The sequence below is a fragment of the Candidatus Nitrosotalea sp. FS genome, assembly GCF_011319475.1.
GTDB lineage: Archaea > Thermoproteota > Nitrososphaeria > Nitrososphaerales > Nitrosopumilaceae > Nitrosotalea.
Window position 1 is genome coordinate 3,913 of sequence record NZ_RCMC01000271.1, and the last position, 53,983, is coordinate 57,895.

The 53,983-nt window shown below is 36.1% G+C and carries 52 protein-coding genes, 3 tRNA genes and 11 pseudogenes; 31 read left to right on the plus strand and 35 right to left on the minus strand.

From position 1 onward, the window contains the following. Nucleotides 1-893: pseudogene (locus tag DYY66_RS10485) on the plus strand (aminotransferase class I/II-fold pyridoxal phosphate-dependent enzyme); the annotation flags it as partial. On the opposite strand, the gene DYY66_RS10490 reads toward DYY66_RS10485, so the two are convergent. Genes DYY66_RS10490 through npdG form a run of 3 tightly spaced genes read right to left on the minus strand, consistent with a single transcriptional unit; the run spans nt 890 to nt 2,194 of the window. Next, nucleotides 890-1,288 carry a pyridoxamine 5'-phosphate oxidase family protein gene (locus tag DYY66_RS10490; RefSeq protein ID WP_166289047.1) on the minus strand — a complete coding sequence of 133 codons (399 nt, stop codon included), beginning with the start codon at nt 1,286-1,288 and terminating at the stop codon, nt 890-892. The pseudogene DYY66_RS10485 and the gene DYY66_RS10490 overlap by 4 nt on opposite strands. Continuing rightward, complete coding sequence (locus tag DYY66_RS10495) at nt 1,278-1,502, minus strand: hypothetical protein (protein ID WP_166289050.1); 225 nt, start codon at nt 1,500-1,502, stop codon at nt 1,278-1,280. Before DYY66_RS10495 ends, DYY66_RS10490 begins: the two co-directional genes overlap by 11 nt. Before the next feature lie 20 nt (nt 1,503-1,522). Continuing rightward, a complete protein-coding gene (npdG, locus tag DYY66_RS10500; RefSeq protein ID WP_166289053.1) occupies nt 1,523-2,194 on the minus strand; it encodes an NADPH-dependent F420 reductase in 672 nt (223 codons plus the stop codon). Between the two features lie 55 nt (nt 2,195-2,249). Here npdG and DYY66_RS14995 point away from each other — a divergent pair. The 11 genes and pseudogenes from DYY66_RS14995 to DYY66_RS10550 all read left to right on the plus strand — a co-directional run. Then, nucleotides 2,250-2,376 (plus strand): histidine phosphatase family protein (locus DYY66_RS14995; RefSeq protein WP_255496440.1); only part of this gene is annotated, 127 nt, incomplete at its 3' end. Between the two features lies 1 nt (nt 2,377). Continuing rightward, nucleotides 2,378-2,527, plus strand: a pseudogene (locus DYY66_RS15000) (histidine phosphatase family protein); the annotation flags it as partial. 1 nt (nt 2,528) lies between these two features. Further along, a pseudogene (locus DYY66_RS16580) lies at nt 2,529-3,025 on the plus strand (histidine phosphatase family protein); the annotation flags it as partial. 71 nt (nt 3,026-3,096) lie between these two features. Further along, nucleotides 3,097-4,083 carry a methyl-accepting chemotaxis protein gene (locus DYY66_RS10515; protein ID WP_255496438.1) on the plus strand — a complete coding sequence of 329 codons (987 nt, stop codon included), beginning with the start codon at nt 3,097-3,099 and terminating at the stop codon, nt 4,081-4,083. A gap of 5 nt (nt 4,084-4,088) precedes the next feature. Then, a pseudogene (locus DYY66_RS10520) lies at nt 4,089-5,153 on the plus strand (peptidase S8); the annotation flags it as partial. A 352-nt stretch (nt 5,154-5,505) separates the two neighbouring features. Next, nucleotides 5,506-5,742, plus strand: a complete 237-nt coding sequence (locus tag DYY66_RS16585; RefSeq protein WP_394352640.1) for a S8 family serine peptidase — start codon at nt 5,506-5,508, stop codon at nt 5,740-5,742. After that, a partial coding sequence (locus tag DYY66_RS16590; RefSeq protein ID WP_394352639.1) for a S8 family serine peptidase occupies nt 5,655-7,363 on the plus strand: 1,709 nt, incomplete at its 3' end. The genes DYY66_RS16585 and DYY66_RS16590, both read left to right, overlap by 88 nt. Nucleotides 7,364-8,052: 689 nt before the next feature. Continuing rightward, nucleotides 8,053-8,649 carry an Ig-like domain-containing protein gene (locus DYY66_RS16595; RefSeq protein WP_394352641.1) on the plus strand — a complete coding sequence of 199 codons (597 nt, stop codon included), beginning with the start codon at nt 8,053-8,055 and terminating at the stop codon, nt 8,647-8,649. A 39-nt stretch (nt 8,650-8,688) separates the two neighbouring features. Then, nucleotides 8,689-9,297 carry a twin-arginine translocation signal domain-containing protein gene (locus tag DYY66_RS10540; RefSeq protein ID WP_166289068.1) on the plus strand — a complete coding sequence of 203 codons (609 nt, stop codon included), beginning with the start codon at nt 8,689-8,691 and terminating at the stop codon, nt 9,295-9,297. Further along, nucleotides 9,275-10,713 (plus strand): annotated as a pseudogene (locus DYY66_RS10545) (cytochrome bc complex cytochrome b subunit). The gene DYY66_RS10540 and the pseudogene DYY66_RS10545 overlap by 23 nt, the downstream one beginning before the upstream one ends. Before the next feature lie 86 nt (nt 10,714-10,799). Continuing rightward, nucleotides 10,800-11,270, plus strand: a complete 471-nt coding sequence (locus tag DYY66_RS10550) for a plastocyanin/azurin family copper-binding protein (protein ID WP_166289071.1) — start codon at nt 10,800-10,802, stop codon at nt 11,268-11,270. A gap of 14 nt (nt 11,271-11,284) precedes the next feature. On the opposite strand, the gene DYY66_RS10555 is transcribed toward DYY66_RS10550, so the two are convergent. From DYY66_RS10555 to DYY66_RS10570, 4 genes and pseudogenes are all read right to left on the minus strand, one after another. Further along, a complete protein-coding gene (locus DYY66_RS10555) occupies nt 11,285-11,635 on the minus strand; it encodes a hypothetical protein (RefSeq protein ID WP_166289074.1) in 351 nt (116 codons plus the stop codon). 78 nt (nt 11,636-11,713) lie between these two features. Then, a tRNA-Arg gene (locus DYY66_RS10560) sits at nt 11,714-11,788 on the minus strand. Between the two features lie 35 nt (nt 11,789-11,823). Then, nucleotides 11,824-12,675 carry a DNA-3-methyladenine glycosylase gene (locus tag DYY66_RS10565; RefSeq protein WP_166289077.1) on the minus strand — a complete coding sequence of 284 codons (852 nt, stop codon included), beginning with the start codon at nt 12,673-12,675 and terminating at the stop codon, nt 11,824-11,826. Nucleotide 12,676: 1 nt separating this feature from the next. Then, nucleotides 12,677-13,932, minus strand: a pseudogene (locus tag DYY66_RS10570) (MBL fold metallo-hydrolase). 119 nt (nt 13,933-14,051) lie between these two features. Here DYY66_RS10570 and DYY66_RS10575 point away from each other — a divergent pair. Both DYY66_RS10575 and DYY66_RS10580 read left to right on the plus strand, forming a co-directional pair. Then, nucleotides 14,052-14,273 carry a hypothetical protein gene (locus DYY66_RS10575; RefSeq protein WP_166289080.1) on the plus strand — a complete coding sequence of 74 codons (222 nt, stop codon included), beginning with the start codon at nt 14,052-14,054 and terminating at the stop codon, nt 14,271-14,273. Between the two features lie 120 nt (nt 14,274-14,393). After that, complete coding sequence (locus tag DYY66_RS10580; RefSeq protein WP_101009005.1) at nt 14,394-14,696, plus strand: ATP-binding protein; 303 nt, start codon at nt 14,394-14,396, stop codon at nt 14,694-14,696. A gap of 24 nt (nt 14,697-14,720) precedes the next feature. Here the strand turns inward: DYY66_RS10580 and tgtA are convergent, their stop codons facing one another. Both tgtA and DYY66_RS10590 read right to left on the minus strand, forming a co-directional pair. Beyond that, nucleotides 14,721-16,235: a tRNA guanosine(15) transglycosylase TgtA gene (gene tgtA / locus DYY66_RS10585; protein ID WP_166289083.1), complete on the minus strand. Its 1,515-nt coding sequence runs from the start codon at nt 16,233-16,235 to the stop codon at nt 14,721-14,723. Between the two features lie 34 nt (nt 16,236-16,269). Continuing rightward, nucleotides 16,270-16,821, minus strand: coding sequence for an adenylate kinase family protein (locus DYY66_RS10590; RefSeq protein ID WP_166289086.1), 552 nt, complete (start codon nt 16,819-16,821; stop codon nt 16,270-16,272). A 72-nt stretch (nt 16,822-16,893) separates the two neighbouring features. Here DYY66_RS10590 and DYY66_RS10595 point away from each other — a divergent pair, with 72 nt between their 5' ends. Then, nucleotides 16,894-18,087, plus strand: coding sequence for a redox-regulated ATPase YchF (locus DYY66_RS10595; protein WP_166289089.1), 1,194 nt, complete (start codon nt 16,894-16,896; stop codon nt 18,085-18,087). 1 nt (nt 18,088) lies between these two features. Continuing rightward, nucleotides 18,089-19,072, plus strand: a complete 984-nt coding sequence (gene kae1 / locus DYY66_RS10600; protein WP_166289092.1) for a KEOPS complex N(6)-L-threonylcarbamoyladenine synthase Kae1 — start codon at nt 18,089-18,091, stop codon at nt 19,070-19,072. Here kae1 and DYY66_RS10605 read toward each other — a convergent pair. Further along, entirely contained in the window at nt 19,069-19,392 is a 324-nt protein-coding gene (locus DYY66_RS10605) for a hypothetical protein (RefSeq protein ID WP_166289095.1), read from the minus strand. The two genes, kae1 and DYY66_RS10605, sit on opposite strands and share 4 nt — an antisense overlap. A gap of 119 nt (nt 19,393-19,511) precedes the next feature. Between DYY66_RS10605 and DYY66_RS10610 the strand changes: the two genes are divergently transcribed. Both DYY66_RS10610 and rdgB read left to right on the plus strand, forming a co-directional pair. Then, on the plus strand, nt 19,512-20,132 hold the full coding sequence (locus DYY66_RS10610; RefSeq protein WP_166289098.1) for a KEOPS complex kinase/ATPase Bud32: 621 nt from the start codon (nt 19,512-19,514) through the stop codon (nt 20,130-20,132). Further along, a complete protein-coding gene (gene rdgB / locus DYY66_RS10615) occupies nt 20,122-20,685 on the plus strand; it encodes an RdgB/HAM1 family non-canonical purine NTP pyrophosphatase (protein WP_309224008.1) in 564 nt (187 codons plus the stop codon). The genes DYY66_RS10610 and rdgB overlap by 11 nt, the downstream gene beginning before the upstream one ends. Here rdgB and twy1 read toward each other — a convergent pair. Further along, a complete protein-coding gene (gene twy1 / locus DYY66_RS10620) occupies nt 20,645-21,673 on the minus strand; it encodes a 4-demethylwyosine synthase TYW1 (protein WP_166289104.1) in 1,029 nt (342 codons plus the stop codon). The genes rdgB and twy1 overlap by 41 nt on opposite strands. 316 nt (nt 21,674-21,989) lie before the next feature. Here twy1 and DYY66_RS10625 point away from each other — a divergent pair, with 316 nt between their 5' ends. Further along, the gene (locus tag DYY66_RS10625; protein ID WP_309224009.1) at nt 21,990-23,057 is read left to right on the plus strand and encodes an alcohol dehydrogenase; all 1,068 of its coding nucleotides are present in this window, start codon (nt 21,990-21,992) and stop codon (nt 23,055-23,057) included. 101 nt (nt 23,058-23,158) lie between these two features. Next, nucleotides 23,159-23,230, plus strand: a tRNA-His gene (locus DYY66_RS10630). A gap of 56 nt (nt 23,231-23,286) precedes the next feature. Here DYY66_RS10630 and DYY66_RS10635 read toward each other — a convergent pair. From DYY66_RS10635 to DYY66_RS10705, 15 genes and pseudogenes are all read right to left on the minus strand, one after another. After that, nucleotides 23,287-23,634 carry a hypothetical protein gene (locus tag DYY66_RS10635; protein WP_166289107.1) on the minus strand — a complete coding sequence of 116 codons (348 nt, stop codon included), beginning with the start codon at nt 23,632-23,634 and terminating at the stop codon, nt 23,287-23,289. Between the two features lie 49 nt (nt 23,635-23,683). Beyond that, the gene (locus tag DYY66_RS10640) at nt 23,684-24,448 is read right to left on the minus strand and encodes a methyltransferase domain-containing protein (RefSeq protein WP_166289110.1); all 765 of its coding nucleotides are present in this window, start codon (nt 24,446-24,448) and stop codon (nt 23,684-23,686) included. Nucleotides 24,449-24,474: 26 nt separating this feature from the next. Then, nucleotides 24,475-24,747, minus strand: coding sequence for a UPF0147 family protein (locus tag DYY66_RS10645; protein WP_166289203.1), 273 nt, complete (start codon nt 24,745-24,747; stop codon nt 24,475-24,477). A gap of 48 nt (nt 24,748-24,795) precedes the next feature. Continuing rightward, nucleotides 24,796-25,104: a non-heme iron oxygenase ferredoxin subunit gene (locus DYY66_RS10650; protein ID WP_166289113.1), complete on the minus strand. Its 309-nt coding sequence runs from the start codon at nt 25,102-25,104 to the stop codon at nt 24,796-24,798. 66 nt (nt 25,105-25,170) lie between these two features. Continuing rightward, nucleotides 25,171-26,031, minus strand: coding sequence for a fumarylacetoacetate hydrolase family protein (locus DYY66_RS10655; protein WP_166289116.1), 861 nt, complete (start codon nt 26,029-26,031; stop codon nt 25,171-25,173). Between the two features lie 5 nt (nt 26,032-26,036). Further along, entirely contained in the window at nt 26,037-27,743 is a 1,707-nt protein-coding gene (locus tag DYY66_RS10660; protein WP_166289119.1) for a glutamate--tRNA ligase, read from the minus strand. Then, the gene (locus tag DYY66_RS10665) at nt 27,744-28,727 is read right to left on the minus strand and encodes a polyprenyl synthetase family protein (RefSeq protein WP_255496439.1); all 984 of its coding nucleotides are present in this window, start codon (nt 28,725-28,727) and stop codon (nt 27,744-27,746) included. Further along, the gene (idi, locus tag DYY66_RS10670; protein ID WP_166289125.1) at nt 28,724-29,362 is read right to left on the minus strand and encodes an isopentenyl-diphosphate Delta-isomerase; all 639 of its coding nucleotides are present in this window, start codon (nt 29,360-29,362) and stop codon (nt 28,724-28,726) included. Before idi ends, DYY66_RS10665 begins: the two co-directional genes overlap by 4 nt. 2 nt (nt 29,363-29,364) lie before the next feature. Further along, on the minus strand, nt 29,365-30,105 hold the full coding sequence (locus tag DYY66_RS10675) for an isopentenyl phosphate kinase (protein WP_166289206.1): 741 nt from the start codon (nt 30,103-30,105) through the stop codon (nt 29,365-29,367). A 137-nt stretch (nt 30,106-30,242) separates the two neighbouring features. Next, nucleotides 30,243-31,196: a mevalonate kinase gene (gene mvk, locus DYY66_RS10680; protein WP_166289128.1), complete on the minus strand. Its 954-nt coding sequence runs from the start codon at nt 31,194-31,196 to the stop codon at nt 30,243-30,245. Then, entirely contained in the window at nt 31,193-32,029 is an 837-nt protein-coding gene (amrB, locus tag DYY66_RS10685; protein ID WP_166289131.1) for an AmmeMemoRadiSam system protein B, read from the minus strand. The genes mvk and amrB overlap by 4 nt, the downstream gene beginning before the upstream one ends. A 4-nt stretch (nt 32,030-32,033) precedes the next feature. Beyond that, a complete protein-coding gene (gene rpsB, locus DYY66_RS10690; RefSeq protein WP_166289134.1) occupies nt 32,034-32,705 on the minus strand; it encodes a 30S ribosomal protein S2 in 672 nt (223 codons plus the stop codon). Nucleotides 32,706-32,788: 83 nt separating this feature from the next. After that, nucleotides 32,789-32,977, minus strand: a pseudogene (locus DYY66_RS16600) (enolase); the annotation flags it as partial. A 114-nt stretch (nt 32,978-33,091) separates the two neighbouring features. Beyond that, nucleotides 33,092-34,141: pseudogene (locus DYY66_RS10700) on the minus strand (enolase); the annotation flags it as partial. A 1-nt stretch (nt 34,142) separates the two neighbouring features. Then, the gene (locus tag DYY66_RS10705) at nt 34,143-34,379 is read right to left on the minus strand and encodes a DNA-directed RNA polymerase subunit N (protein ID WP_166289137.1); all 237 of its coding nucleotides are present in this window, start codon (nt 34,377-34,379) and stop codon (nt 34,143-34,145) included. A gap of 53 nt (nt 34,380-34,432) precedes the next feature. On the opposite strand from DYY66_RS10705, the gene DYY66_RS10710 reads away from it, so the two are divergent. The 4 genes from DYY66_RS10710 to cobT all read left to right on the plus strand — a co-directional run bounded on the left by DYY66_RS10710 (nt 34,433) and on the right by cobT (nt 37,315). After that, nucleotides 34,433-34,517 (plus strand) — tRNA-Leu (locus DYY66_RS10710). A 477-nt stretch (nt 34,518-34,994) separates the two neighbouring features. Next, complete coding sequence (locus DYY66_RS10715; protein WP_166289140.1) at nt 34,995-35,645, plus strand: NAD(P)H-hydrate epimerase; 651 nt, start codon at nt 34,995-34,997, stop codon at nt 35,643-35,645. After that, nucleotides 35,642-36,256 (plus strand): MBL fold metallo-hydrolase, encoded by a 615-nt coding sequence (locus tag DYY66_RS10720; protein WP_166289143.1) that lies wholly within the window; start codon nt 35,642-35,644, stop codon nt 36,254-36,256. Before DYY66_RS10715 ends, DYY66_RS10720 begins: the two co-directional genes overlap by 4 nt. Nucleotides 36,257-36,259: 3 nt before the next feature. Then, entirely contained in the window at nt 36,260-37,315 is a 1,056-nt protein-coding gene (cobT, locus tag DYY66_RS10725; protein WP_166289146.1) for a nicotinate mononucleotide-dependent phosphoribosyltransferase CobT, read from the plus strand. Here cobT and glmS read toward each other — a convergent pair. The 3 genes from glmS to DYY66_RS10740 are packed head-to-tail and all read right to left on the minus strand — an operon-like array spanning nt 37,308 to nt 40,232. Then, a complete protein-coding gene (gene glmS, locus DYY66_RS10730) occupies nt 37,308-39,068 on the minus strand; it encodes a glutamine--fructose-6-phosphate transaminase (isomerizing) (protein ID WP_166289149.1) in 1,761 nt (586 codons plus the stop codon). The genes cobT and glmS overlap by 8 nt on opposite strands. Nucleotides 39,069-39,121: 53 nt before the next feature. Further along, nucleotides 39,122-39,661: a 30S ribosomal protein S4 gene (locus DYY66_RS10735; RefSeq protein WP_166289152.1), complete on the minus strand. Its 540-nt coding sequence runs from the start codon at nt 39,659-39,661 to the stop codon at nt 39,122-39,124. Nucleotides 39,662-39,671: 10 nt separating this feature from the next. After that, the gene (locus DYY66_RS10740; RefSeq protein WP_166289155.1) at nt 39,672-40,232 is read right to left on the minus strand and encodes a 30S ribosomal protein S13; all 561 of its coding nucleotides are present in this window, start codon (nt 40,230-40,232) and stop codon (nt 39,672-39,674) included. An 84-nt stretch (nt 40,233-40,316) separates the two neighbouring features. Here DYY66_RS10740 and DYY66_RS10745 point away from each other — a divergent pair, with 84 nt between their 5' ends. From DYY66_RS10745 to DYY66_RS10755, 3 genes are all read left to right on the plus strand, one after another. After that, nucleotides 40,317-41,951: an AAA family ATPase gene (locus DYY66_RS10745; protein WP_166289158.1), complete on the plus strand. Its 1,635-nt coding sequence runs from the start codon at nt 40,317-40,319 to the stop codon at nt 41,949-41,951. 253 nt (nt 41,952-42,204) lie between these two features. After that, nucleotides 42,205-43,281: a VWA domain-containing protein gene (locus tag DYY66_RS10750; protein WP_166289161.1), complete on the plus strand. Its 1,077-nt coding sequence runs from the start codon at nt 42,205-42,207 to the stop codon at nt 43,279-43,281. Between the two features lie 2 nt (nt 43,282-43,283). Next, nucleotides 43,284-43,595, plus strand: coding sequence for a hypothetical protein (locus DYY66_RS10755; protein ID WP_166289163.1), 312 nt, complete (start codon nt 43,284-43,286; stop codon nt 43,593-43,595). Here DYY66_RS10755 and DYY66_RS10760 read toward each other — a convergent pair. Then, the gene (locus DYY66_RS10760) at nt 43,588-44,091 is read right to left on the minus strand and encodes a hypothetical protein (RefSeq protein WP_166289165.1); all 504 of its coding nucleotides are present in this window, start codon (nt 44,089-44,091) and stop codon (nt 43,588-43,590) included. The two genes, DYY66_RS10755 and DYY66_RS10760, sit on opposite strands and share 8 nt — an antisense overlap. Nucleotides 44,092-44,205: 114 nt before the next feature. Here DYY66_RS10760 and DYY66_RS10765 point away from each other — a divergent pair, with 114 nt between their 5' ends. Beyond that, a complete protein-coding gene (locus DYY66_RS10765) occupies nt 44,206-44,691 on the plus strand; it encodes a hypothetical protein (protein WP_166289168.1) in 486 nt (161 codons plus the stop codon). A gap of 2,629 nt (nt 44,692-47,320) precedes the next feature. On the opposite strand, the gene DYY66_RS10775 is transcribed toward DYY66_RS10765, so the two are convergent. From DYY66_RS10775 to larC (DYY66_RS10795), 4 genes and pseudogenes are all read right to left on the minus strand, one after another. Then, nucleotides 47,321-48,478 (minus strand): cysteine desulfurase family protein, encoded by a 1,158-nt coding sequence (locus tag DYY66_RS10775; protein ID WP_166289174.1) that lies wholly within the window; start codon nt 48,476-48,478, stop codon nt 47,321-47,323. Further along, a complete protein-coding gene (gene larE, locus DYY66_RS10780) occupies nt 48,475-49,275 on the minus strand; it encodes an ATP-dependent sacrificial sulfur transferase LarE (RefSeq protein ID WP_166289177.1) in 801 nt (266 codons plus the stop codon). Before larE ends, DYY66_RS10775 begins: the two co-directional genes overlap by 4 nt. A 217-nt stretch (nt 49,276-49,492) precedes the next feature. Further along, nucleotides 49,493-49,914, minus strand: a pseudogene (larC, locus tag DYY66_RS16605) (nickel insertion protein); the annotation flags it as partial. Nucleotides 49,915-50,029: 115 nt separating this feature from the next. Further along, nucleotides 50,030-50,692 (minus strand): annotated as a pseudogene (larC, locus tag DYY66_RS10795) (nickel insertion protein); the annotation flags it as partial. A gap of 127 nt (nt 50,693-50,819) precedes the next feature. On the opposite strand from larC (DYY66_RS10795), the gene DYY66_RS10800 reads away from it, so the two are divergent. After that, on the plus strand, nt 50,820-51,734 hold the full coding sequence (locus DYY66_RS10800; protein WP_166289183.1) for a malate dehydrogenase: 915 nt from the start codon (nt 50,820-50,822) through the stop codon (nt 51,732-51,734). A gap of 36 nt (nt 51,735-51,770) precedes the next feature. Continuing rightward, nucleotides 51,771-52,550 (plus strand): nickel pincer cofactor biosynthesis protein LarB, encoded by a 780-nt coding sequence (gene larB / locus DYY66_RS10805; protein ID WP_166289186.1) that lies wholly within the window; start codon nt 51,771-51,773, stop codon nt 52,548-52,550. Here the strand turns inward: larB and DYY66_RS10810 are convergent. Continuing rightward, a complete protein-coding gene (locus tag DYY66_RS10810) occupies nt 52,540-53,259 on the minus strand; it encodes a VIT1/CCC1 transporter family protein (RefSeq protein WP_309224010.1) in 720 nt (239 codons plus the stop codon). The genes larB and DYY66_RS10810 overlap by 11 nt on opposite strands. Before the next feature lie 106 nt (nt 53,260-53,365). Between DYY66_RS10810 and DYY66_RS10815 the strand changes: the two are divergent. Continuing rightward, a pseudogene (locus tag DYY66_RS10815) lies at nt 53,366-53,983 on the plus strand (radical SAM protein); the annotation flags it as partial.

Below are 53,983 nucleotides of genomic sequence, written 5' to 3' on the forward strand. Positions count from 1 at the left end.
ATTCTTGTAACAAACGGTGTATCTGAGGGACTTGAAATGATAATGGCCTCTATTGTAGAGGCAGGAGATGAAGTGCTAATCCCAGGTCCATACTATCCACCATATGCATCATACGTCAGACTGTTTGGTGGCAAACCGATAGAATTTTTGGTAGACCTTCACAATTCAACTCCAGACCTTGATGATATAAAATCAAAAATTACTAGCAAAACCGTTGCAATATGCCTTATCAGTCCAAACAATCCTACAGGTGTAGTATTTAGTGAAAAATCTCTCAAGGATTTGGTTGACCTTGCAAACGAACATGATCTGTATATCATCTGTGATGAGATATATGATCAAATTGTCTTTGACGAAAAATTCACAGGAATAGGCAAGGTAAGTGGAGACTCGCCTGTAATTCTGCTTAACGGATTTTCCAAAGTTCACTTGATGTCTGGCTGGCGAGTAGGATACATTGGGTTTAATCAATCAAAAAGACTAGAATTATTACGAGAAAATGTACCAAAACTATCTAGAGTAAGAATAGCCACCAACCTGCCAGTACAGTATGCTGCACTAGAATCACTTAATGGTTCACAAGATTATGTGTCCAAGTTTGTCTTGGAACTAAAGAAAAGACGAGACTATACAATCAAGAGACTAAATGGAATGCATGGTATAAGTTGTTCAAATCCAAAAGGTGCGTTTTATGCATTTCCAAAGATTGAACACAACAAGTATGGTTCTGATAAAGAGTTTGTAACAGACTACTAAAGGAAACTGGAATCCTTACTGTTCATGGTTCTGGATTTGGAACTCAGTATGGTACGGGTCACTTTAGAATGGTCTTCCTACCTGATATACCTATTTTAGAGCAAGCACTAGATAAAATAGAAAAATTTGTTGCCTAATATCTCCAGTCTGTGACCTTTTTTGGTGTTATTTCAATAATGCAGTCAGTCTGGTCCAAAAGTTCTTGAGCTGATTTATTTTTTAGACTAGTAAAATATCGTAAAAGAATTTTCTTTGAAATTGATTTCACCATTTCTGTCTTTAAAATTAGCTTGGCTCTCCCCATTCCCATCACACCAATGATATCAGGTGATCTTATTCCTGTATCAACACAAAATGATATCTTGGAATTTTTTTTGATATTTTTTGCCTTTCTTGTATTTGTGTTTGTTCCTACATAGAATTTACCATTTGTATACATGTACCACACAGGAACAATGTGTGGGTCTCCAGAAGAACCTATTGTAGCAAGTCGCAAAATTTTCTGTGATTTTACAAACTTTTCATTCTTCATAGTTCTCTCCCCTAAGACCTAGGATAATGAGAAATCCTGCTATGCCAAACATGCCTACGGATATTTTTTCACTTGTTATGTCTGATGACGTAAAAAAGTCTGTGGTAAATTCTGGTCCCCAAATGAGCAAGTCTCGTATGATTGCAATTGATGCTACAACAATAAACAACACGCCCATAGCTGTAAACCAATTCTTTCTTCTTACTTTGCCCATGCTAACTACTGGTATAGTAACTAGATTATCTTTATGCCTGGGTTCTTCATCTTGTTTTTTATCATTGCATTAAGAAGAATCGGTGTTGCCACTTCTGCAAGATATGACAGAGAACCTGGTCCTAATAGTATGGGTCTGAGATTTTTTATCTCAGTTATTAACTGGCGCACTATGTTTATGGAATCTTCAGCATCCCCACAAACAAATATGTCAGAATCAAGCACAAGTTTTGGATCAACTAGTTTCTTTTCAGATATTGTGTGAAATGCAGAAACCAATCTCGATTTATTCCTCATGTGTTTTTGAACCAATTCAAATGCTGATGGCTTCTTGTCCTTGAATGAAATAAATTCAAATCCAAGATCGGTCTTTATCAAAGGAACTATTGGAGATATCACTGTACAATTGTCTCTCACATGAGGTAAGAGTTGAGAACAAATTGCATCTATGTTTTCATATGGAATTGACAAAACCAAAACATCACTTTCTTTTGCAACGCTAGTGTTGTCTTTTCCTGAAATCTTTCCTTTAAAGGAAACATATTCTTTTTGTGCTAATTCTGAATATTCTCTAGCAGCTTCTTCTGCCTTGGGAGATTCTCTTGAACCAATTATGACATCATGATTTTCACACCATCGTAGAGCAAACCCTTTACCCATTCCGCCAGTTCCACCAATTATTCCAATCTTCATGAAATCAAGCACAAGCAATGTTATTATTATCTTTATTCAATAATTGTAATCGTTATTGCCACTAGTTCTTTTTCTACGACACGGCCAAGCCAAAAATAATGTTGAACGAATTTTAGCTGGACGAACAAAAGGATTTCCTTTGACTGAACTAGGAATTCAACAGGCGCAGCAAATAGGAGACTNGCGCACAAAAGGATTTCCTCTAACTGAACTAGGAATTCAACAGGCGCAGCAAATAGGAGACTTTCTCAAATCATTTAACATATCTAGGATATATTGTAGTCCAATAGAGAGAGCAGAACATACAGCTAAAATAGTTGCCAACAGCGTAGGNACTTTCTCAAACCATTTAACGTATCTAGGATATATTGCAGCCCAATAGAAAGGGCAGAACATACAGCTAAAATAGTTGCCAACAGCGTAGGCCTTGACTGTACTGTTGATGAAAGACTAACAGAAATTGACATGGGATCATTTTCTGGAATGCATTATGATGACATGTTCAAAAAACATGGAAATGTCTTCTTAAAATTCTATCAAGGTCACCCGATAGTTGAAACAAATGGGATCGAGACATTTGCAAGTGTTAAAAAAAGAGTTCTGGACATGGTTTCATATTGCCTGAAAAAACACAATGATGAAACAATTCTGCTTGTTACACACATGGATCCTATCAAATCAATGATATCCACAGTACTCCAACCCAAACCTGAATTGTTATATGAGATGATAATTAGAAACGCATCTCTCACTATATTAAAAAATGAGCAAGCGAATTTCTCAATGGTGGCAATAAACTCTATGAATCCTGAGCGATACTCTAACGAGTAGAATTTTTGACAATGTTTACCATATCAATATAGCAGAACCAATATCTATGGGCTGGCAAAATCATATCTAGATTGAAGCTACTGATATTTGGATTGTTACTCCTTGTAGTTACAAGTAATTTCTTGACAGAGGCTTTTGCTTTGGAGTTGTCTACTGACCGAGATGTATATTCTAAGGGCCAACCTCTTCTTGTCTATGGCCAGGCTCTTCCAAATGAACCTCTAATAATTAGATTATTTGCACCAGATGGAACCATAGCTCAATTCAATCAAATAAATGCTGATGACACTGGTGCTTTTAGTCATATATTGATACGATGGCCTAATGCCACAACTAACTATTCATACGGAACATATTCTGTAGAAGCAATTGCCACAAAAGAACAAGGTACATCAAAGATAATTGATGTAAAATTTTTGGCAAATTCATCATTGATTCAAGTACCACAACAACCAATTGTTCAAGCATCTGTATTTGCTCCGCAGAGCGCAGCTGTTAATCAAACATTCCGAGTCTTTATTCAGGTTACAAGTGATGGATTACTGGTTGCAGGAAATCCTTCTACTGTACTTGGCTCATCACATGTTCACATGCCAGATGGTAGTGTAGTCAACATTTCAGACTCGATAAAAACTCTACACCAAGGACTATTTTATGTAGACTTTACCCCAACCCAGGAAGGTACATACATCTTTCACATAACTGCAGTAAGTAAGGGTACTACTGCAAATGGCTCTGTTGCCACCCTGGTACTCAAACAAAATATCGAAGGAATATCTAATCAAATACTACAATTAAATACTGTTTTGGATTCTACTTCTAAGGAACTTGACAAACTAAAATCCGAAATTCAAGGATTTGGAACTGTACTAAACAGTAGTCAACAGTCTATCACTCAGGCAAACCACAATCTGAACACGAGTGTAACCAAAATGTCTGATTCAGTTGGAAGTATTGACCAAGCATCTACGCAACTAAACTCATTGTTTCTTCCTGTCGTGGCTCTCATAGCAATAATTATAGCACTACAAATAACAATTCTTGCTCGGCGACGATAAACTCCATGGTAAAAAAAAACTCCATCTCAAAGATAGGATTTTTTTTGATCATTGTCTTGTTACTTTCTATTTTCCCAAAAACAGCATTGGGATCATACGATGTAGATCTTCCACACAATAACATAAACATCAAAACAGATCAAGTGTCAGGTCTCATAAATTTTCAACCAGCTTCATATCAAGATGTAGTCAAAAGATATATTGTATTTGGTCCACGATCTGTAGAAAATATAGTCTCACAAGCTAATGGAATTATCTATGGAATGAATTCAATTCATGGTTCTCTTGCACTGGGTTTTTTCAATCAAGATCAAGTCTCAAACTTGAAATTAAATGGATATAATGTGATGGAAGATCTACCATTAGAGTTTGACTCGGTAACACCTGATACGCCAACAACTGATGTATCACGAATTGGCAACATTCTGGGCTCTGATAATGTATTACATAATTATGGATATACGGGAAACGGAATCAAGATAGGAATAGTAGATACTGGAACTGACTTTACAAATCCAGATGTAAGGGATTCAATAGCCCGTGACAAAAATAATGCTCCCATAATGATTGATGCTGATGGACAAGGTATTGTACTGACTAACGCAACATTTGTCGCAAATATCAATGATAAAGGCATAATACAAAATTATACACATACCATACCGAAAAATGTCACATCTTTTGTATATGTGACTTCAAAGGGGGTGTTTCTTAATCTGCACAAAAATGGCAAGGGAACTTATGTCCAAGTCTACAACTCATTATATCCAAAAGGTGGAAATCCAGTTCTAAATGGAACTGTACCAAGTGATTATAAAATAGGAAAAGACCCTAGACACTTTATCCTCTCAAAGAGTGGGGTGTATCACTTTGGCATGATATACGAAAACATATCCCAAGGTCAATATTATAGACTACAACTGGTGCCGGTTCTTGTAGTTGATTCAAACATTCCTGGATTTTATGATACTATAATTGCAGATATGTCTGATTCTTGGAAAGATTATCAAAAATTTGATAGTTTTACCGCTCCAACATATGATTATGATTTTACTGATGAGTCTACAATTNCTAGTGCCGGTTCTTGTAGTTGATTCCAACATTCCTGGATTTTATGATACTATAATAGCAGACATGTCTGATTCTTGGAAAGATTATCAAAAGTTTGATAGTTTTACCGTTCCAACATATGATTATGATTTTACTGATGAGTCTACAATTACACTTGGAAAAGGTAACGAAAATCTTGTCTATGATTCAAATCATGATGGCAATCTTGACTATGGAGCAGGAACAGTAGGTGCACATGTTCTTGATGTATATGGTGTAATTACAAAACCGTCTCTAGTTGACAAAAAGCTAGGAGCAATCAATGGCACACTTCTTCCTCCTCTAGATCCTCACGGAAATTTCTTTGGAATAATGTATGATTTTGGAGGACATGGAACAGGTACTGCTGGTTCCATAACCTCTAGTGGAAAACAAAGCTATGGCATCTACACAAATTCTACAAAGTATCATATACTTGGGGTTGCTCCTGGAGCAAAAATAGTTCCTATCAAGGCGCTTTGGTGGGTGATGCGATCTATGGATGGCTCTGGGCTGCTGGATTTGACCAGGAAAAAAATCAATGGAAGTATACTGGAAATACTCGAGTAGATATAATATCAAACAGCTGGGGAATCTCGACTTTTCCTGCACTCCAGTCAGTTCCAGGACTTGATGTGCAGTCGCTATTACTTGGTGCACTTTGTGTTCCACATTCTCTTGATGTGAACTATCCTGGAATCTTGATGGTTAGTAGTTCTGGTAATGCAGGACCTGGTTATGGTACAATGGGAACTCCTGATGCTGCACCGTTTGGAATTACAGTGGGAGCAGTAACTGATAATGTCTTTGTGGGTTATGGTTCATTTAAGAATCAACCACGATTTGGCAACAATACTTCTCATTTTGGTGAAGTGTCGGGGTTTTCTAGCAAGGGACCATCTCTTATTGGAGACCCAAAGCCAGATCTTATGGCAGTAGGTGAATATAGCTATGTTCCTACATCAATAACAAAATCAAGTAAAAACAATACGAACCAATATGGTTTATTTGGTGGAACAAGCTTGGCTGCACCTCTGGTTGCAGGCTCTGCAGCAATTCTGATGGAGAGTCTAAAAGACAAAAATATTCCATACAATCCATTTACAATAAAAAATATTTTAATGTCAACTGCAACTGATCTTGGAAACGATCCATTCTCTCAAGGTTCTGGACTGGTCAATGTAACAAATGCAGTAAATTTTGTCTTAGGAAACGATGATGTATTTACAGTATACAACGATGCATCGTATAGTAATACAAAGAAGATTTTAGATTCTGCTTTGGATTCGATGAACTCCTCATCAGTTGGTCTAACAAAAATAAATCTCACCAATTCTTCATTACCTGAAACATCTTGGTTTGGTGGTAGATTGTATCCTGGAGATAGAACGTCTGCTACTTTTACAATAGTGAATCCTACTAATCATACGTTGGAGATTAATGTTGAGCCGCAAAAACTTGGATTAATAAAATATGATGTGTACAATGGAACCACTCAAGTACGATTACAAGATCCGTTGATAAAAAAATCTGGAGTCTATAGACCTGATTATGTTCCATTGCAAGAAATCAAAAATTATACTGGATTGACATCGTTCTTTGAAAAGACTAATCCTGTTCCAGATGATGCTTCTCTACTAGTTCTCAACCTGGCATTTCCATTTTCACAATTTATGAATTCGTCTGCAAAAACATATGCTGATGACATGAAGATATCGTCCTTGTACCTGTACGACTGGGACAAGAAAAATGATACATCTGTACCCGTCTCAAACGATCTCTCTTTGATAAATAGAGGTGGTTCATGGGGAACTGTACAAGAACTCAGGGTTTCCGAGCCTGCTACGAAGATAAAACACATTCCTCTAGTTGGTGTTTATCCTGTGCCTACTAGGTATTCATACTGGACAGGTGACACAAAGAAAAACTCTACATCATCTGACTATACACTGACTGCAAGTTATTACAAAAAAATACCATGGAATCAAATCTGGACGAATTCAAAAAATGTTTCAATCAAGCCACACGAATCTGCAAAAATAATCGCTACTCTGATTGTTCCTTTGGATCAATCTCCAGGATTGTACCAAGCATTTGTCAAATTTGAAGGAAGATCACATGCTGTAAATGTTCCCGTTTCGTATGTTGTAATGAAAAAACTTCAACCAAAAGATCTTCCCACTGTAATACANCCATGGGTCTGCAAAAATAATGGCCACACTGATTGTTCCTTTGGACCAATCTCCTGGATTGTACCAAGCATTTGTCAAATTTGAAGGAAGATCACATGCTGTTAATGTTCCAGTTTCATATGCCGTACTGAAAAAACTTCAACCAAAAGATCTTCCCACTGTAATACAAGGACAACAAGGGGATACACTATATGGAAACGGGTACATTGGAGGAGGATTTGATATGTCAAACAGGTATAATGCAGGAGACTGGCGTCAATATTATTTTGATGTAACTGATAAAACAATCAATTCTATTGCAATGACTCTATCTTGGAAAGATCCTGACACAAACCTATCTGTCTTTGTAATAGATCCACAGGGAAAAATTATTCAAACAAATAATCCTCCAGGTGTGATGGGACAGTTCCAGGGGTGGCCAACCAGTGACTGGCTTGGTCCAAGCACCTCATTTAGTGAAGGGGGAGGATTTTATCCGGTAAAGAACAAGGACACAACATCTACTGCATTATACGCATCGGTAAATCAAACTGGTGTTTATTCTGTGTTGATACATGCTCCATTGTTTGGAGGAAGATCAATCTCAGAACCTGTTACTATTACTACCAAATTTTCCACTCTATTACCAATAGAGTCTCAACCTCAGTTGATTGTAGACATTCCACTTTTCATTAATAGTAATTACACCATGAATCCAAAAATAATTGGACAAGGAATTGAGGATGCAAAATATTATCTTGATGGCACTGAACCAAAAACAATTAACCAAACTGGACTGGCAAAAGATGTGAAAAGTCTTTCTGAAGGAGAACATGATATTCAATTTACAATAACTGATACTGTAGGTCATGATGTTTCAAAAGAATTCAAGTTTGTTATAGATAACACTACGCCACAGATTATAGTAAAATCGCCAAAGAACAATTCTCAAGTTTCTGGGATAGTTGATATTGATTTAGATGTAAATGAACTAAATCCTGCACAAAAAGACTGGCTTACTGTGCAAACTCCAAAACAGATCTTCCATGATGTCAAAAATATCCAATTTGATACAACCTCTATCACAAATGGAAACTATACTATTCCGGTAACTGCAAAAGACAGGGCAGGAAATACTGGAATTGCAGACATTGTGTTAAATGTAGACAATTCTCCAAATGTTATGTCTAACTCAACTGGAAGCGATCAGAATCTCATAATTTTTGAGATCCTAGTTGGGATTGGAATTGTATCTACAATAACCATTTTCACTTTGAAAAGATTGAAAATTTCAAAAAGAGGCTAGACAAGGTTTATATGCAATTTTTCAAGAACGGAGCTTTGGATGTCTGAGCAAGATTCTGCCAAGGATGCCCTATCTAGACGTGATTTTCTTAAATTACTTGGAGCCGCCGGAGTTGCTTTGACATTTACGCCGTTTGTGCCATGGGGTAAATTCATGCCAAATCCGTCTAATGCTTCCCTTGAGAGAGCTCAAGTCATCTTGCCTGACGGAACACAGGCAAACGTCAAGACTTTCCCAAAGAATCACTCCGAGGTTATCACTTATCCAAAAACAGGAGACTCTGTACTTGATCAGGAGGCATTCAAAAAATGGCAGTTTATACGATTACCAGAAGAACTTGGTGGTGACAAGGATGATGTTAGCGCTTTTAGAGCCTATAGTATGGTTTGTTTGCATTTGTGGTGTTTGTGGAAATACTGGCCACAAGAAGGTAGAAAAAGAGGTGAATGTCCATGTCATGGAAGTATGTACAATCCATTGAATGGAAAAGCATTTGCAGGACCTGCTTCACTTCAGGCATCGCCGTCAAATGTATTGGCAACTCTTTATTTTGAAACAGATAATGATGGAAATTTATGGATTAAACCAGCTGTGTGGTCTGTAAACGAAAATGGAGTAGTAGGATATGGTCGTTTCCTTAAAACGTAGAAACGGTCTAGTAGATTTCTTCTACTGGATTTGGGATGGGCTGGAACGAACTGTATTCATCGGTACCAAGTTTTCATTTCCTGCAAGATTTGTAAGTCCTTTCGGATTCTTGGGAATGCTCACATTTGTAATATTTGTAATTCTTGGAATCACTGGTGCGTTATTGATGTTCTATTATCAACCAATATTAGATAGAGCTTGGGACAGTGTTGCCAAAATCAATGATACTGTTCCATATGGATTTATGATACGAAATATTCACTATCACGCATCAAATGCAATGGTTCTACTTGCAGTACTTCACATGTATTATCAATACTTTAGTGGTAGATACAAGATACGAAATGAAATCATTTGGGTTACTGGTGTAGTACTTGGTACTGTAACTATCTTGGAAGCCTTTACCGGTTATGATATTATATTTAGTGAACGCGCTGAACTTGCAATCAGTATAGCAGCATCGCTTACAAATTCTATGCCAGTGGTAGGACCTACAATTCGTGATGCCATGTTTGGATCTGGATTTGCTGACTTTATTCTCAGGTTCTATACGATGCACGTATTTCTCTTACCGATAGTAATGTTGGGACTTATGGCAGTTCACATGCCACGATTCTTGGTCTTTGATGTGCCAATGGTATGGCAATCTCGGGAGCAATATTTCTGACAGGTGGAGTCTTCCCAGTGGACCTTGGTTCCAAATTTGAACCCACGGTACCGCCAGGTATCACTGTACCTGAATGGTATCTTACTGGAATCTATGCATTCTTGAGAACGCAATATGACAAATTTGTAACAGGAGTACTATGGCCAGGCATATTCATTGTAGCAATTGCAATGACTCCATTTATAGACCGATACAAGAAATTCTCATGGAAAGATAGGCCAATAGTAACCGCATTTGGAATTACTGGAATAACGCAAGTTATGGTGACAACATATTGGGGCTTTTACATTACACCTGATGTAACAAAACCTCTAGTTGCTAGACTTGTAATTGATCCGATATTTTTCTACCTGATAATGCTATTGCTTGTTCCAATAGGATTTGGATTCTCATATATGATGATATTGCTTGCAAAAGAATCCGAAAGAAAGGCAAAATTGGCAGCTTCAAAAGGTCCACATAAAGCATCACCTATCAATCTCTCTGGAAAATGGATAAATTGGTTAATTGTAGGACTTTTGGCATTCCAAGTATATCTTAACATCGCAGCATACAATGCAGCTCTGAGTGGAATGAAAAACTTTGCACTATTCCTAACTGGACTGATTCTTATGGTATTTGCTGGACTATTCCATTTGTACAGACACGGACTAAATGAAGCAAAGAAGATCCCTACTCCACCGCCTGCCGAGTCTGAATCTCCAAAACCACTTGATGGTAAAGAATCAGCTGCAACTCTGCCTTCGTAGATCTTAATCCTAGAGATCAATTCATAATTCGTTTTAATTATTTTTTGTATAGCTTTATAAGACTAAAAACAAGATTGGCAAATAGTTTGAGTCTTCCATCCTCCAGTCATGCGTATGGAATAGGATTAATTGCAGTTATTGTAGGTGCTGCCATAGGTGTTTCATATTATCAGCTTTATTTTATACCAGAACTTAATGCCAAGCCAATAATTCCGGAAAAAATTCTCAAACCAGGTGACACTACAACAATAATTATTGTTCCTGGTGCAGAAAACTCAGCACAAGAGCAAAACTTTACGCCAAAAACCACCAAGGCTCAACTTGGAGTAAATAATCTAGTCGTTTGGAAGAATACTGGTGAAACTGCTCATACAGTAACCCCTGATAAGCCATTCAAGGACCAATATAGTGGAGACTTTGGCTCTCCTGGAGTTATCAAACCAGGTGCCAGCTATCAATTTGTCTTTACACAAGAAGTAGTTGTGCCATATCACTGCGAACCTCATCCATGGATGAAGGGACAGATAACCATAGAACATGGGGCTTTAACGTCCTAGGAAAATTATAAAATCTAGGGCATTAACTTCCCAAAAACAACATCGCTTTCGATCTCTTTATGCTCCTGAATTATTGATGCTCTAAATTTTATCTCATGAATCTCTTTTGGTTCAAATTCTATAGAAGCCGTAAACTCTACTGAATTTTGTTGCATGTCATTTTTGTTGATAAACAATCTTGAGAGATTCTGTGATATGGATTTGTTATTATATGATCTATATACTATCAGTTGATTAGAGCCTAGAATTTGGGTATTTACTACTACACCATCATATCTTCCTGAATAATTTACTTGGATCTTTCCTCTTATTGTCTCATTACGCTTGAAAGTCATGTTTTCTAATTTCAACTCGATGTCTTTCATATTGTATCTGATCTTCAGGTGAAGATAATTAAATTATTGGAACATGTGTAAGATTTTTTCTTTGTATTATCTAGAAAGCGGGCCCGAAGGGCTTCGATCCCTTGACCACTGGATTAGAAGTCCAGCACTCTATCCAAGCTGAGCTACAGGCCCAAATACCGGGCAATTAGTAGCCATATTAAGGGTTTTTACAACCAATTTTTTTTGTTAAGATCCCTTTCCATCTTGAAGAGAAATTGTTGTGAATAACCTGCATATGGACCAAAATATTCTAAAATTTCACCGTGAAGTTTTTCATATTTTTTTTCTGTCACAGGTTTTTCTGTAACATTACTGAAAAACTTTTTGTAATATTTCAACAAAATTCTTTGTGTCCACCTATCAATTGGAAATGCTTCCATTTTGTCAAGAGAAAATAATGCAATGCAATCTGCTACCTTGTTGCCTATTCCACGAATTTTTTTCAGAGATTCTAAAGTAGTATGATAATCAGCTTTCTTTAATAATGCAAAATCAATCTTTCCAGATTCCACTGCCTGAGATGCCTCTTTGACATATTTTGCTCTAAATCCAAGTTTACACTCGATCAGCTCTCTCATGGATGCATTTGCAAGTGTCTCAGCTTTTGGAAATGTGGTCAACTCATATCCTTCAAACCTCTTCCTGGTGCCAAACTTTTTGCACAAATTTTCTAACATTGATTTGATATTTTGTATGGATGAATTTGAAGAACAGATAAAAGATATGTAGCATTGAAACGGATCTTGTCTTATCAATCTCAGTCCTGGTGATTGTTTTACTGCACCTGCTACTATCTTGTCTCTACTAATGTCTAATAATATTTTTTTTAGGTTATCGTCTGCTCTAAAAAAATTGTCTATATTGTTGGATGCTGATTTAGCACTAAACGGTGATTGGTTTAAAATGATAAGATCCTGACCATCTATGCCTACCCATTGATCTTTAATTTTATTCCAGAGGAAAACCTGTCCACTGTTAATTGTAGTTTCTATGTTTATTGCGGTAAATGTCTTCTGCATGTTATACGTTTATTGTTTCACCAGCTTCTGGTGCATGAGCATCAAACCCAAACTTTTCATGTATCTCGTCTGCAAACTTTGTACAAGAGTCGCTGTCTCCATGAATGGTGAGAACCTTGGGATTGCCCTTGATTTTTTTCATCATCTCAAAAAGAGAATTTCTATCTGCATGTCCTGAAAATTCAAACTGTCTTACTTCTGCTTCACACTTGAATTCTTTCCCTCTCATACCTACTCTGCCGGTGTCCAAAAGTTTTCTTCCTGGTGTTCCTCTCCTTGATATGATACCAATGCAATACCGTTTTTCTTGTCTGCTGCCAAGTGTTGTAAATAAAATACTGCGGACCCACCAACTAACATACCTGCAGGTGAAATTATGACAGCTGGTTCATCTAATGCTCTCTTTCTTTCTTTTTCTCCCTTTATCCATATTGCTTGATGAACAGAATCAGAAAAGACTTTTGGATCACGTAAATATTCTGGATAGTTCAACATTATCTCATTTACTTTAACAGCCATACCGTCCATTACAATTCTATGTTTGAACCCTGCATTCTTTAGGACACATGCAATCTCTTGTGATCTTTCTACTGAAAAAGCAGGCACAAATAATGAGCCTTTTCTATCTAGTACTTCATATGCAAATTCCATGAATTTTTCTTCTGATTCATTTCGAGGCATCTGGTTTGTTTGGGAATATGTACTCTCTGTAATGATCAAATCAATCTCTCCAAAATCAAGATCTGCCTCTCTTAGCATTCTTGATCCTCTCGGATTGATATCTGCAGTGTAAAACAGCCTCTTATTTTCAGATTCTACTAGAACTGATGCCCCACCTAAAACATGGCCTGATTCAAGCAGTTGAAAAGATGCATTTCCTCGTTCCACCTTCTCTTTGTATTTTATCTCTCTTGAATGCATCATCATCTTTGAAACACTGGCAAAATCATACGGTAGTTGACTTTTCTGAATTCTGAGCATATCTTCAATTAATAATCTTGAAAGGTCAAATGTCGGGGGAGTGGCATATACATCAGTACTGCCATTTACAAAGAGTGAAGGCATGTTTCCTGAGTGATCTAGGTGAGCATGAGTTATGATGGCAGCATTAATTTCATGTGGGTTAACCGAAATTGGATATAATGACTCCTTTTTTAGCTCTACTCCATAGTCTAATAGAAAACTAGCCCCGTCACAATTGACTTGGAAAGCTGATCTGCCCACTTCCCTGGCTGCCCCCAATACTCTTACTTGCAAGAATTCAAAACTTTTCCAAAGGACTTTTAAATCTTTAGCACTTGATCTTGGTCTGATCTGTTATGTATCTTGCATAATTTACAAAAGACTTAATTAGATCAAAAAAAAATGATCCGAGTATGGGTAGAACTTTTGAACAATGGTGGAGTACAATCCCAAAAGACCTCAGAGACAAAGTTCGAAGAGGCGATGAAGGAAACAAACCATTATTGAATCAAATAAACTGGATTTGGGTTCACAATATGATGAATCAGAAAGGAGATCTAAATCCTACATCTGCGGAATTGCTTGACTGGGTAACATCAGGCCAGATTGAAGCAATGCGCCAAATAAAGAAGTAAAAATATCATTTATACTTTCTTTTTGTTTTTCTTTTCTTTTTGAAATTGAAATAATTCTATAACTCCGTTATAGATTTTGCAGATCATTTAAATAGCAAACGATGAAAGATCAAAAACAGAATGCCAATCGCAATTCTTCCAGACGTTGATGAACAGAGATGTATAGGTTGTGCACTATGTGTAGAAATCTGTACTTCTCTTGGCCCAGACGTTCTTCGTGTAAAACCAGTAGATGGTTGGAAGAGAGGTAAAGCATTTGTATTTTATCCAGAAAGATGCATCTCAGACGGAGCATGCATTGGAGTTTGCCCAACAAAAGCAATCTTCTGGATGAGACCAATGACTTACACTCCAGGTCAACCAGTACCTCTACACAAGAACGGTATATTCGTAAAAGGCTGGGCAGAAGACGCCGCACTATAAAAGCGGAATCTATCTTCTTTTTTATTATTTTTTAGTATTGAAAAATCTTAATTTTATTTTCATTCCCTTGGAATGGAACTTTAAAAATTCATCTTTCATTGCATAGATGTTTTTGAATTTGTTGTGTTTAAGAAACATGTTCCAAGTCTTGGCAAATTCTGGAAACTCATCATAATCATAATCTGTATCCGATATGACATAGTGAGCTGCAGGATAAACATCTGATAACTCCACAGGTATTATTCCTAGATATGGGTTGTATTGACAAAACTGTATGTCATCAAGTTTAGAAGAGAATTTCTTTTTCAGGCTGTTATATTCTGATGACGCGTAAAATGGTCTGACTCCACCATCTGGAACAATTACTAGGGTCTTCTTTTTTGTCCTAAATTTGCGTACGAGCAAATGAAATCTCAAAACTTCAGGTCTGAATTGATCCTCTTTTGAGAATAGAAACACTGCATTATCCTTGTATCTAGGAGTAGTTTCTGTGAAAAACGATGTATTTTTGGTAAAAACTGGTATGCTCTCAAATAATTTGGGATGGGCACGTGCCTTTCTTATGGTGTATTCCCATAGTCGTCCCTCATGAATGGCCTCCTTTACCCTGTCCACTTCGGCCTTTATGGCATACAGATTATGAAGTGCAATTTTGTTAGTTCTTTCCTCTTTGTCTAGAGATGACATCTCCTTTGGTTTTATTCTGGTACAGATTTCGCAGTTGCAGGCAAAATATGCTACTTCTGAAATGTGTGCAGTGCCATCCTCCATGATGTATCTATCATGTTTTGCATACAGCATGTATGATGCAGAATCAAAGGTATCACAACCAAGGGATACTGCAAGTGGTATTGTAAGTGGATGTCCTGCCCCAAACAAATGAAGCGGAATGGAATCTGGAATGTTCTTCTTTGCAGTCATTATCATTTTGGCAAGTAATTTGTATTCATATGATTCCATAAACTCCACTGGACTGCCTAATGCTAACATCTGAAAACCTGAATCAATGAGTGCCTTTGTTGATTTTTTGACTAGATCAGAATGTTCGCTACCCTGAATTGGCCCGACCCAAATCTGTCCATTGTCATCTCTTGTGTCCAATGTCTCTTTTGAGACTCGTAGTGTATGCTGTACATACTCTATTGCTTTCTTTTTTGATAGTCCAAGTCCTGTTGGACGATCAAGAGGAATTGCAATATCTGTCTTTATTCCTTTTTCAAAGTCCGCAATTTTTCTATAATCAACATCAATGTCACCATATTCTAGGACTTGATATCCGCCAGAATCTGTCATTATTGCACCGTCATAATCAATTATCTTGTGAATGCCTTGTTTTATTGCCTCGTCTCCATACCTCTTCAATGTTATGTATGCATTTGTTATGACCAGATCAAATCCCATCTCTCTTAATTTTTTAGCGGGAATTTTTTGCTTGACGGGATGAATTACTGGAACAAATGCAGGAGTTTCAATTTTACCATGATTTGTATGCAGTATTCCTATTCTTCCTGCCATATCTGATTTTTTTATCTCAAACATTTTACATTATAGCCAAATACGACGTAATTTGAATCTAGTATGGAAAGAATTTTTGCATGTCTCCTTTTTTGAGAATCATGTGTAGCCAGTCTATTTTATCTTCCTTTGTACTTTTTCTCTTAAAAATTAATTCCACCTTCTTTGCAGTAGCAGAAATTGATATATCACTTGTATCAATTTGAAATGTCTTTTTCTTACCAAATTCTCGTACTGCGTCATAATATGTTATGCCTAATATCTCGCTACCGAGATTTTCAAGTGATTTTTTGGTTGAGTATTTTCTTTTCTTGTATATTGGTTGAAGTCTGTATGGGCTCTTTCTTAATACAACTGATACTTTGACATTCTTTGAATCTATTACATATGGTGCAAGATGCCCTACTAGTATGGAATTTTCTGATGCCTTTTTATCTATTATTTTTTTTAGCTTGTTTACATCTACGTCAAGAGCATGGTTATTCTTTTTAGTTAATCCTTGTTCTATTGCAATCTTGTTGATATCGATAATCTCAAGATTCAGCTTTTTTGAAATCAACTTGGCTATAGTATGCTTGCCTGTTCCAGGATTTCCAGTTATTATGTTCAATAAATGTCATCAAATGAATTGAAATTAAACGCTTTTGGAATACTAATAAGAGCATATCTCGGACTCTTTTGCATGCAAATTGGTCTATTGGGGAAAACTAATGTTGGCAAATCGACATTTTTTTCAGCTGCAACTCAGACAACTGCGCAGATTGGAAATTACCCCTTTACAACTATTGAACCAAATGTGGGAATTGCATATGTTAAGACCGATTGTGCATGCAAACATTTTGCCATGACACACAATCATCCATTATGCATTAATGGAACTAGGTATATTGCAGTCAAGCTAATTGATGTTGCAGGCCTTGTACCTGGGGCTCATGAAGGTAAGGGTCTTGGTAACAAATTTCTAGATGATGCAAGGACATCTGAAGTTTTAATTCATGTAATAGATGCTTCTGGCTCTACCGACATACAAGGTCAGTCTGTTCCTGTAGGAACTCATGATCCTATGGAAGATGTAAAATTTGTTGAAGAGGAGTTTGATCAATGGATGAAACAAATACTTCAACGAGAATGGCAAAAACTTGCTAGAGAATTAGAGAGTAAAAGCGGGAAGGTGATTCAAGCAATTGCACAGAGATTTAGTGGATTGGGAATAGATGAATATGATGTAGAATCTGTTGTGCATACCTTGAATTTACAGTCAAAGAAACCTCATGACTGGAATGAAGATGATCTTTCCACATTTATTAAAACACTCAGAAAACGAACAAAGCCCATTATCATAGCTGCAAATAAATCGGATTTATGCCATGATCTAGGTATCTTGGATGAGTTTAAAAAAATACACCCAGCTGTTGCATGTAGTGCAGAAACTGAACTCCTTCTAAGAAAAGCTGCAAAAAATGGCATTATAGATTACCTGCCTGGTGCAAAGTCATTTAAGATAAAAGATGGGCTTAATCTGAATCCACCACAGCAAAAGGCTCTTGAGCTAGCGGAAAAAGTCATGTCGAAATTGGATGGAACTGGAGTCCAACGGGTTCTTGACTATGCATGTTTTGATCTTTTACAAATGATTACGGTATTTCCTGTGGAAGATGAAACAAAACTGTGTAACAAAAATGGAGAAGTACTACCTGATGCAAAACTCTTACGTGTGGGTGCAACTGCAAGAGATCTGGCAAAGTCTATACATCAAGATCTTGCAAAGGGATTTCTTTTTGCCATAGATGCAAAGACAAAGCAAAGAGTGGGTGCAGAACATCAGCTCAAAAATGGCGACGTCTTGAAAATAGTATCGACTCTGAGTAGGGGATAGCATGCTAAGCCTTGGAATAGAGAGCACAGCTCACACATTTTCCTGTGCAATAGTAGAAAAAAAAGGAAGACAGGGAAAAATTCTTTCTGATGTACGAAAGATCTACAGACCTCCGGAAGGAGAAGGAATACATCCAAGAGAAGCATCTCGACATCACGCTGAAAATTCACCACAAGTACTTTCAGAATGTCTCAAAGAGTCTCATGTAACAATAAGTGATCTAGATATGATATCCTATGCAGCAGGTCCAGGTCTTGGACCATGTTTGAGGATTGGCGCAGTTGTGGCAAGATCTCTTGCTTCTTATTATAATATTCCAATATATCCTGTAAATCATGCATTAGGTCATATCGAACTTGGAAAAATGTTGACTGGAGCAAAAGATCCTTTGGTATTGCTTGTCTCAGGAGGTCATACTATGATTTTGGCATTTCTTTCAAAGAAGTGGAGAGTTTTTGGTGAAACGCTGGATATTACTCTGGGACAATTACTTGATCAAATTGGAAGATATTCTGGGTTTGCATCACCATGTGGACCACGAATTGAAGAACTTGCGTTAAAATCAACAGAGTATATCCCATTGCCTTATGTTGTAAAGGGAAATGATGTATCATTTTCAGGTTTATTGTCTGCAACAAAACGAGTGATTCCAAAGGGAATAGAGTCAGCATGTTTCTCGTTGCAAGAAACTGCATTCTCTATGATAGGCGAGGCTACCGAAAGGGCACTCTCATTTACAGGAAAAAAAGAACTCTTGGTTGTTGGCGGGGTTGCAGCAAACAAGAGGTTGTCTAACATACTTTCAAGCATATGTGAAAGACACAACTGCAAGTTTTTTGTAGTCCCAAAAGAATATGCTGGAGACTGTGGTTCTCAAATATCCTGGATTGGATTATTGGAATCATCAAAAAAACCTGGACTAGATCTGAAAGATACTTTTGTAAAACAATCTTGGAGACTAGATACAGTTGAAGTTCTCTATTAGGCAGAATACTTGGAAATAGCTTCTTTCACGTCTTTTTCCCATTTTCCTGTGTTGTATACTCCAAACTTGTAGATTTTTTCACTTTCGTTTGTTTTTATCTTTATTCGTACTTTTTTTATCAGTCTGCCCTCTTTTGCTACCTCTGTTATCTGATTGAGATTTGCTTCTAAAACTGTTTTTCCAAATTTCTTTGAAAAATCAATTATTCTACCTTCTGTCTTGTCAAAGGCAATTCTCTTATTTGTTAATGTAAGAATTCCAGGACCTAACGAGTCTTCGGAACAATCCTCTTGTATTATTCTCTTCTCATCTGGTTCCATATTCACTCGTCTTGCATCCTGTGTTATAATTGTATTTTTACAAAATTATTGTTCTAAAAACTAGTTTGACGAAATAACATGATTGTAACTTAAATTATGTTTGCCAGACTAGTCTTTCATTGAAACTTGTAAAAAAAGGTGCAGAAGCAGATATTTATGTTGCAATTTGGAATGGATTAGATTCTATTTTAAAAATAAGGAAAAAGAAAGATTATCGAGTTCATTCACTTGATATGCGTATACGAACCCTGAGAACAATAAGGGAAGCAAAAATGATCTCAGAGACTAAATCTTTCGGAATAACTACACCACTTGTTTATTTTGTAGATGAGAAAAAATGTGAAATATATCTTCAACTCATAAAAGGAAAACTTGTTCGAGATCTTCCCTTGAATAAAATCATAAAGATGTGTACAGAAATAGGTAAAATAGTTGGAACTCTTCACAAAAATGGTATAATGCACGGAGATTTGACTACATCCAATTTCATTCTCTCAGATCAGGGATTGGTAATACTTGATTTTGGGCTTTCACAAAAAACTGACAAGATAGATGATTATGCAATTGATCTTCGTTTATTCAAGGAAGTTCTAAACAGTGCACATGCTCAAATTGTAGAAGATGCTTGGGTCTCTTTTGTACTGGGATACAGGAAAATATTGGGAAATATGCTGACAGAAAAAGTCCTAAGTCATGTTTCAGTAATAGAAAAAAGAGGTAGATATGCAAATGTTGTCTGACATATTTTTTGTAAGCTCAAACAAAAACAAGTTTGAAGAGGCACAAAATATTGCCTCAAAGTTTGGTTTAAAACTAGAATTTCTAAAGTCTCATTTACAAGAAATTCAGGCAGATACCTTGGAAGAAATTGCTACTCATAAAGCCATGAAGGCATTTTCTATTTATTCAAAGCCTATAATTGTAGAAGATGCGGGTCTTTTCATTAAATCGTTAAATGGATTTCCAGGACCCTATTCCTCATTTGTATTTGATACCATAGGGAACAAAGGAATTTTGCGTCTTGTATCTGTAAAACGAGATGCGGTATTTAGATCAATTATTGCATATTGTGAAAGAGATGGAGATGTACACTTGTTTAGCGCAGATGTGGCTGGTTCAATATCAAAAAAAGAACATGGCAAACGATGGGGTTTTGATCCCATCTTTATTCCGACAGGAAAGAATAAAACATATTCTCAACTTAAAGAAAAAAATCAAATATCACACAGATACCTGGCATTGAAAAATTTCTCTAATTGGTATCTAAATAAGAAGAAATCCAGCGGTCAGTAAATCGGTTTTGATTTTGAAGAACAACAATCCTAGACATATCACTTTCATCCATGACTGAATAGATTCCACTCTGTTTTGCTAGTTCATTTGCAAAATGTCTTATCTCTGACATGTCTGGAGAATTTGAATACTGCAATCTGTTAGTTGATCTACCTACATGCATGTACGATTTTATTTCTATAAAATGCGCATCAGAACGCTTTATCATTTCTGCATATTCAGGAATTAGTTTTTCATCTGCGTTATAATCCTTGATCAAAGTAAATCGTAGTACAGTTCTTGTATCCAGTTCCGCAAGCATCTCCAAGCTTGTATTCCATCTCTCCCATGCATCCTTATATTTTGGCCTATTGACTAGGGTAAAGGTCTCATAGTTTGGAGCATTTGTTGATAGGTACAACTGTGTTGGTAAAGCATCTTCATCTCTTAATCTTTGCAGCATTTCAGGTTCTTGACCATTAGTTACAAGGAAGATTGATTTTGTATTTTGTAGGCTCTTTAGATATTTTATCAGATCTGGTAACTGTGGATACATAGTAGGCTCACCTGATAATGAAATTGCATAATGGCTTGGAAGTAATGATTCATCAAGCTTTTCTTTGTTACTTTTTGGATCTCCGTAATGACCCATGATCAACTTTCTTCTCTCTTCCATCAAGTTAGTCATGATAACTTCTGGAGGTGCAACTTTATCTTCTGGCATCTTCAGAGCACTGTAAAATTCCATTGGTCTCCAACAGTATACACACCTATTTTCGCAAAACATTCCAGCTGGTGAAAATTCCATGCATCTGTGGGTTGAAATGCCATAAAACTTGTGTTTGTAACATTGACCGCCATCCTTGAATGACTTTTTTGTCCAATGACATAATTCTACAGTTGCGTGATCTGAAATTCCATATTTTGCCTTTTTTAATTGACTCAAAATCATGGGTTTGATCTGAATGAATTCATTCTCCGGTTCAATAGTCTCTCCAGAACAACTCATGATCAGATTTCGGTGCTGGTTTTAAATAAATCTAGGGTGTGATTTTATTTCAAAAACGACACACAAGGAGCATTTTCCATTGGAACACAAAGAACTGTGCCTAGATATAGCATTGCGTAAAAGACTACTCCTGCAGCGATTCCCATAGAAATCCACCACATTCTCAGCTTCATATTTGCGATTAGTTTTTTTGTTGCTAATAAACCTAACCTTGATTTTCAGAAAATATCTGATAGTATGATTCTGATCTAAAATTTAATTCTGGATTATATTTACTGGTATTATTTTTATCCACAAAACTATCTTATATGACGTATTGGTACCTCTGAACATGAATGCTGCAAGAATAATCAAAGTAAAAGAACCTCTGGAAGTTCAATCTCTTGAAACTCCAAAACCACGTGGTTCCCAAGTTCTAATTAAAGTAGAATCTGCAGGCGTATGTCATAGCGATATCCACCTGTGGGATGGCGGATATGAGGGTCCTGCAGGCTCATTCATGAAAACAACTGATAGGGGTGTCAAGTATCCATTAACTCCTGGACATGAAGTAGCTGGAGTAGTAGAGAGTATGGGAGAAGATGTGGAAGGATTTGTAAAGAATGAAAAAGTTCTAGTCTTTCCTTGGATCGGTGAAGGTTTATGTCCAGCTTGTAGGGTTGGTGAGGAAAATCTTTGCGACAAACCTAGGTCGTTGGGTGTTTACAATGATGGAGGTTATGCAGAATATGTTCTTGTTCCAAATTACAAATATCTGGCAAAAATAAATGACATGGACACTGATGTATGTGCTCCTTTATCTTGTTCTGCTCTTACTGCTTATGGCGCAATTAAGACTGCAAAACTAAATCCAGATGATAATGTGGTGATTGTGGGTGCTGGAGGACTTGGATTGATGGGTATTCAATTGGCTAAAGCAATTAGCGGTGCAAGAATAATTTCATTAGATGTTAATGATGACAAATTAAAAGTAGCAAAACAAAGCGGTGCGGATATTGTCATCAACTCTTCCAAGGAAGATCCTGTAAAAGCTATAATGGAATTAACAGGTAATTTGGGTGCTGATGCTGTAATTGATTTTGTCAATGCGACAAAATCTGTAGAAACAGATATGCAAATTCTGCGACGTAGAGCTCGTGTTGTTCTTGTTGGTCTATTTGGTGGGTCTCTGCAGTTGAATCTTGTAACTATGCCTACTAGGGCATACAAGTTAATGGGATCATATACTGGTTCCATGACTGATATGATTGAGTTAATTTCTCTTGCTCGTCGAGAAATAATAAAACCAGTGATCTCAAACCGATTCAATCTCAATCAAGCAACTGAGGCATTAACAATGCTAAAAGAAGGAAAAATAATCGGTAGAGGAATAATTAATCCATAAACCTAACTAGTTCATAGTAAATAGTTACAAGTGTATCTGAAAGCAATACCTGTTGCTTGAGTTAAGATTAATACTGGATTGAAAAGGATTTTCCTTATGTGGCCCTTGTAGTACAGTGGCGAGTATAGGGGACTGTGGATCCCCGGACAGGGGTTCGATTCCCCTCAAGGGCCTTTTTTATTTAATTATAACAATTTGATAATTGATATTTCTTCAATTAACTAACTTTTTAAAATATCCCAAACTTACTTGATTCCATCTCTTCTTTTATGGCTAGTTTAACCTTGAGATTTTTTTGGCTGACCTTGTCGCTTAGCCATGTCAAAAACTTGTGTTCCAAGCCTTTTCCTTTTATCTTCTCAAAATCTGGACCCATCTGGTCTGATAGCCTTTTTACAAGAGACTTGTTGACACAAACTACATAGAAATGCCATCCAAAGGCAAATTCTGAATCAGTTACTATGAAATCATTTTCACCATGGACCATCTTTTCTACATTGCCAAGTGTTGATATGATAGCTTTACTGGTATTTTCATAATCTATAGCTGATACGTTGATGTTAATCCTTTCCTGCATAATGTGAATTTATGATGTTTACAAATAAAAACATGACTGATAATTCCATCTAGTGATCAAGTAGATGTTCAACTTCAATGTTGAAAAAAGTCTTGAGAATTCCAATATAGCTTTTTACCGGGTCTGGTATATCATCTCCGCACGCAATTCCGAGATTTTTGGCATTTATCCATATCACAAGTGTTTGAAGTATAGTTAGAAATCTGTCATTTTCAACATTTTTTGAACCAATAGCTTTGGAATATCTATCCGCAAATTCCCATGCAACAGCAAAATCAATACAGTCTGTATTGAATATTGCAAGCATCTGGTCTCGTAAAGATTCTGCTTTTTTGAATGGTATCACATTTAGAATGTATGGAAAATCTATCTTGTCTGGCATGTGTCCTGTAAGAGGACCCCATATGGTTATTATTTTACATCCTGATTTTAGATTTTGAAATCTTGGAATCATTTTCTCAATTATCTTTTCATCTGAAAACCAGAAGAGTATTACACTTGCATCATTAATATCAGAAATCGTAATGTCTTGATGTCTAAACGATCCATTTGTAATGTGTTTTTTCTGGAGTGATTCTTGGCCTTGTGATATTTTCTCTTTGTTGTTATCAATGCCTATGGCTTTCTTTACCATAAATTCCTCTAACGCTATTATGATGCTGTTGCCCTTACCACACCCCAAATGATAAAATATGTCATTTTTTGTAAGATTTGCAAATCTAAAGATCTCTCTTAATGTCTCATCTGATAATTCGACATCTTCTCCACTGATTATGGAATTTGGAAGTGATGATAGATAATCCTCAATTTTCATTAAATCGATTATAGTTTACACTAAATTTATTCCCTTATTCTTTCAAGGGCAGAAACTGCTTGCCACAGTGTAACTCTCACATATGATGGCATGTTAGGATCCTGAGATATGTCATCAAGAAGGCTTATTGCATTAGCGGCTCTCACAGAAACAGGGGCATCTTGTTTTTTCAGGTTTGTAACAAGGTCAGTCAAGTCTTTCTTGATGTTTCTTGGAGTAGAAGGGTTTGATGCAATTTCAGCTAGTGTGTTGATGGCCGTATTCAGAGTATCAATATTTGGATCCTTTTTGTCGACCATTGTAACATTCAAGCTTATGCTAATTGATCTTATTTTATAAAGTTTGCACTATATTTCTACAAAGATATTTTCTGATTCGACTATCACTTTATACGAATTCAAGTCTTTTATCTTGACAGGAAACTCTGAAAGATTACCTGTTTTACAATCAAATTTTGCCCCGTGCCATCCACATTTTATGATCTGTCCATCCAAACTTCCTTCGGAAAGGCTTGCTCCTGCATGAGTACAAGTATCATTTATTGCATAATAGTTTCCGTCTATATTTGCAACAAGTATGTCTTTTCCATCTATTGTGGCTTTTTGTATTTTACCTGGAGTAAAATCACTTGTTTTACCAACAATTATCTTTCCCATGTTTGATGGCAGATTTTATCTCTTAATAATTTTAATGTCTATGCTCTAGAGTATAGAAATTATGCTTTAGACAAATTTTACGGTATTTTGCAGTTTGCCAAGGTTTTCTATCTCCATTTCTATCTTATCTCCATCCTTCAAAAATATGGCATCTGGTTTGTTTAGCATGACTCCGGCCGGTGTTCCAGTCGATATGATGTCTCCTTTCTCTAATGTCATTGCTTTGCTTAGTAGTGATACAATTGAGTATACCTTTAGATGCATATTTGATGTTGAAGAGTTTTGTCTAATGTCTCCGTTTACCTTTGTTAGCATCTTCAGATTTTGTGGTTCTGGTATCTCATCTGCTGAAGTTATCCAAGGGCCACAAGGTGCAAAAGTATCAAAGCCTTTTGCTCTTGTAAACTGTTTATCTTTTGCTTGTATGTCTCTTGCAGAAGTATCGTTTAGAATCATGTATCCAAAAATAGACTCTTTTGCCTGATTTTCTGATACGTTCTTACAATCTTTACCAATGATCACCGCAAGCTCAATTTCATAATCAAGCTTTGAAACGAATGACGGGCAAACTATGTCGGATGTAGCTCCATTGAGTGTTGTTCTTGGTTTTATTACTATTGCTGGTTCATCTGGTGGAATCAAGTTCTGTTCTTTTGCATGATCTTTGTAATTGAATGCCAAACAAATTATCTTGGATGGATTAGGAATTGGAGGAAGAAATTTGAAATCCGATAAGTTTTCTGTATATGTAAGATTTTTTGCATTGTTTTTTATTTCATCATACCAACCATCAAACAAGAAATCTTTGATACTTTGCGGTATTGGGATTCCTGTCTGTGATGTCATACTTTCTCTTGTCAAAACCTTTTCTCCATTGACAAAAGCATATGTTTCCATATTTTGTTTAAGCAATCTTGCAATCTTCATTTTCTTCACTTGTGTGTGTATATCGCTTGATTTGCAGAATCTTTTCTGCAATATCCGAATCTCACGAACTGGATTTCTGCTCCCACATTTAACTCTAAGTAGTGTTGTTCTGTAATAGCTTGCTTGACTTCTAGACTGTTCTCATTAAATTGGTCATTTATGAATAGCACATCTGATATCAAAACTTCGATGTTTACTGGATTTTTTCTTGAAACCCATTGAATCTTGGGAATGTCAGGTTTGTAACTAGTGTCTGTAATCTCCCCTTCAATTTCTGAACCTATCTTTGTTATTCTTATGTTGTATAACTCTAAGAGTCTTATCTCGTCGCCAATCTTCAGTGTCTTGGCATCGTTTCCTGATATGTAGAAATTTCCATCTATCTTAATTTGTCTCTTACCCATGTTATTTTGTGGATGATTCGAAATTTCAATTTCAGTAAGATTGTTGTTGGTTACTGTTATTTTTACAGGGTCAAAGACAATGAATAATCTTATACTTTCTGGGTCGATTATTTTTCGATTAAATGATTCAAGTGTCTCAAATGGTGGCATGGTATCAGATTTGGTAAAGCCAAGGGATATGACAAACTTCCTGATAGCTTCTGGAACTATGCCTCTTCTACGTAATCCCTCTAATGTTGGAAGTCTGGGATCGTCAAATCCTGATACTTTTCCTTCTTCTACTAGAGGTTTTAGTACTCTTTTGGAGACTGGCATTCCTTCAAATTCTAGCCTTGAAAATTCTAACATTTTGGGTTTACGCATACCCATCTTATCTAAAAGTGTGTAATAGAGTTCAGTTCGTAATTCATATTCTTTTGTTCTAAATGCATGTGTAATTCCATCTATGCTATCTTCTATGGATACTGCAAAATCGTAATTTGGCCAAACTCTGTATTTGTTCTTGTGTATTGGATGCAATTCATCTATTATTCTGAGTAAGGTGGGATCTCGCATGACTGTATTCTCTGAACTCATATCTCCTCGAAATCTAACTATTGCCTCTCCCGGTTTGAACTTGTCAAACATTTTCTTCCAGCGTATATTGTTCTGTTCAAGGTTTCCAGCTCTGCACTTACATGATATCATCTCTCTTCTATTCTTACTAATTGTCTCCTTATCACATGTACACACGTATGCATGACCTGCCTCTATCAGTTCCTTTGCCTTTTCGTAAATTATTTCCATGTCATCTGAAGTATTTTTTATGAGATCATACTTGACACCTAGCCAGTCAAGACCAACTTTGATTGCTGCATAATACTCTAGTCTCTCTTTTTCTGGGTTTGTATCGTCAAATCTTAGAATGAGTTTCCCCCCGTACATCTTTGCATACTCTTCATCAATTATTGATGCCTTTGCATGCCCTATGTGGGGATAACCGTTAGGTTCTGGTGGAAAACGTGTAATGACCTTTCCCTGTTCTGCGTCCTCAAGTGGGGGTAAACCGATTCTTTCCTGTTTTGGTTTTACTATTAAAAGTTCAGCATATTTACTCTCAAGTTCTTTTCTCTGTACCTCTACTGATAGTTTGTTTACATCAATCACAGTTTGTGAAATGAGTGGAATGACATCTTTTATTCTAGATCGTAATTCTGGTTTTGTACCGATTACCTTGGATATGATTGAATCATTTCTAGTTTTTCCATCATGTTCTGACGCATTAAGGAGAGCAATTCCTCTGATCATCCTTTTTAATTCGTCATCCAATTAAAGACTCCTCTCTACCACAAAATCAAGCAAAGAGAGCAATTCGTTTTTTGCAGGTCCATCGTATATTGATATGGCTTTCTTAGCTGTATCGGAATGATATGCAGCCTTTTGTTTTATTGCTGTTTCTATCCCGAGAGAAGAAATAGTTGATATGGCTTTTTCTACATCACTTTTTGAAACAGATGAATTACCAAACGCATTCAATATTATTTTCTTTTCTTGTTTACCAGCTTTTTTAATTGCCATCAAAATTGGTAATGATTTTTTCCCCTCTCTAATGTCATTTCCAACAGGTTTTTTTGTAATCCTTGGATCTCCTAAGACTCCAATTAGATCATCAATTATTTGAAAAGATATTCCCAAATTTCTTCCGAATGTAGAAAGTCTTATCACATCTGACAAATTTTTGTTTGCTGCTATTGCACCCATTGCACAAGATGCCACAAACAACGATGACGTTTTTTTCTCAATCATTTTTATGTATTGAGTTTCATTTGGTATCTTACTTGATTTTGCCATGCTAATGTCAAGTGATTGACCCTCGCATACATCAGTACATGCCTTTGCTAATGTAGTAACTAGATTTAGACCAACACCTTCTAACTGGTGCAAATAAGGTTTTGAAATGGTTTCAAATGCTCTTGAAAACAACAAATCTCCCGCAAGAATTCCGTTTGGCATTCCAAACCTGACATGAACCGTAGGTACACCATGTCTTATCACATCATTATCCATGATGTCATCATGTACTAGTGTAAAATTATGTACCATCTCAATTGCTGCAGCTGCCGGTATTGCTTGTCTTGTAGTTCCTCCCAATAGTTGACAGCTCTTGATGACCATGTATGGCCTCAATCTTTTTCCTCCATGTTCAATCAAATACCTTGCAGCTTGATACAGTTCCTTTGGTTCTCCTGAAAGTCTAGATGATAGAAAAGAATCTATTTTGGATGTAGTTTTTGCAAGTTTTTCTAACTTCATTCTTTTTTTAGCTCCCATTTGTGATCTGGAAAATGATACTTTAATGATGTTTCTAGTTTGCTTTTCAGACCTTCTTTGTTCCACATCTTGATGATTTCCTTATGCCTGTCGCTTATGTTATCACTTGATTCTGGTAGAAAATATAATGCAACTAACATCCATGGGCAAAAAATTTGTGGCGTTTTGCTGATCTCTGATAATATTTGTTCCAATGTAACCCATCTAATGTTAGAAATCTCGTCTTCTACAAGTTTTATTTTTGAAGGATCATCTAATATTCCAATTAGTGTACCACAAACCTCATTTTCAGATCCTATGTCTTTGTAGGGAACATGATATTCAAACTTGTACAAATAATCTAATTTACATGTGACTCCTAATTCTTCAGGCAGTCTTCTTTCCGCAGATGAAACATAATTTTCTGATTGCCTTGGATGGCTTGCTACTGTTCCATCCCAATCTCCAGGCCACAACATTTTGCTCATACTTCGTTGCGTGAGCAAAAGCTTTCCTTCTTGATTGAATAAAAATATGGTAAACGCTCTGTGAAGTTTTCCGTTTGGAAGATGGCATTTTACTTTTTCTTCAGATCCTACTTGACTATCATTACTGTCTACAAGAATGAGATATTCCATAACTATCCCCTAAATACTGTTCCTTCAAAACTCTTGTCATTTATTGCATTTATTATCCTCTTTGGAACGTTTCCATTCACAAAGAAAACATCTGTCCCATTCTTTGATATGTTAAAAGCCTCCTTTATTTTGCGAGCCATTCCTCCTGTTACATCCATTGATACTTCTGAAGTGATTGGTTTTTCTTCTGTGATCTCACTCAAAAGCCTCTTACTTTTCATGTCCGAATACACTCCATCTACATTAGTAACAAAAATTGCAAGGCGAGGACGTAATATCTTTGAAAGAATTCCCATAATCCTATCCCCTGACAAGATGTAAAACTTGTTTTTTCCAAACCACATCACATCTCCATAAGAAATTGGTGTTAATCCTGTTTTTGCAATTTTTGGGATCTCTTTAACTTTCTTGATCAAAGGTTTATCACTTGTCATAAAATCGCTAGGAGGTAAACAATATGGTCTTAGGTCTGATTCTAGGAATGATTTGAGTACAATATTGTTTAGTTCTACCATGGAATTCTTAACGTAAGAGACCCCTTTAGCTTCATGTCTTTGAGGTTTTGTATGCATGTCATATTTTACAGACCAATAATGTCCAAACGAACCTCCACCATGTATTATGACAAGTGGTTCATTCACATTTTTTAGATTTGTAGCAATTTTCCTTATTGAATTTCTATTTGGGGTTAATGGTTTATTCTTGTTAGTAATTATGGAGCCACCCAGTTTTATCAAGATCATGATTTTTAACAGTGCTATGGACGGTTTTAAAAAGTATATCCCTAAAATGGTGTTGTTGACTAGCATCTGCTACGTTCTTTCATTTTTGATTAGTGCCTGTAAATTGTTGATTCTTTTTTAGCTCAAATTGACATATTTTATGAATATCTGAGTCCGCTGTAGTCAATCTTTGTCACAAAACAATCTGAGGTTTTTCTTAAATTGTTCAACGTATTTTCGCTGTTTGAATCATCAACAAGAGAAATAATGCAGCCGCCTCCCCCAGCTCCTGTTATCTTTGCACCATAAGATGTTTTTTTGGCTTCTTGAACCAAAAGATCTATTTTTTCTGTAGAGACTCCTATCTGTTTTAACACATCATGATTTTCTAACATTAGGGAACCTAATTTGTTTAAATCATTTTCTTTCAATGATGACATAGCGTTGTCAACTATGTTCATTTCCAGTTTACATAATTTATTGAAAAGATCGTCATTTTTTTCTTTAAAATTTCTAACTTGTCTTACAACATCTTGCGTATTGTGAACCTGCGCAGAGTTTGATATTATGAAACTCAAATCATTTCTTGATGGGATGTCTTCAAATCCCTTTTTGAGATCATATGATACTAGTCCGCCAAACGTGGATACTGATGAATCTGCTCCTGAGTTTTGTTCAAATATGGTACGTTCTGCCTGTACAGCTATCTTCATCACATCGTTCTTTGATAGTTTGTAAAACAATCCATTGACCGAAGCCGTAGCTGCTACACACGCAGCGGATGATGATCCCAGTCCTACTCCTTGAGGTATCTCTGATTCTAAAACTAACTCAATTCCATTTTTTGCAGAATTTTCTTTTATTGCTTTTTGTGCTATGTAGAAGAAAGGTTTCATAAATTTTTGCTGCACTTTTTCTAAATTGTTTGATGAATCCATGTTTATTTCTGACTCTCCTAAAGAAGATCGTATTCTAATCACTCTCTCATCGATTAATTGTGATGTTGCAGTAATTCGCTTATCTATAGAACATAACACAGCTTTCATACCATACACTACAAAATGTTCTCCAAAAAGAATGATTTTTCCAGGAGCTGATGCTATAGATTTCATGAAAATACTATCGATGCATATCCTACCACTGAACTCTTGTCTCCGACTATGTCTCCACTAGTAGCATATTTGATCAAGGTACCCTTGGTTGCTCCCAGTTCCTTACAAGCTATCATTGTAGATGCAATCGCTCCGTAACCACATGCGCTAATCTGTTTTTCCTGCAATATATTATAAAATTTGTCTACATCTAGTTTTACTATTGTATCTATCAAAGATTTATCTTGTTTATGTGCAAAATCATTCGGTTCATAATGAGTAAAATCCGAAGAACCAATTATGATAGTATTTTTAATTTTCGAAATACTTGCTATAGATTTACCTACTTCAATTGCAGTATGGTAACTCTGATCAATTAAAATCAAAGGCAAAATCTTGAATTTGTGAGAAAATGTTTCTTGAAGCATTGGAATTTGTACTTCTAAACAATGATCTCTTGTATGAGAAAAAGAATCGAACTCTATCAATTTTGAACTCTTGTTAATTTCAATTGCAGATTCTGTATCTACTTCTATATCTCCAATCGGTGTTCTCCATACTCCATCTTTCATTACAGCAACATCTCGTCCTATTCCCCAGTGGTTTGGTCCTATGATTATTACAAGTTCGGGGTTCTGTGATGATATTGCATAGTATGAATCTGCAGCTATTGGACCAGAATACTCATATCCGGCGTGTGGGCATATCACACCAATAATTTTTTCATTATGCGATGAGGGTGGTAATGACCCTGGGCCATATTTGTGCAAAAAACAATTCTTTATACTTGATTTTAGTTCTTGATTTGTTTTTGGATAGAACATCCCAGCAACAGCTGGTGTCCTTACCTGCATTGTGTTATTGCCTCTGTGTTCTCATTCTCGGGGTAGGCATTCTCTCTGTTTCTTCTTCTAGCTCTTCTTCCGTTATTTTGGTTTCAAAATCATCTATTTGGTATTTCATAGAATCTGCATTTTTTAATTTACCTTTCTGCATTAGTATCTCTCTTGCTAAAAGCCAATAGGTTGCAGCCAATGATTTTCTTCCTCTATTGTTTGCTGGAATTACCAAATCTACTTTGGAAGTAACATTATCTGTGTTGGAAATTCCTATTACTGGAATTCCTGCATTAGTAGCTTCCACAACTGCTTGTTCATCTACTTGTGGATCTGATATGAAAACTAATTCTGGTTCTCTATAATACGGTAATGAAGGATTTGTTAGAGTTCCTGGCATGAATCTTCCAAGCATGGGGGTTGCACCTGTGACCTCACAGAATTTCTCAACTGGAGTGCTAGCATATTCTCTACCTGAACAAACTAGAATTTTTGTAATGTCTGCTCTGTTGATGAATTTAGCAGCTGTCTGAATTCTGGATAGCGTTTTTTTACTATCTATGATGTAAAGTCCCTCGTTTGTTGCCTTTGTGACAAATGGAGTCATGAATTTTGTTTTTACTTGAGTACCTACTCTTATTCCAGTGGAAAGTACGTATTTCTCCATATGTTCAAAGTCTTCTTGCTTGCTCATCGTGTGTTTCTAAATCTCGGCCNGGTGGAAAGCACGTATTTCTCCATGTGTTCAACGTCTTCTTGCTTGCTCATTGTGTGTTTCTAAATCTCGGCCATTCCACGTATTAAATCATACTCTGAGAGTCGTATCAATTCGTTAAGTTTGGCCATCCTTTCTCCGCCCAATATGCCGACCTTGAGCATCTTTGATTTGGTTGCAATTCCAATATGTGATATGTGTGAATCTGTTGATTCGCCAGATCTGTGTGATGTAATTATCCTTACCTTATTGCTGTTTGCTTCTTTGGCAAATTCTAGTGCATCATAAAGACTTCCTGCCTGATTTACTTTCAATATTGCTCCGCTACAGGATCTCATTTTTATTGCTTTTTTGAGAATTTTTGNACGGTTTGCTTCTTTGGCAAATTCCAGTGCATCATATAGACTTCCTGCTTGATTTACTTTCAATATTGCTCCACTACAGGATCTCATCTTTATTGCTTTTTTGAGAATTTTTGTGTTAGTTACTAATAGGTCATCGCCAGTTATGAGAACACGAGGAAATCGCTTGGTCAGAATTGACATGTCTTCAAAAGCTTCCTCATGAACAGCATCTTCTGCATATACAAGTTTGTATTTTTTTATTATGTCTGAAGCAAACTCAATCTGTTTTTCAGGAGTGTTTTCAAAACCTGCTCTGTCATATACATATTTTTTTTTCTTTTCATTCCATTGTGTGGATGATGCAAAATCTACTCCTAACGAAACTTCTTTTCCCAATGTGAAACCGAGTTGTTCACAAGCTTTTGCAGATATTTCCAAGGCTTCGTCATTTTTTAATTTTGGAGCCCAACCTCCTTCATCTCCTCTTCCATTTGTAAAACTTGGATCTTTTTTTGACAAAATTTTTCCTACTTCTTTATGTACCATCAAATTAACATCTATTGCATCACGAACAGTTTTAGAACCTGTGGCACAGACTAGGATTTCTTGAATGTCTGGTGTACCTGGTCCCGCATGTGCTCCACCTCCGAGGATATTTCCAAGAGGAAATGGATATCTAAAAGTGGAATCTTTTGCAAGCAATTTGAACATTGGTAACTGTAGAGATTTTGAAGCTGATTCTACTGCTGCAATAGTTAGTGCAAATGCAAGCGAACCGCCCACTTTTGAATAATTCTGAGTTGAATCAATTTCCCTTAAGGTCTCATGAATTATCTTCAGATTGGATGGGTCAAGACCTATGAATTTCTTTACATTTTTTTTTAAAACTTCTAAACTCTTTTCTGGTTTATTCTGTGGAAAGCTCTGGGCTTCATGTTTTCCAACACTTGCACCTGACGGAGCACAAACTCGTCCTACATGTTTGTTGTCTGATATTACATCGATTTCTATAGTTCGACTTCCTCTGCTGTTGTAAAGTATTCTGCCTTTAATTGAAGTAATCTTAGGCATTCTATTCTAATTCGGATCTTACTTCTTGTTCTCTTCTTCTTATGGCTTCGTAGAATGGAATGACTTGATGAATTGTCTCAACCGATGTCAATATCATTGCTCTACAACAATATCTTTTAAAACCAAAAGAATCTAAAACTTTTCCAGGATCCTCTCCGCCTTTGACACGACTTTGATATTCTTTAAACTTGTCAGCAATCAAATTTCCGCAAGTAAAACATCTGACAGGAATTAGCACAGTCACAAAAAGTAATCAAGGCTTATAAAAACCATACATGGGTAAAACCAATTGCGGGAGTCGCCCAGCCTGGTCAAAGGCGCTAGCTTGAGGGGCTAGTATCTTAGGATTTCGAGGGTTCAAATCCCTTCTCCCGCATTAATGATTTCTAGATTGTCTATATTGCAAAAAATACATTTCATTACTAGGGTTCAATTTGTAGTGATTTCTTGAATTCATGTTTTTCTATTAGTAATTTGGATTAGTAGATGACAATGTGAGTTGTATTGTTGTAACTGATGTTCTGATCAGATTACCTCATGGTTTAGCAATCTGAGTTCTATATTGTTCTAGATGTGTAGAAATTCTGGTTTTATCTATGAATGTGCATTTNAAAAAATACATTTCATTACTGGGGTTCCATTTGTAGAAATTTCTTGAATTCCTGTTTCTCTATTCGTTATTTGGATTAGTACGTGACAATGTGGATTGTATTGTTGTAACTGATATTCTGATCAGGTTATCTCATGGTCTAACTCTGAATTTTATATTGCTCTAGATGTGTAAATATTCTGGTTTTATCTATGAATGTGCATTTTGGTAAAGCCCTTATTTGACATAAAATTCCATATTGATATGGAAATCACTGTAAAACAAATGATGCAAATTGAAGAGAATGGGCATCAAATGGGCTTTTTTAGAAAATTGATGATGGAAAATGTTGGCGCCTCTACTGTACGACACATTGTTGAACTTTACCCTGATTCAAAATCTAAAATAACGATCTTTGCAGGGTTGGGAAATAATGGAGGTGATGCTTTTGTAGTGGCTAGACATTTAGCCGCGTTTGACTATTGTCCTACGGTCATACTTCTAGGACATCCTGAAAAAATAAAAACAGATGAATCTAGGTCTAATTGGAAAATTTTGGAAAAAATGAATTCTGTAAATCTTGTAATTGCCTCTGATACAAATGGAATTGTAAATGATGCTGAAGTTATAATAGATGGAATACTGGGAACTGGAATACATGGAAAGATTAGGGAACCATATTCCTCTGCAATAGATCTGATAAATCAATCTCATGCTTTCAAACTATCTATTGATGTTCCATCAGGCCTTGATCCAGATACAGGAATAGTAAATGACAAATGTGTAAAAGCAGATGTTACTATAACTTTTCACAAGATGAAAATCGGAATGCCAAAGGCACAAGATGTATGCGGTAAAATAACTGTTGAAAAAATAGGAATTCCGCCTGAAGCGGAAATTGGGGTGTTGTTGTGAAAGTATACCAACTTCAAGTAGGAAACATGCAAAATTTTACCTATGTTCTTGAAGATGAAGATACAAAGGAATCTGTCATCATAGATCCATCATGGGATCTAGAAATGGTTATAGAAATCATAGAACGAAATGATCTAAAAGTCAAATATGTTATAAATACGCACCATCATTTTGATCACACTATTGGAAACGATGCAATTGTAAAATACACTAAATCTAAAATCTTACAACACGAAGCCTCTACTTTAAAAAATGATGTGCGTATATCTGATGGTGAAAAAATAACCTTTGGCAAATCTGAACTTGTTGTAATACATACTCCTGGACACTCAAAAGATAGTATGTGTTTAGTTGGTGATGGGAAGATCTTTTCAGGTGATACACTTTTTGTGGGAAACTGTGGAAGAACAGATTTGCCTGGAGGTAGTGCAAAAGAACTCTATCATAGTCTATTTGATATTGTTTCCAAACTTGATGGTAATCTTGTGTTGTATCCGGGACATAATTATGGAAGTTCGCCAAATTCCACTATCGACAAAGAAAAAAAGACAAATTTTGTGCTACAACCTAGGACAGAATCAGAATTTTTGGATTTTATGGGCAGTGACTAGTCATTGCAAGATATAGAAATACTTGGCAACAAGCAAAAAGGTCTAGAATTCATCCAACAAACCAAGCAAAAGAAATTCATCTTCTCTCTAGTAATATCTTATACTGCCACATCTGAAATACCTGGAATAACTATGGCTGGAGAACATCCTGATCTGATAAAATTCACAGGACCTGCTGACGCTGAATTTATTCACTATGGGTACTGTAAAAGTATCTCTGTAATCCCAATGACTCCTGATGGAAAACCAACTCCCGCACTGTTAACAAAAACTGCATTAGAAGCAGCAAGTATTCCAAATGTAATAATAAATGCTGGCAGCAAAATATCTCCAAAACTCCCATTCATTGATATGGATTTGGATTATGGAAAAAATATTGGGCAAGAACCTGCTCTCAGTCTTGACGAAGTTGGAAAAGCGGTAGAATATGGTAGAATAATTGGTAGATTTCTTGGGGCTTCAACTGACTGTGTTATAATTGGTGAAAGCATTCCCGGTGGTACTACAACAGCTCTTGGTGTACTTGAAGGATTTGGGATTACAGGATTTGTAAGCAGCAGTATGCCCAAAAATCCTGTGGGACTCAAGGTTCAAACTGTGAAGGAGGCATTAAAAAGACTACAATCAAAAGATCCATTTGAGATCATATCACAATTAGGTGATCCAATGATTCCTACTATTGCAGGTATTCTTAGTACTGCTTCTGAAATTTCAAATGTGTTGTTGGCTGGTGGAACACAAATGGCAGCAGTACTTGCTTTTGCAAAAAGTATGGGATTTGAAGGGAAGAACACCGCCATTGGTACTACTTCTTACGTGGTAGACGATAAATCTGCAAATCTGACTGATATCATAATGCAAATAATGGATATTCCTATACTAGTTGCAAAACTTAAACTTGCAGAATCAGAAATTTCTGGACTGAGTTCATACGCTGAAGGATTTGTAAAAGAGGGTGCTGGGGCAGGGGGTGCATCTATTGGATGTATGCTCAAAACAGGAATTGATGCTAAGAGTCTATTGGATCTAACTGAAAAAGAGTATTTGAAAATTATTTGACTGTTACTGATTTTGCCAAATTTCTCGGATAATCTGGATCAAAGTCTTTGTCAATTGCGGCATAATATGCAAGAAGTTGTATTGGTACTATTTCTACAAGTGGATATAATGACTCGTTGATACTAGGTATGTCTATCCAATAGTCATATACGTCACTTGGCTTGTCCGAAATTCCTATTATCTTGGCGCCTCTTGCTTTTATTTCTCTAGCTGATGTTAATGTATCATTATAGGTGGAATCGTTTGGATTTATGATTAAAACATAAGAATTGATATCCATTAGTGCCAATGGGCCATGTTTTAATTCTCCGCCTGGAAGACCTTCCGCATGTATGTATGTGAGCTCTTTTAACTTTAGTGAACCTTCTGAAGCAATTGGATAATGTATACCCCTTCCTAATACGTAAATGTCTGAAACATCTTTTAGCCTCTTTGCAATATCTTTAATCTTCGAATCGTTGGAGATAATCTTCTTTATTGCTTCTGATACTTTTGTCAGATCCAGTTCTATACAACCATCGCATATTTTGTCAACCATCTTGTATAGCACGACAAGTTGTGATGTGAAACTTTTAGTTGCTGCTACCCCTATCTCTGGACCACAATTGAGTCCCATTGAAATGGATGACTGGTGAACTAGTGAAGATGTCATCATATTGACCACTGAGATGATTTTAGATCCTGTCTTTTTGGCAATACTTACGGCTTCTAATACGTCTGCACTTTCACCACTTTGGGATATTGCTATTAGAATTGATTTTTCTTCAAATATGTCTGGAGAAAACTGTGCTTCACTAGAAATTAATGGTTCGACCTTTATCTTTGCATATTTTGAAAAAAGAAATTTTGCAATTAATGCTGCATTGTAACTTGTCCCACTTCCTGTGATGTATACATTTCTTGCATGTTTTATTAAATCCGAAGCCAAGTCAATCTCAAGTTTTGTATTATTCCCAGCATTCAGTATTGTTGTCGGTTGTTCTGAAATCTCTTTCAAAGTGTAATGTGCATATTGTCCCTTGTATGCATCAGCAAATTCTTTTGATACCTTGGTTATTTGATGTCGTACTGGATTTGCATCAAAATCAAAAATCTTCAATCCATTTCTATCAATAATTACAAATTCTTTGTTATCTGGATAGATTACCTCATCAGTGTATTCTACAAATCCAAGTACGTCACTTGAAATGAAATATCCTTCTTTTCCAACCCCGATTATTAATGGTTCATGAAGTCTGGCTGCAGCTAACGTTCCGTCTTGAAAAACTGCAACAAAAGCATAATTGCCTTTCAATTCGGCCACTGTATCTATTATAGATTTTTTAATTTCTTTGGTCTTGTCATAATTATATTGTAAAAGATTTGCAATTACTTCACTGTCTGTTTGGCTTTTGAAATTGTAACCTAGTTCTTGTAGATCTTTTTTTAATTCCTCATGGTTCTCAATTATTCCATTATGTACGATTGCTATTTCTCCTGAACTTGATGGGTGTGGATGGGCATTGGTGTCAGTTACCATCCCATGAGTGGCCCATCTGGTATGGCCTATTCCTATAGTTCCGGAAAGTTCATCCAATTTTGCTGCTTTATTTACTTCTATTACTTTACCTACTCCTTTTCTCACACTGATCTGATCTTCTGAAAAAGTTGCAACCCCCACACTGTCATAACCGCGATATTCCATCCTCTTTAGCCCCTTGACTATTATTGGAGCTGCAGAGCTAATGCCTAGATACCCTATGATTGAACACATGTTTGATATCTTATAGATTTTCTTGATAAATAATGATTGCGTGTGTTTTACTCTTACTCAGCTGGTTGTTCAGTTTTTACTTCCTGAACAGGTTGTTGTTTTGCCTTGTTGAGGTCTAATTCTGGTGATAGGTGGATTTGATCTTCTTCTTCCACTTTTACTGTGTATGAAGGAACAGTGACTACTCTATCTCCAATCATTACGTGACCGTGTACTACAATCTGTCTTGCAAGATATGGACTCTTGATTGATTCTTTTTTCTGAATAAATGTTTGTAATCGTCTTGATAAAAAGTCGGTCACTTTTAGATTGAGTACATCATCTAATGTTGAATTTTCTTTGACTAATCCAACTCTTGTAAGTGATTTCATGAGTATTGGTTCCTTTGTACTTCTAACATCTTGTGTTAAAGCTAAGAGTGATCTGGCCTGATTTCTTATTCTAGAAAGCTCTGTATGTGCTTTCCATAGTTCTCTTTTATTCTTTAGTCCAAAAGTACCCAGTACGTGTAATTCTTCATTTAACAAATCATAATTGAGTGGACGTTTTGGCTTTCTCCACATTTTGCGTGAATTTTTTGGATGATCTCCCATTTACAATAACCTACTTTTTCTTTTCCGCTGCAGCAGGTTTTGCTGCAGGAGCTGCACCCGCCTTTGGAGCTGCTGCCGCTGCACCTTCAGCTGGAGCGCCAGGTGAACCAGCCGGTAAAACTTTTCCTCCTTTCTTTACTCCTACTGCACCGCCTTTTCTACCAGTAGTACGTGTACTTTGTCCACGAACTTTTAATCCATATGTGTGACGAAATCCTCTCCAACTGTTCATTCCTTTTTCTCGTTCGATATCATTTCTTACGTTAAAGTCAATATCGGAAGTAATGAGATGGAAGTTATTCCCAGTATCCATATCTTTTCGTCTATTTAGAAACCATGATGGTATGTTGACAGATGCTGGATCTCTCATTGCTTTTTCTATTTCTTCTACTTGTGATTCTGTAAGAAAACCTACATTACTATTAGGATTAATTTTTAATACTTCTAAAAGTGATTTTGCAAAATTGTAACCAATTCCCTTTACTTGACCAACTCCGATGATGGTCTTTTTTGCACCGGGAATATCCTTACCCGCAATTCTAACTATGTGTCTGAACTCTTGTGAAGACAAGTATTAAAAAATCCCTTATATCCCCGATAAAAACCATGCTAAAATAATAATACTTTAAATCGCATTTGGCGAGTATTTATTGTAATGGCTCAAGAATTTGCAAATTTTGTTAATAGAAGTTATGACTCCAAACCAAAGTATAGTGAAATCATGGCTGGTCTTCCTGAGGACTATAAACAAATTAAAACATTAAGAGATCTTCTAGAAATTAATTATAAAATAGTTGATGCAAAGGAACAACTTCGCCGAAATTTAATTTCAAAGATAAAAGCAAAAAGTGTAAAATATCCTGGGTTAGTGGGTTTTGACAATGATGTTGTTCCTGCTTTAGATCGTGCAATACTGTCATGTCATGATATTATTCTGGTTGGCCAAATAGGACAAGCAAAAACTAGGATAGCACAAACAATTGCAGATACTTTACTTTCTCCAATGCCCATAATCCGAGGCAGTATTACAAATGACTGTCCGATGGATCTTCCGCCTAGGGATTTGATACTTTTGTTGGAAGATAAAGACAATCCTATGATTGTTCCAAAATTCTACGTAGATAGTGAAAGTATGGAAAAAATTCGTAATAACAAACTTGATACTCCAATTGAATGGGTTGATGGTAAAAACAGATTCAAATATGTATTAGCAACACCTGATATCTCTGTAAAAGATCTAGTTGGTCAGATAGATGCAATCAAGATAGCTAGAAATGGTACGGAGATGTATGAAATTGAATCTTATTCTCCTGGTCAACTAATGCAAGCAAAGCATGGATTATTTTGTATTGATGAATTACCAGTTCTTGATACTAGAAAACAAGTAGCGCTTTTGTCTGTCTTGCAAGAAGGTAGATTCACTACTGGTGCATATCCTGTTATATTTGAACCAAAAACAATATTTTTTGCTACTGCAAACCCTATCGACTATACTCACTCTGGAAAAATAATTGAACCGTTATATGATAGACTGAAAAGCCATATTCAAACTCATTATCCAAGATCAGTAAAAGAAGAAATGTTAATTATAATTCAAGAAGCAAAAATACCAAGATCATTTATTCCAATATTCATGTTAAAAATTTTGACAAGGATTGTTCAAACAGCTCGTTCCAGTAATGAAATCAACCAAGATAAAGGCGTAAGTGTTAGAATGGGAATACATTGTCTAGAATTACTTGTAGGGGAAGCAGAGAGAACTAGATCTATAACATATGATATTTTGGCATTGCCTAGACCATGTGATGTGTTTTCAATTGAACAATCTGTAAAGTTTGAACTCTCTGAGCTAGATGACACTCCAACGAATCGCTCCAAAGTTCTAAAAAATTTCATCTCTAATTCTATAAAAGATACTTCTTTAGAATACTTGCAGGATGTAGATCCAAGTATTTTTGACCTGATAAAAAATGAATTTCTGGGCAAGTCATTCCAAGTTTCTCAAACAATTCTTGGTTCAAATGATGTGCTCATCTCTTACGAAACTCAGTTAAAGAACTTTAGTTCTCTCCTGAATTTGGTTACCCGCGTATATTCAAGAGTCACTTCTGATCAGGAACTATTTGTAAAAGAGACTGAAAAGTATGGGATTTCTGCTGATAACTTGATAATTTCAGAAAGTGTACAAAGTGAGCTTAAAGCTGGTATTGTAGAATTAGTACTTGATGGTCTTTGCTTTGTTGAACCTAAAATTCTAGATAGAAAAGAAGGTGAATACGTTGCAAACTGATACTGTAAAATTTGTCTATTTTCAAAATGAGAATAATAAATCTGAAAATACTACCGAAGACATGTCTGATGAAATGCTCAATCAAATTCTTAAATCCGTTGCAACACAGGCCTTAAAAGAAAAAACACCATCAATGAAAGATCTTGAAACCATACTTGATGATGTAATGCAGAATTCTTCATCACAAAATGAATCCAACGATGGTCAACAAGAAACAAAATCATATGGTAATGATGAGCCTATGACAAAATACTTGCAAAAACTTGGATATCTCAAAGACGAGAGAAAATGGCTAACAAAAAAAGCATTTTTTGAAATTGGACAAAAAATGCTAGAAGATGTAATGAAGGCAATTAATGAGGGAAATTATGGATTTCATGAATCTAGAGAAATTGGATCTGGTGATACAGTGCTTGATACTTCAAAAAAACTTGACATCGGAGATGATATCAAACATCTGAATATTCCTGTTACACTACTGAATTTAATCCAAAGAAAAAAAAGTAAAAATGAGCCAATCCAATTTCCACTTGAGCTAAGACTTGATGATTTTGAAAAATTTGAAACAAAAGAAGAGGTAAAGGTTGCAGTGGTTTACTGTATAGATCTTAGCTCTACAATGAAATACTCTCTAAGTTCTGGAGATGGAACTAGGATAGAAGCAGCAAAAAAGGCTTTGTGGGCACTCTATGTATTAAATAAAAAATTCTTTCCAAATGATTCTGTTTATATTGTAGGTTTTGGTTCACTGGCATCACAAATTAATCCTATTGACATACCGTATCTTAAAACATATGATGCAAATGATAACTTTCTTCATTATACAAATTATCAAGCTGCACTAAGACTTGCATTAAAAATTTTAAAAAAAGATGGCTCACAGAATAAAAAAATTATTCTGATAACTGATGGTCAACCAAGTGCATGTTTTGTAGATGACGAATCTCAGAAAAATGAAATACTAGCAGATAAGCCATATTCGCATTTTTATAGACCTGATGAACAAACTCTTTCTAAAATAAAAAATGAACGTGATGTAATGCTGGATATACATAACGAGTTGGTGTATCTGTGCTATAGATATAGGCAAGTTGATCCTTCTGTAGAAACAAAGACACTCCAAGAAGCAAAAAAATGCAAAAAGGAAGGTATTGAAATCGATACCATTATGGTAAGTGAGGAAGCAGAATTATTGAGTTATGTTGAAAGTCTTGAAAAACATTTGAAAGGAAGAGCATATTACATAAATCCTGAAAAGATTGATAGGGTTTTGATAAGTGATTTTATATCTAATAAGAAAAAAGTATTACATTCTAGGAATAGTTGGTAGACTTGAGTGAAAGTTTTGACAAACAAAAAATGATGGAAATTCTAGTAGATCCAAATGTCTCATCAATTATGGCAGAACTTGAAAGTGGAGAGAAAAATTCTACATATTTAGTAGATAAATTACAACTCCCAATAAATCAGATCAAAGATCTTCTCTCTTATGTCATTGAACACAAGTTTGTAGTGATAGGTCAAAACAATGGCAACGAAACTTTCAAAGTTGATATGGATAAACTCAACAAAATAATGGAAAGCGATGATAATTTTAAAAATATAGTTGACGGGCTGACTGAACTAGACCAATTTCTTAATTAGACCTAACACGATTTTTGATTAGATACATCATGCCAACTGCTAGTCCGCTGAGTCCTGTGATGAGTGCTATGAATCCAGAAATATCTGCAACCTCTATTCCTTGTGGATAATATCCAATAATTCCGAGAACTTGGATCTCTCTCTGTCCGTGATTCTCTATCTGCAGTGTATAATTTCCAGATGATGTGATCTTGAACATTTCTTGAATAGGACTTTTCGTAATTGTTTTTGTTATTAGTGGTGTGCCCACGGGATCAATTACAGTTGTTTTGACATTATCATCATTTCTAAAATCTGTTATTTGAATAGAATATACTCCATTCTGATTATTCTCTGGATTCATACCTTTTGTAACTACCATTTGTGCTCCTATGGCTAGAGTGTTTTGTTGATTTGAAAGATTTTCTGAAGTTGTCTGGGATTGATATGCAGTTATTGCAATTCCGATTAATACTAGTATTCCGCTTATTATTATAATTGGTTTAGGTTTTACCATGACGCACTTGATTTCTGACCCTAGTTAAAACTTAATGTGCGAATTATATGACATGAGAAATGCAGTATGAATTATTCGACAACATTATCTCATACGTCTTCTTATATTAGCAAGTTGAATAAAATTCTGATAATTTTTCTAGCTTTCTCACTGATAATACCTACTACTACGTATTCACCTGCAGTGTCTGCCTATTCAGATCATCCTAATCTTTTTGTTTCTGCAGAAAATAGTCTTTTTGATAACCATATCTCTGGACCGATGGTAACAGAAGTTATTGTACGAGAAGATAATACTCAATTAGATCAAGCAATAGGCCAACCAAATGTTTCAATAAACGGAAAACATCTTCAAATGGCCCAGGGATCTGATGGTGCTTGGTACGCATTTTTTGCCAATACTGATAGCGCAAAACAAGCTGATCAGGTAGCATCATCTGGCTCTCCTGGACAAAGCATTGATTTTGGAGTTTTTTGTTCAAGCTCTACACCTTCCACTGTTCTAGGAGTAGATGTATCTCAAACTGATGGAGTGGCAATCCCAGATTCTGCAGGATTGTCTGGTACAACTCAAGGAACAGGCAAGTTTCAATTCGTGTAGTGGTACTCCTACTACTCCATCTAGTCAAAATAACGTTGTACGAAATACTCCTTCCTTGAATACTAATCCGCAGGTTCCATCTGGTCAAATAGGTATAAATCCAAACGTATGGCCCATGATTCAACTCTTCGCACTTAGTAATAGTGTACATATTGAGTATGATAGTTCAACCAGTACACAAAGTGTAGATCTTGACTATTCTGATATTCCAAACATCTCAATAAAACTTGATAGAACTGGGTATCCGTCAGGTTCTGATGTCTTTGCAACTATTAATGATGTAGAATTAAGTATAGATCCTACATCTCAAGACTCTTGGACTTTTAATGTAGGTCCTTCTTCTGCAACATTTTACCAAGCATTTGCAGAATCAGGTAGGAGTGCAAGTGGTCCCGGTCTAGTAAATCTGATACCATATCTGAGTAGTCTCGGTTTCAAGGATAACGGGCGGTTGAGTATGGATACATCTGATGTTGTTAATCTCAAAACTAACTCTGTTCAAACAAGCTCATCTCTTAACGGTGTATNGCCATATCTGAGTAGTCTTGGTTTCAAAGATAATGGGCGGTTGAGTATGGATACATCCGATGTTGTTAATCTAAAGACTAACTCTGTTCAAACAAGCTCATCTCTTAACAGTGTATATAACAAACTAGTGACTTTTGTAGAAACAGGACCACATACTGGAATTTTTCAGAGTTCTGTTGCCAGTGTGTCAACCATAGGGATACTACCAAATGCTCCTAGATCTCACGCTGGATCAATTACCTATAATCTTCAGAGCGTTTCTATTGTTTCAGGTAATTCTGATGCTAGTCTGGCTGTTGGTAATAGTCCAAGTCAATTTGGTCCAGGTCAAAGAGAAACAATCACTCTAGTAGATAATGATCAAAATATTAATTCCAATTTGATTGATCAACTAAATATTTTCAAAACCTCGTCGAAAATACCCACTCTGAAGATTGGAAATCCAATAACATTGAGCAGTTCTTCTGATGTTAAATTCTATAATAGCTCCAGCTCAATTAGTGTGCCGTCCGCTGTATTTGATACTAATTCATTACGTCTGATACTTGATACTCGATCTCAATCAATGTCGAATTTCCAGAAAATTACATTAAATCTTGGAGTTTCTGCACAATCTCTGAAGAACTTGCTTATAGATACTAGTCAGCCAAATTCCAAGGGAACCAATTGGGTTAATTATGATCTACGATCATTTCAACAACAACTTGGAATAAACTCGTTTTCAGGTACTACAATGACTTTGTATTTTGGATCCATCGGTAATTCTCCAGTTCCGGTTGTAGCTCCAGGCACAATTGTATCAGGTAATGGTCTACTCCAGATAAGCGACGCCACGGTAGCCTCAATACAATCAATATCATCAAATCTTCCTGTATATTTAGAAATAAATTTCAATACACCTGGTACGATTTCAAACCCAAGTGACACCCAACCTATTGTGTTTGATCTCTTTTCTTTTGGAAATAATAATAACCAACAAGTGAACAATGCTATCTATCGAGCTGAGTTACAGGAAACATCTGCTAACTCGGGCGTATTTTCTGGGACAATTGAATATGCAGTAATAAATCAACTAAATCAGTTTGATCCCAATTTGATCAAAAGCCTTCAAACTTTTGGTAGTAATATTAAATTTCTAGTAAATACGGAACTTACAGATTCCAACGCCATACATTTTTCAGTTCTAGGTACTCAGGGAGGAACATCTACAACAGTTACATCGCAACACAATCTTCCAACAAATACTGGTACAGTGACACTTGACTCGCCTAACTATAGACTCGGCTCTGATGTTACAATAACAGTAAATGATCCTGATCTAGCCACAGATGCTGATGCTATAGTAACTTATGCAAGTGTCAATGATCCAAACTCTCCAGCTGATGATACAGTCGGAGATAATAACGGAAACATTCTCCTAGAAGTCTGGATTAAGGGATTTAGATTCCAACACTGTACCATAAATGGAATTGCATATGGTGGTCTTGCTGCTACTGGTTTTACATTAACTGAAACTGGGCCAGGTACAGGTGTGTTTAAAGGAATTTTTAAAATGCCTTCTCAAATATGCAATGAGGATAAAACTACTCTGATATCTCCTATAGGTGGTAATGTTCAGGCATGGTATCATGATTTTCGAGATAAATATGGTAGATCTGTCGTAGTTGGTTCAACAGTGGCAATTCCTACTAAAACTCCATCTACTGCATTCACAAATCCATATGTACCACAAGTAACAATGCCGTTGGTCTCTGCTTCAACTCAGATAAGTGATCATACTGGAAGACCATTATTACAAAGCCCGCATGTTGGACAAACGGTAAACTTCAATAGTATGATCTCAAGTAAATATCAAAATTCTCAGAAAATTTCATACATTGTTCAAATCAAAGATAGTAACAACAAAGTGGTTTTCCTAAAATGGTTAGATAGTAACGTAGTGAATTTGTCTACTACAAACGCAGCAATCAGTTGGGTACCAGTGTTATCTGGTGTTTATTCTGCTGAAATTTACATATGGGATGGAATGGACTCTCTAGTACCTCTTACCGATCAAAGTCAATACAAAATTCAAATTCTACCATAATTGAATTTTCAAAGACTAAAAGTTGTACTTGCTTTTGTATGGTGACACCGCACGTAGTTCCTGAACTACATTTTTTAATACATCCACAGTTTGATCTATCTCTTGTTCTGTATTGGTTATTCCTACAGTAAGGCGCAAGGAACCTGTGACTTGTTCGTGTGAAAAACCCATTGCTTTTAAAACATGTGATGCTTTCTGTATCTTTACCGAACATGCAGAACCCGTAGATGCAGATATTTTATTTTCATCTAATTTTATTATCAGATCTTCTCCGTTTACTCCAAGAAAAGTAAAGTGAGTATTATTGGGGGTCCTTATATCTGGATGACCATTAAGAGTAGTAGCTGGTATTTCATGCAGCACTCTTGTGGTTAATTTTGTAGTTAATCTTTTAAGATAATCTGTATTTTCATTCATGTTGTTCTTTGCAAGTTCACATGCCATTCCAAATCCTATGATGCTTGCTACATTTTCTGTACCTGATCGAAGTCCATTTTCTTGACCTCCTCCTAATATTAGAGGAGATATAGTTACACCGTTTCTGATGTATAATGCTCCCACGCCTTTTGGTCCGTTTATCTTGTGTGATGATATTGAAAGTAAATCCACTCCAAGCTCCTTGACATCTATGGGAATTTTTCCTACTGCTTGAACAGCATCAGTATGAAAAATAATATTTTTCTCTCTTGCAATCTGGACCATTTTCTTTATTGACTGTATTGTTCCAACTTCGTTATTTGCGTACATTATGGTAATTAGACACGTGTCATTTGAAATTTCTTTTTTAAGATCTTCAGGATTTACAAAACCATGTTTATCAACTGGGAGAAAAGATACTCTACACCCTTCTTTTTCAAGCCGTTTGCATGGTTCTAGTATTGCATCGTGTTCTATGGCTGATGTTATGATGTGTTTTCCTTTGCTTTGTGATGCTATGCCATAAATTGCAGTATTGTTTGACTCTGTTCCCCCCGACGTTATGAGTATCTCATTGCTGTTTGCATTTATCAAAGACGCAATTCGTTTTCTTGAACTCTGAATGGCTGCATTTGCAAGTCTGCCGTGTCTATGTATGGAAGAAGGATTTCCATACTGTTCTCTAAAATATGGTATCATCTCTTCTATGACCTTTTCATGAACAGGTGTAGATGCTGCATTGTCTAGATAGATCAATCTGTTATCACATTGAGTTTGCCTGGTCTATAGCCGTTAGGATCTATCTTGAGATCATAAAATTTCAATTCATTCATGTATCTCCTTAGTATGGTCATCTTTTTTTCATCATCTAGCATGTTGATCTCATTTTTGTCTACTTCGATACTTGCACTGTTTCCAAAATCACGAACTCTTACCTGTCTAACTCCAAAAAGTTGTTTTACCATGATCTCGCTTTTCTCGATTCTTTCAAGTTTTTCTGCAGTAACTGTATTACCCCATGGAATACGTGATGCCAAACATGAGTTAGATGGCTTGTCGTGAATGGAAAGGCCTATTATTTTTGCAACATTTCTAACATCTGTTTTTGTAAATCCGCTCTCTACTAGGGGGCTCTGGACTCCATTTTTTTTCAGCGCTGCTATTCCAGGTCTATATTCTGTAAGATCATCAAGATTAGTGCCATCTGTAATTAAGTTGATTTTTTCTTTTTTTGATAATTCAAGTAAATGCTCTGCTAATTCTGTTCTACAATGGTAGCATCTATTTTGATCATTTTTTACAAAATCAGGATTGTCTAATTCGCTATACTCCATAACTATATGTCTAATTCCTATTTCCTGACAAACTCTTTTTGCAGATTCCAACTCTTCCTGGGAGAGTGTCTTATAATCTGCAGTTACAGCAATAGCTTGTTTATCTAATGCTTTTTGAGCCGCATATGCTACTAGAGCACTATCCACTCCTCCTGAAAGAGCTACCAAGACTTTTTCTTTTCCATGAAACCAATTTACTAGATCTCCTATCTGTTTCATTTTATGTTTAATCTCCGTTTGACCTCACTTGATATCAGGTCTGATGTTGCTTTGAATGATAACGATAATGCGTCTGAAATCGTCTTGATGTCATCTGATTCTACTTTGAAATGTTTTATTGTTTCTTCATGTTTTACAATCTTACATCTTACCGTAAAATTTCTCCCGTGCACTACGATTGGTACTGAAACAATTACTCTTGGAACTAGATAGCGANATCTTACATCTCGCAGTAAAATTTCTCCCTTGCACTAAGATTGGTACTGAAACAATTACTCTTGGAACTAGATAGCGGCTAGATGATCTTACTCGTACTCCCAAGGTACCTGTCTCTGAAACTAGTGTATTGATCAAGGTATTTGTAGAAGAAGAATCGCATATTATGGAAACAAGATTGGTAGGTCTTCCTTTCTTTGTTATACCGCCCGTTACAGTTACATCCTTTGCACCATTTGCAATTAATCTGTCAATCATATGTCCTATTGTTTCACCAGATACATCATCGAGGTTTGTTTCAAGAACGTGTATGGTGTCTAACTGAAATTCTTCTATTGGTTCACCTTTGACAATTTTTAAAACATTGGGAAATCCGTCAAAATCTTTACTTCCTGCACCATATCCTATTGATTTTATTTTCATTGTAGGGTAAAATTCTGAGCATCTATCTACTAAATTTACAAGTAAGCATGCACCTGTTGGAGTGGTGAGTTCTTCTCTTGCCTGTCCTCCACAAATTGCTATGTTAGAACCACGNATAAAATTCTGAGCATCTGTCTACCAAATTTACAAGTAAGCTTGCACCTGTTGGAGTGGTGAGTTCTTCTTTTGCCTGTCCTCCACAAATTGCTATGTCCGAACCACGAAATATCTCAAGAATTGCGCTTGCAGGATTAGACACTGTTCCATGAGAAAATGTTAGAGTGCCTCCACCCACTGCTACTGGAGTTGAAACAATTTCATCTGAAAACAATTTCAAATCGTCTAACGCAATGGCAGAGCCTATGATGTCTATGGCTGTATCAATGCTTGATGCTTCATGAAAGTGTACTGATTCAAGAGGTTCTCCGTGTATATTTGACTCTGCGTGAAGTAATGATCTTATGCTTTCTTTTGCAAAAACTTTGGCTTTTTCCGATAATCCTATCTTGTCTGAAGTAGATAAAATGCATTCTTGAATGTCAATTCCTTTTCTCTCATGATAGTTTTCACTTGTCTCTAAAACAAGATGTGTTGCTTCTGTTCCATATTTGACAGTTTTTTCAAAGTTCATCTTTGTAATTTTAGAGCCCTTGAGAAATTCTTCAATTGAATATGAACCATCTGTGATTTTGGACTTGTTTGCACCCATGTTGACTAGTGAAGAAAGTAACATATCTCCTGAAATGCCAGCTACCTGTGCATCAATTACAAGTACCATAATTTTCTAAACATACTGGAATGCATATAAATTGTAATTTGATTCATAATCTGATTACTAGATCATCATTACTATGAGTCTAGTATGGACAGTCAAGTTTAATTAGAGATTACATTGAGGGCCTTTTATGATTACAATCATCGGTTCAGGAAAAGTAGGCGGGGCTGCAGCTCTGTTCACAGCTCTTAGAAAAGTCACAGACGAAATATTGCTATTAGATGTAGTACAAGGTCTGCCGCAGGGAGAGGCTATGGACATAAACCACATGTTGGCAGAAAAAGGAATTGACGTAAACGTTAGGGGATCAAATGATTATTCTGAAATGAAAGGCTCTGATATTGTAGTTGTAGTAGCTGGTTCTGGAAGAAAACCTGGAATGACAAGAATGGATCTATTGAAGATAAACGCATCCATAGTCAAGGGTGTTGTAGAAAACATTCAGAAATTTGCTAAAGATGCCATGATAGTTCCTGTGACTAACCCGTTAGATCCAATGGCATATCTTACGTACAAAGTTTCAGGATTCCAAAAGAATCGAGTATTTGGAATGGGTGGCATGCTTGACTTGTCACGTTTTACACAGTTCATTCATGAATCCACTGGTTATTCAAGGAACTCCATACGCGGTCTTGTTATAGGCGAGCATGGTGAAAACATGTTGCCGTTACCACGATTCTCTACAGTTTCAGGAATGCCATTATCTTCAATATTACAAAAAGAGAAAATCGAGGAAATTGTACAGGGTACAAGACAGGTTGCAGCAAAGGTAATCGAACTTAAGGGTGCCACAGTTCATGCGCCAGGCAATGCAATATCTACTATTGTAGAGGCAGTATTGAACGACACAAAGCAAGTCATTCCTGTGGCAACATATCTGGATGGTGAATATGGATATTCTGATGTATCCATTGGTGTTCCTGCAGTTATTGGCAAGAATGGCGTTAAAAAAATAATAGAGCTAGAACTAGATTCAAATGAAAAAGAGTGGTTCAAAAAGGGAGTAGAAAGCGTCAAAAACGCCATTTCAAATCTTGAATACTAATTAAATTTTTAACTACACTCTAATTATCAAATAGTGTTGGATCTAACAGAGATATTGGAATCACTTGATCTTGGAAAGATAAGCGTATCAAAAGCCAAGAAATTGCTTTCCCTTTACTCTGTTGAAAAAATCGAAGATTTTGCCAAGATTGATGTTAGTAGAAAACTACGACGTGGAATACCAGAGGTCGTATTTGCTGAAAAAAAAGAACTTGTGGATCTTAAAAAAATAATCATTACACTCACATCTAAAGCAGATTCTGTTATTCTCTCTAGGATAAACAAAGATCATTACAAGAAGATATTGGCATTTTCTAAAAAAAATAAATTGAAAATATACACTGGAAAGAATACCACCACTATATTATACTCTAAAAAATTAGGTTCAACGGGAGGAAAGGTGGGTATACTGACAGCAGGAACTTCTGATATTGGAGTAGCTGAAGAAGCAAGATTGGTATGCGAATCTATGGGATGCAAATGTATCTGTAGTTATGATATTGGAATCGCTGGAATTCACAGACTTTTTCCAGTAATTAAGAAAGTTATACGTGAAGAGGTTGATGTAATTATCGTGGTTGCTGGCATGGAAGGTGCACTTGCATCAGTAGTTTCATCTTTGGTGGATATACCAGTAATTGGAGTTCCCTCATCAGTTGGATATGGTTATGGGGAAAAAGGAGTTGCGGCACTTGCATCTATGTTACAAAGTTGTACTCTTGGACTTTCTGTTGTTAACATTGACAATGGAATAGGTGCAGGTGCATTTGCAGCCAATATTGCAAATAGAAGTGTGCGAAAGAAAACTAGGTCTTAATAATTCCAAGACTTCCTAGTTCTGATCCTATTCCATATCCTATGAGTGCAATACCGGTTCCAAGCCCTGCCATCTCTAATCCTCCTCGTAACATACTGATGTTGGCAATCCTTGACTTTATTGCTCCTATTATGAAAGATGCAGAAAGACTAACTCCAATTGCTACAAAAAGTGGAACAAATCCACTCAAAAAGAAATATGGAATGATTGGTAGTATTCCTCCTACTAGAAAAGCACCAAACATACGAAACGCACTCTTTAGAGGACTTCCAACTATCTCTAAATTCAATTTGAGTTCTTCTGTAAGCATTGTATCTAACCAAACTTTCTTGTCTGATGTTATTTTGTTTACAATTTTTTCTAAATCTTGACCCGTGAATCCTTTTGCTTTGTATACGTCTTCTATTTCTCTTCTTTCTGCTTCTGGAACATTATCCATCTCCCATTTTTCACGTTTAATTTCTGAATCTAAAATCTGTCTTTGTGATTTTACAGCAAGATAGTTTTGAACTGCCATTGCTTTTGCACCCGTAAACATTGCAACAATGGCTGCAAGTATGATTATGTTGGATGATACTTCTGCTCCTCCAACACCAGCAACAAGTCCTAATGATGTGTTTATACCATCACCAAATCCAAATACGAAATCTCTTATCGAACTACTCTCTTTTTGATGTGCTTCAACATGTCGTGGTTCTATTCCGCTCACTGTATCTAGTATATGTCACCGATTTATATGTCAAAAGTAAAAATTTTCAAAATTGTATGATAAGGTAAACGATTTATATCATAGTAGAAAGAACTCGAAGAAAGGAATGGCAGGAAGGAGAATAGTTCTAACTGCAGATCGTAGCCTTATGACTAACTATAGAGGTAATTTCCTTTATGGTTTTATAGCATGTGGTCCTTACGAAGTAGTCCCTGAATGGGTCTTTGACAAGGTATTTTGTCCTCCAGTTGAGACTGACCAAATAACTGGTGAAGCCAAAGTTGCTCAAGTGGGGTTGCGTAGGGTTGAATCTGCACTATTACAAGGTTACAAAAGAGAAGATGTGTTTATTGCAAATCCTGATTATCTTGAAAAATGCATTGGTCCTGACACTAAAGTAGTTGGAATAAATGTAATGGATCCACTTGGTATGGCTCCAGTAACTACTACAATGTCACCAGAAAAACTCTCTTACGTTGCAATGAAATTCAAGAGAATGTGTGCTAAAATAATTCAACTAAAGAAAAAGTACAACTTCCATGTTGTAGTTGGTGGTAACGGTGCATGGGAACTTGCAAAAACTGATAGGATGAAAATTCATGGTATTGACACTGTTGTTGTGGGAGAAGCAGATGAATTAGCTTTAGATCTTTTCCACGATCTTGAAAAGGGTGATGCTCCAGAATTAATGCACTGTTTTGTTAAAAATATCCAAAACATTCCG

Coding starts and splice junctions, on each gene's coding strand:
- DYY66_RS10640 (WP_166289110.1), bottom strand. CDS start 24,448: ATGAAAATTGAGGATTATCTATCATCACTTCCAAATTCCATAATCAGT.
- DYY66_RS10675 (WP_166289206.1), bottom strand. CDS start 30,105: ATGATCTTGATAAAACTGGGTGGCTCCATAATTACTAACAAGAATAAA.
- larE (WP_166289177.1), bottom strand. CDS start 49,275: ATGAAACAGATAGGAGATCTAGTAAATTGGTTTCATGGAAAAGAAAAA.
- DYY66_RS10595 (WP_166289089.1), top strand. CDS start 16,894: ATGCAAATTGGTCTATTGGGGAAAACTAATGTTGGCAAATCGACATTT.
- DYY66_RS10735 (WP_166289152.1), bottom strand. CDS start 39,661: ATGGGAGATCATCCAAAAAATTCACGCAAAATGTGGAGAAAGCCAAAA.
- DYY66_RS10655 (WP_166289116.1), bottom strand. CDS start 26,031: ATGAAGATTGCAAGATTGCTTAAACAAAATATGGAAACATATGCTTTT.
- DYY66_RS10650 (WP_166289113.1), bottom strand. CDS start 25,104: ATGGGAAAGATAATTGTTGGTAAAACAAGTGATTTTACTCCAGGTAAA.
- DYY66_RS10580 (WP_101009005.1), top strand. CDS start 14,394: ATGCCAATCGCAATTCTTCCAGACGTTGATGAACAGAGATGTATAGGT.
- npdG (WP_166289053.1), bottom strand. CDS start 2,194: ATGAAGATTGGAATAATTGGTGGAACTGGCGGAATGGGTAAAGGGTTT.
- DYY66_RS10495 (WP_166289050.1), bottom strand. CDS start 1,502: ATGGGCAAAGTAAGAAGAAAGAATTGGTTTACAGCTATGGGCGTGTTG.
- DYY66_RS10645 (WP_166289203.1), bottom strand. CDS start 24,747: ATGGTCGACAAAAAGGATCCAAATATTGATACTCTGAATACGGCCATC.
- rdgB (WP_309224008.1), top strand. CDS start 20,122: ATGTTGTCTGACATATTTTTTGTAAGCTCAAACAAAAACAAGTTTGAA.
- DYY66_RS10665 (WP_255496439.1), bottom strand. CDS start 28,727: ATGAAGTTAGAAAAACTTGCAAAAACTACATCCAAAATAGATTCTTTT.
- DYY66_RS10715 (WP_166289140.1), top strand. CDS start 34,995: ATGGAAATCACTGTAAAACAAATGATGCAAATTGAAGAGAATGGGCAT.
- DYY66_RS10555 (WP_166289074.1), bottom strand. CDS start 11,635: ATGAAAGACATCGAGTTGAAATTAGAAAACATGACTTTCAAGCGTAAT.
- glmS (WP_166289149.1), bottom strand. CDS start 39,068: ATGTGTTCAATCATAGGGTATCTAGGCATTAGCTCTGCAGCTCCAATA.
- idi (WP_166289125.1), bottom strand. CDS start 29,362: ATGGAATATCTCATTCTTGTAGACAGTAATGATAGTCAAGTAGGATCT.
- DYY66_RS10490 (WP_166289047.1), bottom strand. CDS start 1,288: ATGAAGAATGAAAAGTTTGTAAAATCACAGAAAATTTTGCGACTTGCT.
- amrB (WP_166289131.1), bottom strand. CDS start 32,029: ATGCAGGTAAGGACACCAGCTGTTGCTGGGATGTTCTATCCAAAAACA.
- DYY66_RS10635 (WP_166289107.1), bottom strand. CDS start 23,634: ATGCAGGAAAGGATTAACATCAACGTATCAGCTATAGATTATGAAAAT.
- DYY66_RS10760 (WP_166289165.1), bottom strand. CDS start 44,091: ATGGTAAAACCTAAACCAATTATAATAATAAGCGGAATACTAGTATTA.
- DYY66_RS10540 (WP_166289068.1), top strand. CDS start 8,689: ATGTCTGAGCAAGATTCTGCCAAGGATGCCCTATCTAGACGTGATTTT.
- kae1 (WP_166289092.1), top strand. CDS start 18,089: ATGCTAAGCCTTGGAATAGAGAGCACAGCTCACACATTTTCCTGTGCA.
- DYY66_RS16585 (WP_394352640.1), top strand. CDS start 5,506: ATGTATGATTTTGGAGGACATGGAACAGGTACTGCTGGTTCCATAACC.
- twy1 (WP_166289104.1), bottom strand. CDS start 21,673: ATGAGTTGTTCTGGAGAGACTATTGAACCGGAGAATGAATTCATTCAG.
- DYY66_RS10605 (WP_166289095.1), bottom strand. CDS start 19,392: ATGGAACCAGATGAGAAGAGAATAATACAAGAGGATTGTTCCGAAGAC.
- DYY66_RS10565 (WP_166289077.1), bottom strand. CDS start 12,675: ATGCAGAAGACATTTACCGCAATAAACATAGAAACTACAATTAACAGT.
- DYY66_RS16595 (WP_394352641.1), top strand. CDS start 8,053: ATGAATCCAAAAATAATTGGACAAGGAATTGAGGATGCAAAATATTAT.
- DYY66_RS10800 (WP_166289183.1), top strand. CDS start 50,820: ATGATTACAATCATCGGTTCAGGAAAAGTAGGCGGGGCTGCAGCTCTG.
- DYY66_RS10575 (WP_166289080.1), top strand. CDS start 14,052: ATGGGTAGAACTTTTGAACAATGGTGGAGTACAATCCCAAAAGACCTC.
- DYY66_RS10745 (WP_166289158.1), top strand. CDS start 40,317: ATGGCTCAAGAATTTGCAAATTTTGTTAATAGAAGTTATGACTCCAAA.
- tgtA (WP_166289083.1), bottom strand. CDS start 16,235: ATGTTTGAGATAAAAAAATCAGATATGGCAGGAAGAATAGGAATACTG.
- mvk (WP_166289128.1), bottom strand. CDS start 31,196: ATGAAATCTATAGCATCAGCTCCTGGAAAAATCATTCTTTTTGGAGAA.
- rpsB (WP_166289134.1), bottom strand. CDS start 32,705: ATGAGCAAGCAAGAAGACTTTGAACATATGGAGAAATACGTACTTTCC.